This window comes from Aeromonas sp. FDAARGOS 1405 (assembly GCF_019048265.1).
GTDB lineage: Bacteria > Pseudomonadota > Gammaproteobacteria > Enterobacterales > Aeromonadaceae > Aeromonas > Aeromonas veronii_A.
On the sequence record NZ_CP077311.1, the window covers coordinates 526,987 to 583,684 of the forward strand.

55 protein-coding genes and 1 pseudogene (2 of these 56 running past the window's edge) are annotated in these 56,698 nt (G+C 59.8%); 36 read left to right on the forward strand and 20 right to left on the reverse strand.

Annotated elements, in window-relative coordinates; genetic code table 11:
• From barA to galE, 7 genes are all read left to right on the forward strand, one after another.
• On the forward strand, positions 1-2,383 hold the 3' portion of the coding sequence (gene barA / locus I6L35_RS02440) for a two-component sensor histidine kinase BarA (protein ID WP_216979450.1). 335 nt of this gene lie to the left of the window's left edge; only the last 2,383 of its 2,718 coding nucleotides appear in the window; the start codon falls outside the window, past its left edge; it ends in the stop codon at positions 2,381-2,383.
• An 88-nt stretch (positions 2,384-2,471) separates the two neighbouring features.
• On the forward strand, positions 2,472-2,951 hold the full coding sequence (locus I6L35_RS02445; protein ID WP_129503325.1) for a DUF1456 family protein: 480 nt from the start codon (positions 2,472-2,474) through the stop codon (positions 2,949-2,951).
• 34 nt (positions 2,952-2,985) lie between these two features.
• Positions 2,986-3,873: an N-acetylmuramoyl-L-alanine amidase gene (locus I6L35_RS02450; protein ID WP_216979451.1), complete on the forward strand. Its 888-nt coding sequence runs from the start codon at positions 2,986-2,988 to the stop codon at positions 3,871-3,873.
• Positions 3,874-4,028: 155 nt separating this feature from the next.
• The gene (locus I6L35_RS02455; protein ID WP_005362843.1) at positions 4,029-4,496 is read left to right on the forward strand and encodes a Dps family protein; all 468 of its coding nucleotides are present in this window, start codon (positions 4,029-4,031) and stop codon (positions 4,494-4,496) included.
• Between the two features lie 288 nt (positions 4,497-4,784).
• Positions 4,785-6,434: a hydroxylamine reductase gene (gene hcp / locus I6L35_RS02460; protein ID WP_216980230.1), complete on the forward strand. Its 1,650-nt coding sequence runs from the start codon at positions 4,785-4,787 to the stop codon at positions 6,432-6,434.
• Positions 6,435-6,545: 111 nt separating this feature from the next.
• Positions 6,546-7,535: a hybrid-cluster NAD(P)-dependent oxidoreductase gene (locus tag I6L35_RS02465; RefSeq protein ID WP_216979452.1), complete on the forward strand. Its 990-nt coding sequence runs from the start codon at positions 6,546-6,548 to the stop codon at positions 7,533-7,535.
• 116 nt (positions 7,536-7,651) lie between these two features.
• On the forward strand, positions 7,652-8,665 hold the full coding sequence (galE, locus tag I6L35_RS02470; protein WP_005343309.1) for a UDP-glucose 4-epimerase GalE: 1,014 nt from the start codon (positions 7,652-7,654) through the stop codon (positions 8,663-8,665).
• A 69-nt stretch (positions 8,666-8,734) separates the two neighbouring features.
• Here the strand turns inward: galE and I6L35_RS02475 are convergent, their stop codons facing one another.
• Positions 8,735-9,436, reverse strand: a complete 702-nt coding sequence (locus tag I6L35_RS02475; RefSeq protein WP_005343308.1) for a phosphatase PAP2 family protein — start codon at positions 9,434-9,436, stop codon at positions 8,735-8,737.
• Between the two features lie 258 nt (positions 9,437-9,694).
• Here I6L35_RS02475 and mpl point away from each other — a divergent pair, with 258 nt between their 5' ends.
• A complete protein-coding gene (gene mpl / locus I6L35_RS02480; protein ID WP_019445347.1) occupies positions 9,695-11,065 on the forward strand; it encodes a UDP-N-acetylmuramate:L-alanyl-gamma-D-glutamyl-meso-diaminopimelate ligase in 1,371 nt (456 codons plus the stop codon).
• Positions 11,062-11,673, forward strand: coding sequence for a flavin prenyltransferase UbiX (locus I6L35_RS02485; RefSeq protein WP_216979453.1), 612 nt, complete (start codon positions 11,062-11,064; stop codon positions 11,671-11,673). Before mpl ends, I6L35_RS02485 begins: the two co-directional genes overlap by 4 nt.
• 68 nt (positions 11,674-11,741) lie before the next feature.
• On the opposite strand, the gene I6L35_RS02490 is transcribed toward I6L35_RS02485, so the two are convergent.
• The gene (locus tag I6L35_RS02490) at positions 11,742-12,356 is read right to left on the reverse strand and encodes a TetR/AcrR family transcriptional regulator (protein ID WP_216979454.1); all 615 of its coding nucleotides are present in this window, start codon (positions 12,354-12,356) and stop codon (positions 11,742-11,744) included.
• Between the two features lie 201 nt (positions 12,357-12,557).
• Here I6L35_RS02490 and hpt point away from each other — a divergent pair, with 201 nt between their 5' ends.
• The 8 genes and pseudogenes from hpt (at position 12,558) to I6L35_RS02530 (ending at position 18,327) form a co-directional block, all read left to right on the forward strand.
• Entirely contained in the window at positions 12,558-13,088 is a 531-nt protein-coding gene (gene hpt / locus I6L35_RS02495) for a hypoxanthine phosphoribosyltransferase (RefSeq protein ID WP_005335618.1), read from the forward strand.
• Between the two features lie 111 nt (positions 13,089-13,199).
• Positions 13,200-14,117: an ABC transporter ATP-binding protein gene (locus I6L35_RS02500; protein WP_042052377.1), complete on the forward strand. Its 918-nt coding sequence runs from the start codon at positions 13,200-13,202 to the stop codon at positions 14,115-14,117.
• On the forward strand, positions 14,114-14,887 hold the full coding sequence (locus I6L35_RS02505; RefSeq protein WP_005362866.1) for an ABC transporter permease: 774 nt from the start codon (positions 14,114-14,116) through the stop codon (positions 14,885-14,887). The genes I6L35_RS02500 and I6L35_RS02505 overlap by 4 nt, the downstream gene beginning before the upstream one ends.
• Before the next feature lie 226 nt (positions 14,888-15,113).
• A complete protein-coding gene (locus I6L35_RS02510) occupies positions 15,114-16,265 on the forward strand; it encodes a double-cubane-cluster-containing anaerobic reductase (RefSeq protein WP_216979455.1) in 1,152 nt (383 codons plus the stop codon).
• Between the two features lie 9 nt (positions 16,266-16,274).
• Positions 16,275-17,057 (forward strand): acyl-CoA dehydratase activase, encoded by a 783-nt coding sequence (locus tag I6L35_RS02515; RefSeq protein WP_216979456.1) that lies wholly within the window; start codon positions 16,275-16,277, stop codon positions 17,055-17,057.
• Complete coding sequence (locus tag I6L35_RS02520) at positions 17,054-17,362, forward strand: DUF3343 domain-containing protein (protein ID WP_216979457.1); 309 nt, start codon at positions 17,054-17,056, stop codon at positions 17,360-17,362. The genes I6L35_RS02515 and I6L35_RS02520 overlap by 4 nt, the downstream gene beginning before the upstream one ends.
• A 14-nt stretch (positions 17,363-17,376) precedes the next feature.
• Positions 17,377-17,787, forward strand: a complete 411-nt coding sequence (locus I6L35_RS02525; RefSeq protein WP_254204516.1) for a MauE/DoxX family redox-associated membrane protein — start codon at positions 17,377-17,379, stop codon at positions 17,785-17,787.
• A gap of 12 nt (positions 17,788-17,799) precedes the next feature.
• Positions 17,800-18,327: pseudogene (locus I6L35_RS02530) on the forward strand (rhodanese-like domain-containing protein).
• Between the two features lie 63 nt (positions 18,328-18,390).
• Here I6L35_RS02530 and I6L35_RS02535 read toward each other — a convergent pair.
• The 7 genes from I6L35_RS02535 to gluQRS all read right to left on the reverse strand — a co-directional run bounded on the left by I6L35_RS02535 (position 18,391) and on the right by gluQRS (position 25,279).
• A complete protein-coding gene (locus I6L35_RS02535) occupies positions 18,391-19,758 on the reverse strand; it encodes a cation:dicarboxylase symporter family transporter (protein ID WP_216979459.1) in 1,368 nt (455 codons plus the stop codon).
• 144 nt (positions 19,759-19,902) lie between these two features.
• Entirely contained in the window at positions 19,903-20,253 is a 351-nt protein-coding gene (locus I6L35_RS02540) for a putative quinol monooxygenase (protein ID WP_216979460.1), read from the reverse strand.
• A 24-nt stretch (positions 20,254-20,277) separates the two neighbouring features.
• Positions 20,278-21,135 (reverse strand): pantoate--beta-alanine ligase, encoded by an 858-nt coding sequence (panC, locus tag I6L35_RS02545; protein ID WP_005335639.1) that lies wholly within the window; start codon positions 21,133-21,135, stop codon positions 20,278-20,280.
• Positions 21,136-21,336: 201 nt separating this feature from the next.
• Complete coding sequence (gene panB / locus I6L35_RS02550) at positions 21,337-22,131, reverse strand: 3-methyl-2-oxobutanoate hydroxymethyltransferase (protein ID WP_128815565.1); 795 nt, start codon at positions 22,129-22,131, stop codon at positions 21,337-21,339.
• Positions 22,128-22,637 carry a 2-amino-4-hydroxy-6-hydroxymethyldihydropteridine diphosphokinase gene (gene folK / locus I6L35_RS02555; protein WP_216980231.1) on the reverse strand — a complete coding sequence of 170 codons (510 nt, stop codon included), beginning with the start codon at positions 22,635-22,637 and terminating at the stop codon, positions 22,128-22,130. The genes panB and folK overlap by 4 nt, the downstream gene beginning before the upstream one ends.
• Positions 22,638-22,648: 11 nt before the next feature.
• A complete protein-coding gene (gene pcnB, locus I6L35_RS02560) occupies positions 22,649-24,115 on the reverse strand; it encodes a polynucleotide adenylyltransferase PcnB (RefSeq protein WP_005335642.1) in 1,467 nt (488 codons plus the stop codon).
• 255 nt (positions 24,116-24,370) lie between these two features.
• Entirely contained in the window at positions 24,371-25,279 is a 909-nt protein-coding gene (gluQRS, locus tag I6L35_RS02565) for a tRNA glutamyl-Q(34) synthetase GluQRS (RefSeq protein WP_216979461.1), read from the reverse strand.
• A 153-nt stretch (positions 25,280-25,432) separates the two neighbouring features.
• Between gluQRS and I6L35_RS02570 the strand changes: the two genes are divergently transcribed.
• Positions 25,433-26,652, forward strand: a protein-coding gene (locus I6L35_RS02570) for an IS3 family transposase (RefSeq protein WP_216979462.1) whose coding sequence is annotated in 2 segments (ribosomal slippage) — positions 25,433-25,781 and positions 25,781-26,652 — 1,221 coding nt in all. Because the reading frame shifts where the segments join, the coding sequence is not laid out codon by codon here.
• A 64-nt stretch (positions 26,653-26,716) separates the two neighbouring features.
• Here I6L35_RS02570 and dksA read toward each other — a convergent pair.
• The 3 genes from dksA to thpR all read right to left on the reverse strand — a co-directional run bounded on the left by dksA (position 26,717) and on the right by thpR (position 28,568).
• Complete coding sequence (dksA, locus tag I6L35_RS02575) at positions 26,717-27,166, reverse strand: RNA polymerase-binding protein DksA (RefSeq protein WP_005335644.1); 450 nt, start codon at positions 27,164-27,166, stop codon at positions 26,717-26,719.
• A gap of 119 nt (positions 27,167-27,285) precedes the next feature.
• Positions 27,286-28,029, reverse strand: coding sequence for a DNA/RNA nuclease SfsA (sfsA, locus tag I6L35_RS02580; protein ID WP_139406696.1), 744 nt, complete (start codon positions 28,027-28,029; stop codon positions 27,286-27,288).
• A complete protein-coding gene (thpR, locus tag I6L35_RS02585) occupies positions 28,026-28,568 on the reverse strand; it encodes an RNA 2',3'-cyclic phosphodiesterase (RefSeq protein WP_064335479.1) in 543 nt (180 codons plus the stop codon). Before thpR ends, sfsA begins: the two co-directional genes overlap by 4 nt.
• A 178-nt stretch (positions 28,569-28,746) precedes the next feature.
• Between thpR and hrpB the strand changes: the two genes are divergently transcribed.
• The 3 genes from hrpB to I6L35_RS02600 all read left to right on the forward strand — a co-directional run bounded on the left by hrpB (position 28,747) and on the right by I6L35_RS02600 (position 34,047).
• Positions 28,747-31,194, forward strand: coding sequence for an ATP-dependent helicase HrpB (gene hrpB, locus I6L35_RS02590; protein WP_216979463.1), 2,448 nt, complete (start codon positions 28,747-28,749; stop codon positions 31,192-31,194).
• A gap of 73 nt (positions 31,195-31,267) precedes the next feature.
• Entirely contained in the window at positions 31,268-33,586 is a 2,319-nt protein-coding gene (gene mrcB, locus I6L35_RS02595; protein ID WP_216979464.1) for a penicillin-binding protein 1B, read from the forward strand.
• Positions 33,587-33,645: 59 nt separating this feature from the next.
• A complete protein-coding gene (locus I6L35_RS02600) occupies positions 33,646-34,047 on the forward strand; it encodes a VOC family protein (protein ID WP_216979465.1) in 402 nt (133 codons plus the stop codon).
• A gap of 78 nt (positions 34,048-34,125) precedes the next feature.
• Here I6L35_RS02600 and I6L35_RS02605 read toward each other — a convergent pair whose 3' ends face one another.
• Both I6L35_RS02605 and I6L35_RS02610 read right to left on the reverse strand, forming a co-directional pair.
• Entirely contained in the window at positions 34,126-34,446 is a 321-nt protein-coding gene (locus I6L35_RS02605) for an SMR family transporter (RefSeq protein ID WP_005335659.1), read from the reverse strand.
• Positions 34,443-34,829, reverse strand: a complete 387-nt coding sequence (locus I6L35_RS02610; RefSeq protein WP_216979466.1) for a multidrug efflux SMR transporter — start codon at positions 34,827-34,829, stop codon at positions 34,443-34,445. The genes I6L35_RS02605 and I6L35_RS02610 overlap by 4 nt, the downstream gene beginning before the upstream one ends.
• Before the next feature lie 158 nt (positions 34,830-34,987).
• Here I6L35_RS02610 and I6L35_RS02615 point away from each other — a divergent pair, with 158 nt between their 5' ends.
• The 3 genes from I6L35_RS02615 to ppa all read left to right on the forward strand — a co-directional run bounded on the left by I6L35_RS02615 (position 34,988) and on the right by ppa (position 38,307).
• Positions 34,988-35,869: a LysR family transcriptional regulator gene (locus I6L35_RS02615; protein ID WP_216979467.1), complete on the forward strand. Its 882-nt coding sequence runs from the start codon at positions 34,988-34,990 to the stop codon at positions 35,867-35,869.
• Positions 35,870-35,979: 110 nt separating this feature from the next.
• Positions 35,980-37,560 (forward strand): response regulator, encoded by a 1,581-nt coding sequence (locus tag I6L35_RS02620; protein WP_216979468.1) that lies wholly within the window; start codon positions 35,980-35,982, stop codon positions 37,558-37,560.
• 216 nt (positions 37,561-37,776) lie between these two features.
• Complete coding sequence (gene ppa / locus I6L35_RS02625) at positions 37,777-38,307, forward strand: inorganic diphosphatase (RefSeq protein WP_005335667.1); 531 nt, start codon at positions 37,777-37,779, stop codon at positions 38,305-38,307.
• Between the two features lie 26 nt (positions 38,308-38,333).
• Here ppa and I6L35_RS02630 read toward each other — a convergent pair whose 3' ends face one another.
• Positions 38,334-38,681 carry a hypothetical protein gene (locus I6L35_RS02630; RefSeq protein ID WP_216979469.1) on the reverse strand — a complete coding sequence of 116 codons (348 nt, stop codon included), beginning with the start codon at positions 38,679-38,681 and terminating at the stop codon, positions 38,334-38,336.
• Positions 38,682-38,820: 139 nt separating this feature from the next.
• On the opposite strand from I6L35_RS02630, the gene I6L35_RS02635 reads away from it, so the two are divergent.
• The 11 genes from I6L35_RS02635 (at position 38,821) to I6L35_RS02685 (ending at position 48,765) form a co-directional block, all read left to right on the forward strand.
• On the forward strand, positions 38,821-39,711 hold the full coding sequence (locus I6L35_RS02635; RefSeq protein ID WP_216979470.1) for a hypothetical protein: 891 nt from the start codon (positions 38,821-38,823) through the stop codon (positions 39,709-39,711).
• A 220-nt stretch (positions 39,712-39,931) separates the two neighbouring features.
• A complete protein-coding gene (locus tag I6L35_RS02640) occupies positions 39,932-40,474 on the forward strand; it encodes a YtfJ family protein (protein ID WP_064335472.1) in 543 nt (180 codons plus the stop codon).
• A gap of 44 nt (positions 40,475-40,518) precedes the next feature.
• On the forward strand, positions 40,519-40,818 hold the full coding sequence (locus I6L35_RS02645) for a DUF2607 family protein (protein ID WP_110303537.1): 300 nt from the start codon (positions 40,519-40,521) through the stop codon (positions 40,816-40,818).
• Between the two features lie 31 nt (positions 40,819-40,849).
• Complete coding sequence (locus tag I6L35_RS02650) at positions 40,850-41,476, forward strand: DUF2796 domain-containing protein (RefSeq protein WP_216979471.1); 627 nt, start codon at positions 40,850-40,852, stop codon at positions 41,474-41,476.
• Positions 41,477-41,480: 4 nt separating this feature from the next.
• Positions 41,481-42,170: an ABC transporter ATP-binding protein gene (locus tag I6L35_RS02655; protein ID WP_216979472.1), complete on the forward strand. Its 690-nt coding sequence runs from the start codon at positions 41,481-41,483 to the stop codon at positions 42,168-42,170.
• Positions 42,164-43,411, forward strand: coding sequence for an ABC transporter permease (locus tag I6L35_RS02660; protein WP_043821722.1), 1,248 nt, complete (start codon positions 42,164-42,166; stop codon positions 43,409-43,411). Before I6L35_RS02655 ends, I6L35_RS02660 begins: the two co-directional genes overlap by 7 nt.
• A gap of 31 nt (positions 43,412-43,442) precedes the next feature.
• Complete coding sequence (locus I6L35_RS02665) at positions 43,443-43,919, forward strand: DUF3299 domain-containing protein (protein ID WP_157161970.1); 477 nt, start codon at positions 43,443-43,445, stop codon at positions 43,917-43,919.
• A gap of 104 nt (positions 43,920-44,023) precedes the next feature.
• Positions 44,024-44,884, forward strand: a complete 861-nt coding sequence (locus I6L35_RS02670; RefSeq protein WP_216979473.1) for a TIGR03899 family protein — start codon at positions 44,024-44,026, stop codon at positions 44,882-44,884.
• Between the two features lie 258 nt (positions 44,885-45,142).
• Positions 45,143-46,780, forward strand: a complete 1,638-nt coding sequence (locus I6L35_RS02675) for a PAS domain-containing methyl-accepting chemotaxis protein (protein ID WP_216979474.1) — start codon at positions 45,143-45,145, stop codon at positions 46,778-46,780.
• 658 nt (positions 46,781-47,438) lie between these two features.
• Entirely contained in the window at positions 47,439-47,978 is a 540-nt protein-coding gene (locus tag I6L35_RS02680) for a hypothetical protein (protein ID WP_216979475.1), read from the forward strand.
• Between the two features lie 214 nt (positions 47,979-48,192).
• Positions 48,193-48,765: a YkgJ family cysteine cluster protein gene (locus tag I6L35_RS02685; RefSeq protein ID WP_139406795.1), complete on the forward strand. Its 573-nt coding sequence runs from the start codon at positions 48,193-48,195 to the stop codon at positions 48,763-48,765.
• Between the two features lie 455 nt (positions 48,766-49,220).
• Here I6L35_RS02685 and cysC read toward each other — a convergent pair whose 3' ends face one another.
• The 5 genes from cysC to cysG form a co-directional block, all read right to left on the reverse strand.
• A complete protein-coding gene (cysC, locus tag I6L35_RS02690; protein ID WP_216979476.1) occupies positions 49,221-49,811 on the reverse strand; it encodes an adenylyl-sulfate kinase in 591 nt (196 codons plus the stop codon).
• 249 nt (positions 49,812-50,060) lie between these two features.
• A complete protein-coding gene (locus I6L35_RS02695; protein WP_216979477.1) occupies positions 50,061-51,785 on the reverse strand; it encodes an SLC13 family permease in 1,725 nt (574 codons plus the stop codon).
• 4 nt (positions 51,786-51,789) lie between these two features.
• The gene (gene cysN / locus I6L35_RS02700) at positions 51,790-53,217 is read right to left on the reverse strand and encodes a sulfate adenylyltransferase subunit CysN (protein WP_216979478.1); all 1,428 of its coding nucleotides are present in this window, start codon (positions 53,215-53,217) and stop codon (positions 51,790-51,792) included.
• Between the two features lie 12 nt (positions 53,218-53,229).
• Entirely contained in the window at positions 53,230-54,138 is a 909-nt protein-coding gene (gene cysD, locus I6L35_RS02705; RefSeq protein ID WP_100645123.1) for a sulfate adenylyltransferase subunit CysD, read from the reverse strand.
• 96 nt (positions 54,139-54,234) lie between these two features.
• The gene (gene cysG / locus I6L35_RS02710; protein WP_216979479.1) at positions 54,235-55,683 is read right to left on the reverse strand and encodes a siroheme synthase CysG; all 1,449 of its coding nucleotides are present in this window, start codon (positions 55,681-55,683) and stop codon (positions 54,235-54,237) included.
• Between the two features lie 197 nt (positions 55,684-55,880).
• Here cysG and I6L35_RS02715 point away from each other — a divergent pair, with 197 nt between their 5' ends.
• Positions 55,881-56,698, forward strand: partial view of an SPFH domain-containing protein gene (locus tag I6L35_RS02715; protein WP_159164778.1) — the 5' portion only. The gene runs 106 nt beyond the window's last position; the window shows 818 of its 924 coding nt (coding positions 1-818); it begins with the start codon at positions 55,881-55,883; its stop codon lies off the right edge, out of view.

A 56,698-nucleotide genomic window follows, 5' to 3' on the forward strand; every position in this document is an offset into this window, starting at 1 on the left:
TGGCGAGCCCATTCCGGATCTGACCAGCGTGACGTTTCAGGGGGACGACATCATTTTGCGCACCCCGATCCAGGCTGAAACCAGCCTCGATGGCTTCCCGCTGCCCAGCGATGTAGAGCCGCCGATGATCGGCTACATCTCGATGCAGATGGCGACCGACAGGGCCATGTTGCTGCAATACCGCGACACCTTCTTTGCGGTGATCATGGTGCTCATCGGGGTCGCCTTCAGTACCCTGTTTGGCTTCCGGCTGGTCAAGAGCGTGACCCAGCCCATCACCAACATGGTGCAGGCGGTGCACAAGATCAGGGAGGGGCGGCTCGATACCCGGGTCAGCGGCCAGCTCACCGGCGAGCTGGATATGCTGAAAAACGGCATCAATGCCATGGCCAAGGCGCTCTCCGAATATCACGAAGAGATGCAGCAGAATATCGATCAGGCCACCTCTGACCTGCGCGAAACCCTGGAGCAGATCGAGATCCAGAACGTCGAGCTCGACATGGCCAAGAAGCGGGCGCAGGAGGCGGCGCGGGTCAAGTCGGAGTTTCTGGCCAACATGTCCCACGAGCTTCGTACACCGCTCAACGGGGTCATCGGTTTTACCCGCCAGCTGCTGAAAACCAGCCTGACCCCGAGCCAGACCGACTACATGCAGACCATCGAGAAGTCGGCGCGCAACCTGCTTGGCATCATCAACGACATCCTCGACTTCTCTAAGCTGGAAGCGGGCAAGCTGCAGCTGGAACATATCCCGTTCAGCCTGCGCGACACCCTCAACGAGACCATGCACCTGCTCGGCCCCAGCGCCCACGACAAACAACTGGAGCTCTCCCTGCGGGTGGATGCCGATGTACCGGACTACCTCACCGGCGACCCCATGCGTCTGCAACAGGTGCTGACCAACCTCACCGGCAACGCCATCAAGTTCACCGAACAGGGCAACGTAGATGTCCATATCGAGCAGACCGGCAGTGGCAACCACAAGGTGAGGCTCAACGTCCAGATCCGCGATACCGGCATCGGCATCTCCCAGGAGCAGCAACATCAGCTGTTCCAGGCCTTCAATCAGGCCGACTCCTCCATCTCCCGCCGTTATGGCGGCACAGGCCTAGGCCTCGTTATCACCCAGAAGCTGGTGCAGCAGATGGGCGGCCAGATCCGCTTTGAATCGGAGCTCGGCAAGGGCTCCATCTTCTCCTTCAGTCTGGATGTGGAGGTCTCCCCCCTGCCCCAGACCGATCAACTGCCGCTGGATCGGATCCGTGGCAAACGGCTCTGGCTGCTGGAGCCGGATCCCTTCGCGCAAGCCTCCCTGCTCGCCCTGCTGGCGGAGTGGCACCTCGACGTGCACCCACTGACCAGCGATGATCCCTGGCCCGAGATGAGCGAGCAGGAGATGGTGATCATCGGCAGCAGCACCCTGCATACGCCGCAGCAGGTGCTCGGCCGTCTCGACAGACTGAACGGCCAGCAGCAGAACACCATAGTACTGCTCAGCAGCCACGAGCCGGCGCTCTATGAAGCGATGCTGGCCCATGGCGCCCAGCACTGTCTCTCCAAACCGGTCAACCACCGCAAGCTGCTGCACGCCCTGCTCTCGCCGGAATCGAGCCGCCAGAAGCTGCCTGCGCAACCTGCGCCGCGCCAGTTGCAGCCCATCAAGGTGCTGGCGGTGGATGACAACGCCGCCAACCTCAAGCTGATCGCCGCCATGCTCAAGGATATGGTGAGTCAGGTGGTGGTGTGCAAAAACGGCAAGGAGGCGGTCAAACAGGCCCAGAGCCAGCCGTTCGACATCATCTTCATGGATATCCAGATGCCGATCATGGATGGCATCAGCGCCACCCAGGCGATCCGCAACCAATCCCTCAACACCACCACCCCGATCGTGGCGGTGACCGCCCACGCCATCCCCGGCGAACGGGAGCGGCTGATCCGGCAGGGGATGGACGACTATCTGGCCAAGCCCATCGACGAGAGCATGCTGGCCCAGCTCATCACCGACTTTGCCCATCGTCGCCACCAGAATGATGGTGCCCAGCAGATCGACTGGGCACTGGCTGTGCGGCAGGCGGCGGGGAAAGAGGATCTCGCCAGAGAGATGCTGACCATGCTGCTGGCCAGTTTTGACGAGGTCGAGCCGGTGCTGGATAGCGCGCTGGCTGGCGAAATTGAAGATAGCGAGGTGCTGGCCCAGCTCCATCGCCTCAACGGCGGCTGTGCCTATTCCGGGGTACCGGGACTGCAACGGCTGCTCTCCCAGCTGGAGCAACAGCTGCGTGACGGCGTGCCGGTGAGCGAGCTGGAACCCGAGCTGCTGGAGCTGCAAGATGCGCTGGAACTGGTGCGCCAGGAGGCGCCCCGCTATCTCGGCAAGGCTTGATGAGCTTGACCTGAACTGTAGCGGCCCCGCTTTTTCTGACGCGAGGGCCGCCAGATGGTAAAGTTGCGCCGTTTACACAGGAGTCAGCATGACCAACAACGATATTCTGCGCCGTCTGCGCTACGCCCTCACCATCAGCAACGACCAGATGGTCGAGATGTTTGCCAAGGGCAACCTGACGGTCACTCACGCCCAGCTGCACAGCTGGTTGATGAAAGAGGCAGCGGAAGGTGAAGAGCAAGAGGCAGGCTATGTCGCCTGTCCCGACTCGGCCCTGAGCCAGTTCCTCGACGGTTTCATCATCGCCCGCCGCGGCGTGCGGGAAGATGCACCGGCCCAGGTGATCCCGAACCGGATCAACAACAATATGATCCTGCGCAAGCTGCGCATCGGTCTCAACTTCAAGGAAGAGGATATGCTCGGCACCCTCAAGCTCGCCGACTTCAACCTCTCCAAGTCCGAGCTCAGTGCCCTGTTCCGCTCCAAGAATCACAAGCACTATCAGGATTGCGGGGATCAGATCCTGCGCAACTTCCTGATCGGCCTCACGGCCAAATACCGCGGCTAACCAGCCGCGCGACTGACCAGACCGGGCCTTCGACATGTGCCAGCGACTCACTCCTCCCACGCTCAGCAGACTGGTTGTGGCAGGGGGATGGCGCTGGCGCTGTCTTCTTCCCCTCTTTTTTCTGCCACTGGTTCTGCTGCTGGGTGGTTGTACTCCGTCCGAATATCAGCTCTCGACCCGCTATCAGAGCGCCAATCAGAACGAGCGCATCGCATTTCTTATCCTGCACTACACCGATGAAGATGATGCCAACTCCCTGCGCCTGCTGACCGAGCCGGAGCACAAGGTGAGCGCCCACTACCTGATCCCCCGCGACAGCCACAAAACACCGCTCACCGTCTATCAGCTGGTGCCAGACAGCGCGCGCGCCTGGCATGCGGGACGCAGCCGTTGGCACCAATATGCCGGGCTCAATGCCAGCTCTCTTGGCATCGAGATCGTCAACCTCGGCTATCCAGCAGAAGATGAGCCGCTGGCCCCCGATGCACGGCGCTGGCAACCCTATACCCCGCAGCAGATTGCCGCCGTCGGCGCCCTCAGCCGGGAGCTGGTCACCCGCTACCAGATTCCACCGACCCAGGTGCTGGGCCACAGCGATGTCGCCCCCGAGCGCAAGCAGGATCCCGGCCCCCACTTCCCCTGGCGCCAGCTCTATCTGACGTACGGGGTCGGCGCCTGGCCCGATGAAGGTCGGGTAGCCGAGTTACTGGCCAGCCCCTTGCCCGACTGGGATGCGGCCATGTGGCAGCAGCAGTTGGCCCGCTATGGCTATGGCCTGCCCCAGAGCGGCCAGTGGGATGAGCAGAGCCGCGCCGTCTTGGGCGCCTTTCAGCTCCACTTTCGCGCCAGCAAGGTCGATAGCAAACCGGACCGCGAGTGTCAGGCCATCCTGATGGCGCTGCTGGAAAAATACTTCCCCTAATCCTCATCCATTGCCCCCGTTGCTGCGTACTGTTTGATAGCCGTTAGCTATCAAACAGTTAGGCACAAGCAATTGTCCCTGCATTTTGCAAGGCGTTATTCTGACTGCGTTCCGAAAGAGAATTTAAAACCGATTTCCAAATCTGGAGGTGAATGATGAAAAGCCCGATTGGTCTTGATACTGCTCAATCACAAGCCCTGGCAGCCGAGTTGAACAAATTGCTGGCCAGCTACCAGATCCTCTACATGAACGTACGCGGCTTCCACTGGAATATCCGTGGTAACCAGTTCTTCGAACTGCACCTGAAATTTGAAGAGATTTACAACGACCTGCTGCTGAAAGTCGATGCGCTGGCCGAGCGGATCCTGACCCTGGATGGCGTGCCCATGCACAGCTTCAGCGACTACCTGAAAGTCTCTGCCATCCCAGAGCAAAAAGGGCTGCACGATGGCCGCGCCTGTGTCGAATCCCTGCTGGATAGCTTCCGCGAACTGCTGGTCGCCCAGCGCCGTATTCTGGGTCAAGCAGCCGAAGCTGGTGATGAGGGCACTGCCTCCATCCTCTCCGACTATGTGCAGCAGCAGGAAAAACTGGTCTGGATGCTGCGCGCTTATCTGGCCTGATAGTGAACCAAGCCGACTACAGCGTACGTATACTGGCTTGAGTAAGTACCGAGCCGAAAGCTCCTGACCAGACTACGGCCCAATCCGTCTGATTGTTATGTTCTGTTGCAAACCTGAGTTGTCTCTCCTTTTATCCACCCGCTTGCCGCCCTGTTTGGGCGGCTTTTTTGTTTTTGATCTACATCAATGAAAAATGAATTGGCAAATTGAATGCCTATTAAGTTCTGAGCCGTAGGAATAGAATCGCCACAAAACAGACAACTGAAATGTCCAATTAGGAGAGGCATGATGTTTTGTGTGCAATGTGAACAAACAATTCGTACCCCGGCTGGCAACGGCTGTGCCTACGCACAAGGTATGTGCGGCAAGACGGCTGAAACCTCGGATCTGCAGGATGTGCTCATCTATACCCTGCAGGGGCTCAGCGCCTGGGCGCTGGCCGCCCGTGAGCAAGGCATCATAGATCGCGAGATCGATGCCTTCGTGCCAAAGGCCTTCTTCGCCACCCTCACCAACGTCAACTTCGACTCGAATCGCATCGTGGCCTACGTCAATCAGGCCCTCGCCTATCGCCAGCAGCTGACCGATCGTCTGAGCACCATGGCGGTGCAGGTGAACGACTTGCCACAGTCCGCTTACTTCGAACCCGGTGCCGAACGGCTGGAACAACTTGCCCATGCCGCACCAGCCGCCCCCAATCGGGGCAAGAGCGAGGTGAACGAGGACATCATGGGGCTGCGCCTGCTCTGCCTTTACGGCCTCAAGGGCGCCGCCGCCTATATGGAGCACGCCCGGGTGCTGGATCAGCAGAGTGACGAGGTGGCCGCCGAATTCCACCGCATCATGAGCTGGCTCAGCACAGACCCGAGTGAAATGGGTCGGCTGTTCAGCTGCGCCATGGAGATCGGTCAACTCAACTTCAAAATCATGGAGATGCTGGATCTGGGTGAAACCAGCGCCTTCGGTCATCCGGAGCCGACCCAGGTACGCGTAACCCCCATCCCCGGCAAGTGCATTCTGGTCTCCGGCCACGACATGATGGATCTCAAGCTCATTCTGGAGCAGACCAAAGGGACCGGCATCCATGTCTACACCCACGGCGAGATGCTGCCCGCACTGGCCTATCCCTTCTTCAAGCAGTACCCCCATCTGGTGGGTAACTACGGCTCCGCCTGGCAGAACCAGCAGAAGGAGTTTGCCAACTTCCCGGGCGCCGTAGTGATGACCTCCAACTGCATCATCGACCCGAATGTGGGCAACTACTCGGATCGCATCTTCACCCGCTCCATCGTCGGCTGGCCGGGTGTCACCCATCTGGAGGGGGATGATTTCTCCGCCGTGATTGCCAAGGCACAAGCACTGGAAGGCTTCAAGCACGTTGAGCTCGAGCACTTCATCACCATCGGCTTTGCCCGCAACGCCCTGATGCAGGCCGCACCCGCGGTGATCGAGAAGGTCAAAGCCGGAGAGATCAGCCACTTCTTCCTGGTGGGTGGCTGTGACGGTGACAAGGCCGAGCGCGCCTACTTCACCGAGTTTGCCAAGGCGGCGCCGCGCGACAGCCTGCTGCTCACGCTGGGCTGCGGCAAGTACAAGTTCAACAAGCTCGACTTTGGCGACATCGGCGGCATTCCGCGTCTGCTGGACGTGGGTCAGTGCAACGATGCCTATTCCGCCATCCAGTTGGCGCTGGCACTCTCCGAGGCTTTCGAGTGCGGGGTCAACGATCTGCCGCTGACGCTGGTGCTCTCCTGGTTCGAGCAAAAAGCCATCGTCATTCTGCTCACCCTGCTCTCCCTCGGGGTGAAGGACATTCGTACCGGGCCGACCGCCCCCGCCTTCCTCACCCCGGCGCTGCTCAAGGTGCTGGAGGAGCAATTTGGCCTGAAAGGGACCACCACGGCCGAGGCTGACTTGGCCGAGATCCTGGCGGCCTGATCGGCACCTCATGTTGTAAGCGTTTGGCGAGCCGCCCGGCTCGCCTTTTTTCTGGATCCGGCTTTTTCACCAGACGTTTTTCGAACCGTTTAAAACCTAAGGAGCCTTGTGATGACCTCTCTCACGCTCACCTGCATTGGCCGCCAACAGAACACCCACGACGTCGTGAGCTGGCAGCTGGCGCCGCTTTCCGGCAGCCTCCCTCCCGTACTGGCTGGCCAGTGCATCACCCTGCATACCGAGATTGACGGCCAGACGGAGTGCCGCGCCTATACCCTCTCCTCCAGCCCGCAGGATGAATGCTGGCAAGTGACTATCAAGGATGTGGGACGGGTCTCTCGCCATATGCACCAGACCCTGCAAGTGGGGGGCGAGATCCGGGTGGATGGCCCGTTCGGCGACTTCAACCTGACTGCCTTGCCTTGCGAACGGCCACTGCTGCTCAGTGCCGGTTCCGGCATTACCCCCATGTGGGCCATGTTGCGGGACGAGCTCGCCAAACGGCCGGATGCCGATATCCGCTTTATTCATAGCGCCCGCTCGCCAGCAGATGTGATCTTCGCAGATGACTTGGCTGCACTGGCTGAGACCCATGCCGGTGTACGCCATGCCCTGATTCTGGAAGAGGCACCTGCAGATCACCCCTGGATTGGCCGACTTACCCCCGCCATGCTGGCCGAATTGGCCCCAGATCTGCGCGAACGCCATGTCTATCTCTGCGGCCCGGCCCCCTATATGGCGGCGGTCAGCGCCATGCTGGCTGAGCTGGGATTGCCGCCGGATCAGCTGCATCAGGAGTCCTTTGGCCTTCCCCCCACAGAGCCCGCCACCACCACCAGCGACCACTTCTGGCTGACCCTGAAAAAGAGCGGCAAAAAGGTGAAGATCCTGCCGGGTCAGACCCTGCTGGCTGCGCTGGAAGCTGCTGGTGAAACCATGATGGCTGCTTGTCGCGCCGGAGTATGTGGCAGCTGTCGTTGCACCACCACTGGTGACATCGAGCGCCAGAGCGTGATGACCCTGAGTGCGCAGGATCTGGAGAGCGGCATTGCTCTGGCATGCTCCTGCACTGCGAAAGGGGATATCAGTCTCGATTATTGAGGTGTGGTGAAGGCTTCTGTGAGGTGCGGTGAACGCGTTATCGGTATCCCAACCTTTTCCCAACTAGACAGGGGCGCTAGACTCTGCCCCAGTTTCACCAGAACACGGGATAAAAAATGACAATACTGGTCACAGGGGGTGCCGGCTATATCGGCTCCCACACCCTGGTTGAGCTGCTCGGTGCGGGGCAGCAGGTCGTGGTGCTGGACAACCTCTCCAACTCTTCACCGGAGTCACTCAAGCGGGTCGAACAGATCACCGGCAAGCCGGTCATCTTCGTCGAAGGGGATGTGCTGGACAGAGCCTGTCTGCAGCAGCTGTTTGCCAACCATCAGATCAAATCGGTGATCCACTTCGCCGGTCTCAAGGCGGTCGGGGAGTCGAGCCAGATCCCGCTCACCTACTACCAGAACAACATCACCGGCACTCTGGTGCTGTGCGAAGAGATGGCCAAGGCTGGGGTTTTCCGGCTGGTATTCAGCTCCTCGGCCACCGTCTATGGCGATCCCGCCTCGGTACCGCTGCGGGAAGATTTCCCCACCAGCGCCACCAACCCCTATGGTCGCTCCAAGCTGATGGTGGAGGAGATCCTCCGTGATCTCGCCAAATCCGATCCCCGCTGGGCCATCGTACTGCTGCGTTACTTCAACCCGGTAGGCGCCCACGAGAGCGGCCTGATTGGTGAAGATCCCAACGGCATCCCCAACAACCTGTTGCCCTATATCAGCCAGGTGGGTGTCGGCAAGCTCAAGGAGCTGGGGGTATTTGGCAACGACTACCCGACCCCGGATGGCACCGGTGTGCGCGATTACATCCACGTGGTGGATCTCGCCATCGGTCACCTCAAAGCGCTGGCACGCATCGAGTCTGATACCGGCGTCTTTACCTATAACCTGGGCACAGGTCAGGGGTACTCGGTGCTGGAGATGATCAAGGCATTTGAAGTGGCCAGCGGTCGCACCATTCCCTACCAGATCAAACCCCGTCGCCCGGGCGACATCGCCGAGTGCTGGGCCGAGCCGCACAAGGCCCGTGCCGAGCTGGGTTGGCAGGCAGAGCGCGGTCTGGAGCGGATGATGATCGATACCTGGCGCTGGCAAAGCCAGAATCCGAACGGCTATCAAAGCTGATCTCTAGCGGACTGATAATAAAACGCCCCGATATCTTGATATCGGGGCGTTTTATTTTGTGGCACTCAATCAGTGAGTCTGACTACGTAATAGTGGTAATGGCGCGAGATAGGGAACGATGCGTCCAATCAGCCGATCCGCCAGGGGGGTCAGCAGCAACCAGGGCAGGCAGAGGGTGGCCAGCCCCAGTGCGCCGACGTAGACATCGGTAAACCAGTGAGCGCCCGCCAGAATGCGTGGTGCGGAAAAGAGCGGCACCATCAACAATGCGGTGAGACCCGCCCAACGTGGCAGATAACGTAAGGCGTAACCCGCGAAGATCATCAGGAACAGGGCATGATCCCCCGGGAAACTATCGCCCGAAGAGTCCTTGGTCGGAATACCGCTTAGCTGGGTCACCCGCAGCGCATCGGGCACCATCAGGGTCGGGCTGGGCCGCTCCACCGGCAATCGGTGACCAAGCTGGTTGATCACCAGTGCACTCAGCAGCATGACAATGCCCATCGCCACCAGTTGGCGACGCCCCGCCAAATCCCGGGCAAAGAAACAGCGGGCCAGGATCAACCCCATACAGGTCAGTACTGCCAGATCGAACAGCCGGTTATTAGTGATGGCCACCAGATCGGCCCACAGCGCAGACTGCCCGAGCCAGCCATTGACGGTATGAAAAATCGCGAGGTCCCACTGATCCCAGGGACCATGAGCGGGCAGCGCAGCCCAACTGATGGCCACCAGACCACCGACCAGATAGCAAAGCAGGAACTTGCCCATGGGGACTCTCCGTTTGAAAAGGGCGATATCGTAAAACTGCAGGGTGCGTCACAAAACCGAAGAATTGTAAGAAAGTGCGACACAAAATCAAGCCTCAAATAAAGCCCAACAACCCACTCCAGCCTCGCACACCGCGACAGCGACAATATTTCTGCCTCCAGTGCGTCATCTGTGGGCCTCTCACCATGAGTGCGGCTTGTGCCACCACCGCAACACCCCCTAGAATGCCCACTTCCCTTTACTGCGAAAGGAAGCGGTATGCATATTCACATTCTCGGGATCTGCGGCACCTTTATGGGTGGTCTGGCGGTGTTGGCAAAACAGCTTGGTTATCGGGTGACCGGTTCGGATGCCAACGTCTATCCCCCCATGAGTACCCAGCTCGAGCAACAGGGCATCGAACTGACCGAAGGCTATGACCCCTCCCAACTCGATCCGGCGCCGGATCTGGTGGTGATCGGCAACGCCATGAGCCGCGGCAACCCCTGTGTTGAATATGTGCTGGACCGCAATCTGCCCTACATCTCCGGCCCCCAGTGGCTGCTGGAGCATGTGCTGCAGGATCGCTGGGTACTGGCCGTTGCCGGCACCCACGGCAAGACCACCACCGCCAGCATGCTGGCCTGGGTGCTGGAGTACGCCAAACTGGAGCCCGGTTTCCTTATTGGCGGCGTGCCGGGCAACTTCCCGGTCTCCGCCCGTCTCGGCTCTGCCCCCTTCTTCGTCATCGAAGCGGACGAGTACGACTGCGCCTTCTTCGACAAGCGCTCCAAGTTCGTTCACTACCACCCGCGTACCCTGGTGATGAACAACCTGGAGTTCGACCACGCCGATATCTTCCCGGATCTCGCCGCCATCCAGCGCCAGTTCCACCACCTGATGCGCACAGTGCCGAGCAACGGCCGGGTGCTGTTCCCGCAAACGGATGACAACCTCACCGCCGTACGCAAGATGGGCTGCTGGAGCGAAGTGGAGCTGGTCGGTCAGGACGACGCCAAGTGGAAAGCGGTCAAGCTGGCCGATGACGGCTCCGCTTTCGAGGTGTGGCTGGATGGCGAAAAGCAGGGCGAGGTGCACTGGGAGTGCATCGGCGAGCACAACGTCAACAATGGCCTGATGGCTATCGCGGCTGCCCGCCACGCCGGTGTCATGGTGGAGCACGGTATTGCAGCCCTCTGCCAGTTCAAATCCCCCAAGCGGCGGATGGAGCTCAAGGGCGAGGTAGCTGGCATCAGCGTTTATGACGACTTCGCCCACCACCCCACCGCCATCGAAACCACCCTTGGCGGTCTGCGTGCCAAGGTAGGCAAAGCCCGTATCCTGGCAGTGCTGGAGCCGCGCTCCAACACCATGAAACTGGGGGTACACAAGGAGGAGCTGGCCGGCTGCTTCGATGGTGCTGACGAGGTATTCTTCTTCCAGCCTCCCAACATCGGCTGGGATCTCGGCGAAGTGACTGCCCATATGACCCGACCGGCCAAGGTGTTCAACGATCTGGAGACCCTGATCAACCGGCTGGTGGCCGAGAGCCGTGATGGCGACCATATTCTGATCATGAGCAACGGCGGCTTCGGTGGCATTCATGACAAGCTGATCGCCCGCCTCAAGGATTACCACGGCGAACTATGAACAAAGCGATCACCCTGGCGCTGACCGGCGCCTCCGGCGCCCCCTACGCCCTGCGCCTGCTCCAGTGTCTGGTGCAGGCGGACTATCGGGTCTATCTGCTCGCCTCCTCGGCGGCTCGTGTGGTACTCAAAACCGAGCAGCAGCAGGATTGGCCCGGCTCGCCGAAAGAGCTCTCTGCTTATCTCTGTCGCCAATATGGCGCCATCGATGGGCAGATCGTGGCCTGCGGCAAGGAGGAGTGGTTCTCGCCGGTCGCCTCCGGTTCGGCGGCCCCCAAGCAGATGGTGGTCTGCCCCTGCTCCATGGGCACCGTCTCGGCCATTGCCAACGGCACCTCGGACAACCTGCTGGAACGGGCGGCGGACGTGGTGATCAAGGAGCGTGGCCAGCTGATCCTGGTGCCCCGCGAAACCCCCTTCTCGGCGATCCATCTGGAGAACATGCTGAAACTGGCGCGGCTCGGGGTGACCATCATGCCCGCCGCGCCCGGCTTCTACCATGAGCCAAAGAGCATTGCGGATCTGGTGGACTTTATGGTCGCCCGCATCCTCGATCATCTGGGTGTCGAGCATGAGCTGACCCACCGCTGGGGCTATGGACACGGCTGAGCAGGCCAGACAAAGCGGATAAAAAAAGGCGCCCCTTGATGAGGGGCGCCTTTTTTCGTTAAGCCGTATCAGCAAGCCTGAATAGGTGCCGTCACGTACTTGAACAGGAAATCAGTCACCTCTTCGCGCGCCGGGCGCTGGGGTTGATTGATCATCTGCATCATCACATAGCCAAAACCGGTCAAAGAGCGGGCCAGATCCTGTGCCGACAGCACGCTGGTGATCTCCCCTGCATCCATGGCGGTTTGCAGCTCGCTGGCGATCAGCTCAAGGCACTGATCGAGCAGCCGGGTATAGCGGGGCCATACCTCTTCCCGAACCGAGGAACTCCACTCCAGCCAGATACCTGCGTAATCGGGCTGGTCGTAGGCCGCATCGACAGACAAGCTCACATGGCGCTTGATCTTGTCGAACATTGAACCATTGCCACTGTATGCCTGCGACAACATCTGGTTCACGAAACGTTCGATCTCGGCCAATACCTCATCTACCAACTCCTCGCGGGTGTTGAAATAGTTGAAGACGGTGGCAACAGAGACCTTGGCCTGCTCGGCTATCTCGGCGTGACCTGCACGGCCAATACCGCGACGGGAGAACACCTCGATGGCACATTCCATCAATTGGGAGCGACGAGCTTCCGGCGACAGCCGGGTACGACGTCTTATTTCTGCGCGTGGTTCCATAGTTTTTATCATCTAATAGTTATTGATTATGGTGTTTATAGTATTTTAACTAATCATGCCTGAGTGCCTGCTAACTCTATCAATTAAAATAAGCTGATAAAAGCACCACGTATCTCTAGCACCCTTCGACATGAGTGGTAGAATCATCGGTTTTGATATTCATGAACGGCCAAATCCCCTTTGGCCTTATGGGAGTAAGTGATGAAACACACCGTCGAGGTGATGATCTCCGAGGCTGAAGTCGCCGCCCGGATCGCCAAATTGGGTGAAGAGATCACCGCCCGCTATCAGGGTTCTGACGAAGTCGTGATGATTGCGCTGCTGCGCGGTTCCTGCATCTTCCTGGCCGACCTCTGCCGCCAGTGCCAGCTGCCCATCACTCTGGACTTCATGACAGCCTCCAGCTACGGCTCCGGCATGCACAGCACCCGTGACGTCCGCATCCTCAAAGACCTGGACGATGACATCAAGGGCAAGGATGTGGTGATCGTGGAAGACATCATCGACACCGGTTACACCCTCAACAAGGTGCGCGAGATCCTCTCCCTGCGCGAGCCGAAATCCCTGGCCATCTGCACCCTGCTGGACAAACCCTCCCGCCGCGAAGTGCAGGTGCCGGTCGACTGGATTGGCTTCGCCATTCCGGACGAATTCGTGGTCGGCTGTGGCATCGACTACGCCCAGAAGTACCGCAACCTGCCGTTTATCGGCAAAGTGGTACCCCAGGAGTAAGCCAGGTTCAGGAATATCACGGGTGAAGCGGTCTTGCGCCCTTTACTCTGTGCAGGCGGCCTTGGCCGCCTTTTCTGTATCGAGCCGGATTCAACCATCACAGAGGTTGCAATGAACGCATTGGAAATCAGCGGCCTGAAAAAGACCTATCAGGGGGGCGTCGAAGCCCTTAAAGGCATCGATCTTACCGTCAGGCAGGGGGATTTCTTCGCCCTGCTCGGCCCGAACGGCGCGGGCAAGTCCACCACCATCGGCGTCATCAGCTCGCTGGTGAACAAGAGCGCCGGCAAGGTGAAGGTGTTTGGCTACGACATCGACAGCGATCTCGAACAGGCCAAGGCCCAGCTCGGGCTGGTACCGCAGGAGTTCAACTTCAGCCAGTTCGAGAAGGTGATCCAGATTGTCACCCATCAAGCCGGTTTCTACGGCGTGCCCAAGGCGGAAGCCAAGATCCGCGCCGAGAAGTACCTGCGCCAGCTCGATCTGTGGGAGAAGCGCGACATGCCTGCCCGCACCCTCTCCGGCGGCATGAAGCGTCGCCTGATGATCGCCCGCGCCCTGATGCACGAGCCCAAACTGCTGATCCTCGATGAACCGACCGCCGGGGTCGATATCGAGATCCGCCGCTCCATGTGGACCTTCCTCAAGGATCTCAACGAGCAGGGCGTCACCATTATTCTCACCACCCACTATCTGGAAGAGGCCGAGATGCTCTGCCGCAACATCGGCATCATCGACAAGGGTCGGCTGATCGAGAACACCAGCATGAAAAACCTGCTGGGCAAGCTGGGTCGCGAGACCTTCCTGCTCGACCTTGCGCCAGGTTCTGCCGTACCTGAGGTGCCGGAGTTCAACGGCCGGATGCAGGATGAACGTACCCTTGAGGTGGATCTCGACAAGAGCCAGTCACTCAACAGCCTGTTCGAGCAACTGTCGAAGCAGCAGGTGCAGGTCGTGAGCATGCGCAACAAGGCCAACCGGCTGGAAGAGCTGTTCGTCAATCTGGTCGAAGAGGGGAGAAAAGCATGAATCTGGCCATCTACTACATCGCCTTCAAGAGCATTCTGGCCAAAGAGGTAAGCCGCTTTACCCGGATCTGGATCCAGACCCTGGTGCCACCGGCCATCACCATGAGCCTCTATTTCGTCATCTTCGGCAACCTGATCGGTTCGCGCATCGGTGACATGGGCGGCTTCACCTACATGGAGTTCATCGTGCCCGGCCTCATCATGATGTCGGTGATCACCAACTCCTACTCCAACGTCGCCTCCTCCTTCTTCAGCGCCAAGTTCCAGCGCAATATCGAGGAGATGCTGGTCGCGCCGGTGCCCAACTACGTCATCATCGCCGGTTATGTGGGCGGAGGCGTGGCACGCGGCCTCTGTGTCGGCCTTATCGTCACCCTGGTGTCGCTGTTCTTCGTGCCGCTGCAGATCCACCATCTGTTCAGCGTCTGCGTGACCGTGCTGCTCACCGCGATCCTCTTCTCGCTGGGTGGCCTCATCAACGCGGTGTTTGCCAAGACCTTTGACGACATCAGCATCATCCCCACCTTCGTGCTGACACCCCTCACCTATCTGGGCGGGGTGTTCTACTCCATCAGCCTGCTGCCCCCCTTCTGGCAGGGTGTCTCTCAGGTGAACCCCATCATCTACATGGTGAACGCGTTCCGTTACGGTTTCCTCGGTATCTCCGACGTGCCGCTCGGCACCGCCTACCTCATCATCATCGGCTTTATCGTGGCCCTCTACGGTATCGCCTGGTGGCTTATCTCCCGCGGCACCGGCCTGCGCCACTAATAACCAAAACGGGCACCTCGCGGTGCCCTTTTTTTATTCCCCCTGTAGCCCCTTAAACCTGCCAGCCCCCTTCGCAATAACCTGCCTGTTATTAAGGCTTTACCTGACACCTTGTGATCCACCGCAATTTTCGAATTACCCCCAAAGGTATAATTCTCGCGGTTGGATGTGCCGTCATTGATGGAGCATCTGTCTCTTCATTTCTCTCATCAGGGCAGGATCGCCTATGTCACTTATCACCGAGTTGCCAGCCATTTTCGATAGTTTTTCAGATGCTCGTCGTCAGGGCTTTCTGGCTGTGATGGCACTCAAGGAGCGACAGATCCCCCTGGTCGGCACCTACTGCACCTTTATGCCGCAGGAGGTGGCGATGGCCGCCGGCGCGGTGGTGGTATCGCTCTGCTCCACCAGCGACGAGACCATCGAGGAGGCCGAGAAAGAGTTGCCCCGCAACCTCTGCCCGCTGATCAAGAGCAGCTACGGGTTCGGCAAGACCGACAAGTGCCCCTACTTCTACTTCTCCGATCTGGTGGTGGGGGAAACCACCTGCGACGGCAAGAAGAAGATGTACGAGTACATGGCCGAGTTCAAACCGGTGCACGTGATGCAGTTGCCCAACCGTGCCGATGACGAAGCCTCCCGCACCCTGTGGCGCAGCGAAATCGTCCGCTTCAAGGAGTTGCTGGAGCAGCAGTTCGGCCAACCCATTAGCGAGCAGGCGCTGCGCGACGCCATCGTGCTGAAGAACCGCGAGCGCCGCGCGCTGGCCGACTTCTATCGGCTGGGTCAGCTCAACCCGCCGGCGCTGAGCGGCACCGACCTGCTCAAGGTGGTCTATGGCGCCACCTTCCGCTTCGACAAGGAGCAGCTCATCAGCGAGCTGCAGGAGATGACCCGCCGCATCAAGACCGAGTATGCCGAGGGCAAGCGGCTCGATGCCCGCCCGCGTATCCTCATCACCGGCTGTCCCATCGGCGGCGCGGCCGACAAGGTGGTGCGCCTCATCGAGGAGCACGGTGGCTGGGTGGTGGGTTACGAGAACTGCACCGGCGCCAAGGCGACCGAGCAGTGCGTCAGCGAACAGGGTGACCCGTTCGATGCCTTAACCGACAAGTATCTGGCCATCGGCTGCTCCTGCATCTCCCCCAACCACCAGCGCATGAATCTGCTGAGCCAGATGGTGGAGGAGTATCAGGCAGACGGGGTGATCGATGTGATCCTGCAGGCCTGCCACACCTATGCGGTGGAGTCGCTCGCCATCAAGCGCCATGTGCGCGAACGCCACGGCATCCCCTACATGGCGGTCGAGACCGACTACTCCAGCGCCGACAAGGGACAACTGGCCACCCGGCTGGCCGCCTTTATCGAAATGCTGTGAGGAGGCGCCGTGTCACTCTCCATCGGGATTGACTCGGGCTCCACCGCGACCAAGGGGATCCTGTTCGACCACAAGGATGGCGGGCGTATCGTCCGCCGTTTTATGGTGCCGACCCCCTTTCGTCCGCTGGCTGCCATCGAGCAAGGCTGGGAGGAGCTCTCGGCCGATTTGCCAGAGCGCCCCCACCTGACCCTGACCGGCTATGGCCGCGATCTGGCATCGTTCGCCGATCGCCGGGTTACCGAGATCTCCTGCCATGGGCTGGGGGCTCGCCTGCTCTGCCCGTCGGTACACACCGTCATCGACATCGGCGGGCAGGACAGCAAGGTGATCCAGCTCGATAGCGAGGGCAATCTCACCGACTTTCTGATGAACGACAAGTGCGCAGCCGGTACCGGTCGCTTTCTCGAGGTGATCACCCGCACTCTGGGGGCACGGGTCGAGCAGCTCGACGAGCTGTTGGAGGGCGCAGAGCCCCACGACATCAGCAGCATGTGTACCGTGTTTGCCGAATCGGAGGCGATTAGCCTGCGCTCGGCGGGCATTCCGGCCGAGTCGATCCTGGCCGGCATCGTCCGCGCCATGGCGCGGCGCAGTGCCAACTTTATCGGCCGCCTCGGTGCCAGACCGACAGTGCTCTTTACCGGCGGCGTCAGCCACTGCGCCACCTTCCGCCACTATCTGGCCGAAGGGTTGGGCTGCGACGTGGCCACCCACCCGGACGCCCAATTTGCCGGTGCGCTGGGGGCCGCGCTGTTTGGCGCGCGCGCCATGGCGGGAGGCAAGTCATGAACGAAGAGTTCCTCTACCTGTTCCACTCCACCCTCGGTACGGTCAGGCTGCGCAAGCGGCTGGAGCTGCACGGCCAGTCGTTTCGGGTCTGCGACGTGCCGCGCCAGCTCAGCGCTGGCTGTGGCCTCGCCATTCGCCTCCACTGCCCGCCAGACGAGTGGCAGCAGTGGTGCCAGAGTGGTGAAACCGCCGCCGTCTTTCGCTGCGAAGTGGACGGCGACTATCAGGAGCTGGCCCGCTATCCGGCCGATAGCCCGGACATGGCGAAGCAAACGCCTGTGGCTGGCAGTCGGAGTCATGGATGATAAAGAGCTATCCCATGGCTGTTTATCTGCGCATGCTGGCCAGGCTGACGCTGGGGGGATTCTTCCTCGCCTCCGCCGGGTTCAAGCTGGCTTCCCCTGCCCTGTTCATCGAGCAGATCGGCGCCTTTGGCCTGATCTGGCCGCCGCTGATCCCGCTCGCTGCCTGGGGGCTGATTGCCCTTGAGCTCTGCGCAGGGCTGGCGGTCATCGCCAACCGGCGCTGGGGATTGTGGCTGGTGATCGGGCTGCTCGCCCTGTTTATTCCGGTGTTGGGCTATGGCGTTGCCATCGGGCTCGACATCTCTTGCGGCTGTCTGGGCAGGGCTGATCTCAGCTCGTTGCCGGAGGCCATTGTGCGGGATCTGCTGCTATTGACGCTTGCGGGCGCCCTGCTGCGAACTTCCCGCCCCGTTTTCCCGTTCTAAAGGAGTAGTGACATGATGACATTGCGATCCCGCACTCTGGTAGCCTCGCTGATCGCCGCCAGCTTTGCCCTCGCGGGCTGTGGCGACAACCAGTTCGAGCAGGAGGTGAAGCTTGAGTAATCGGCTGTGCAGCTGGCACAGGAGGCGCAGCAGGGGGGCTATCAGCTGCTGACCGTGGCCGAGCTGAAAACCCGGATGGACAAGGGCGAGGAGCTGGTGATCATCGACACCATGCCCTATGAGGACTCCTACAAGAAGGAGCATATCCCGGGCGCCAAGAACTTTGCCTTCGTGAAAGAGGCGAAAGCGGGCGACAACTGGAGCGAGATTGTCGAGGGAAGCGGTACACCGGAGCAGTTCCAGGCGCTGCTGGGTGAAGACAAAGCCCGCCCTGTGGTGATCTACTGCGGCTTCGTCAAGTGTGGCCGCAGCCACAACGCTGCCGCCTGGGCGGTCAATCAGGGCTATCAACAGGTCTATCGGGTACCGGGCGGCATCTTCGCCTGGAAAGGGGCCGGCTACCCCGTCACGGCCGAGTAACCCGACCTTTCGCCCAAAAAAGAAGCCCGCAACTGCGGGCTTCTCTCATTTCGATGCTGGCTGTCAGCTGGCGACTCGGGACGCGTCACCTTCCACAACGTCGCTCTGCGCCTGTTCGCCCAGCAGGCGCTTGGTGATCATGGCCGCCATGATGGAGCCGTTGACGTTGAGGGCGGTACGGCCCATGTCCACCAGCGGCTCGATGGCGATCATCACCCCCACCAGCGCGATGGGGAAGTTGAGGGTGGAGAGCACGATCAGCGCGGCGAAGGTGCCGCCACCGCCGACGCCAGCCACCCCGATGGAGCCCAGCGCAATCACCGGCAGCAGAGTCAGCAGGAACAGGGGATCAAACGGGTTGATGCCAAGCATGGGGGCAATCATCGCCACCATCATGGCCGGATAGATGCCGGCGCAGCCGTTCTGGCCGAGGTTGGCACCGAACGAGGCGGCAAAGTTGGCGATGCTGGCGGGCACGCCAAGGCGCTGCTGGGTCTCGATACTGAGCGGAATGGAGGCGGCACTGCTGCGGGAGATAAAAGCGAAAGTGAGCACGCCCCACACTTCCCGTAGGTAGTGCAGCGGGTTCTGGCCGATCAGCAGCAGGATCACCATGTGCACGGCAAACATCGCCAGAATGGCGACGTAGCAGACCAGAATAAAGCCGAGCAGATTAAGGATCTCGCTCAGGGGATAGTGGGCCACCACCCGGGCGATCAGTGCCATCACGCCATAGGGGGTGAGCGCAATCACCACCCGCACCATCTTCATCACCCACAGTTGCAGGGTGTCGATGGCCACGGCGGCGCGAGCACCAGCCTCCGGATGCTCCGCCTTCATCTGCAGCAGGGCAACCCCGGCCAGCACGGTGAAGATCACCACCCCGATCACCGAGAGGCCGCGACTACCCGCCATATCAGCAGCAAAGTTGGTGGGCACCAGCGAGAGCAGCAGAGCCGGCAGGGTCTGGGCACTGTCGATGGTGCTCATGCTCTGTTGCAGGGCTGCCGCGTCGCTGCCGTGGCTCAACAGCCCGGTGGCGGTAAGGCCGCTCAGGTGGGTAATGCTCATCCCTACCACACCGGCGATCATCACCAGGGTCAGCATGGAGCCGATCAGCACGGCGCTGATCTTGCCGAGGGACTGGGCCTGATCCAGCTTGTTGATGGCGGAGAGGATGGAGGTGAACACCAGCGGCATCATCACCACCTTGAGCAGGCTGACATAGCCGCCGCCGATGATATTGACCCACTCCAGGGTCTGCTGAACGCCGGCATCATCGGCGCCCCAGCCCAGTTGCAGCGCCAGCCCGAACAGGGCGCCAAGCAGCAGACCCGCAAGTACCTTGCGCGAGAGCGGCACAGTAGAGGGAATCCGGGTCAGGGCAAAACAGAGCAGACAGAAGAGCAACGAAGTAAACAAGGTAAACATAAATAAACACCTGTAGCGGCCATCAGGGCCGATTGTGGAAAGCGAAAACAGAGGGTGCGAGCGGGGTCGCGGGGGAGAACGCCGGATTGCAGGCGTGAAAAAGCAGCGGACGCCCAAGAGGGCGTCCGCTGGCAATTGGGGGTATTACTTCTTTACGGGGGTGTCGTACTGTTCGGGTTCGTCGCTATAAACGCAGACATTCCACTTCGCGGCCAAACCATCTTCCGCCAGACAGTAACGCTCGAAGAAAGCCTTGATCTCCGCGCGCTGGCAGTGGGCTTCGAAAGCCGCCATATCTTGCCAAATCTCGTTGAACACGATGGGGAAGCTCTCCCCCTCGGCAAACGGACTCGCGATGTGGCGGGTCACCCGATATTGCAGGCAGCCATCCTCACGCAGGGTGTTGGGCTCGAGCGCCTGCAGCACCTGAAACAGGGCCTGCTCCTGACCGGGTTTGGGCAGAAATTGGGCAATGCAGTAAACCTTCTTGGACATGGGGTCCTCCTGGTTGTGGCGGGCTCAGGCTTGCTGCAGCGTGACCACTTGATTGTCGATAAGGCGGGCCTTGCCAAGATAAGCGGCCATCAGGATCACCAGCTGCGCGCTCTCGTCAGTGGCGGATTCGAGGGTGGCGGCATCGACGATGTCGATGGCATCGGTACGAAAACCGGCGTTGTCGAGGCGTTGGCTGGCCTGCGCCACCAAGGAGGGCAGGTGGTGGTCACCCGCTTCGATCTGCTCGGCGATCCAGTTCATGGTGCGCGCCAGCTCGGGGGCAATGGCCCGCTCGGCGGCAGTCAGGTAGCCGTTGCGCGAAGAGAGTGCCAGCCCGTCTTCGGCCCGTACGGTCGGCACACCGACGATCTCGATGGGCATCGCCATGTCGGCCACCATCTTGCGAATGAGCGCCAGCTGCTGGTAATCCTTCTGGCCAAAGCAGGCCACATCCGGCTGTACCAGATTGAACAGCTTGGTAACGACGGTGCTGACCCCACGAAAGTGACCCGGACGCAGCGCCCCCTCCAGCAGATTGGAGAGACCCGGCACCTCGACGAAGGTCTGGCTCGCCAGCCCCTGCGGATACATGATCTCCGGGGTCGGGGTGAACACCATATCGACCCCGGCCGCTTCCAGCGCAGCGCAATCCTGCTCCAGAGTGCGCGGGTAGTTGGCAAGATCCTCGGCCTTGTCGAACTGCATCGGGTTGACGAAGATGCTGACCACCACCTTCTCGGCGTGGCTGTGCGCCTCTTTCACCAGCGTCAGGTGGCCCTGATGCAGGTTGCCCATGGTGGGCACGAATGCGATGGCACGCCCTTCACGGCGCCATTGGCTGATCTGCTCACGCAGAACGACGGGATTATTTACGACCAACATCAGCAGTTCACCTTCCGATAAATCAAAAAGAGAGACGGGTTGCATCTACCGGTAGCACTCGGGCGGGATGAAGCACGAAAATGGCTATCAGCAGTTCACCTTTAGATGAATCAATAAGAGACGGATTAGCTATACGGGTTAACTGTGCGAGGCTGAGAAGCAGAGACGGGGGCCGCAGCCCCCATCATGCAACTGCCAGGGTCAGTTGAAGCTGTGCTCCGGGCCGGGGAAACTCCCCTCGCTCACCTGCTGGACATAGAGGCGGATGGCGGCACGCACATCGCCGGTCTCGGCCAGGAAGTTCTTGGTGAACTTGGGCACATAGCCAGAGGTGACGCCAAAGGCATCGTGCATCACCAAAATTTGACCATCGGTCGCGGGGCCGGCACCAATGCCAATCACCGGGATGCGAAGCGCCTTGGTGATGCGCTCGGCCAGCGCAGTGGGCACACACTCGAGCACCAGCAGCTGGATACCGGCCGCTTGCAGTTCGAGGGCCTGGCGGTAGATCTCCTGCGCCTGAAACTCGTCACGCCCCTGCACCTTGAAGCCGCCAAAGACATGAACGGATTGCGGGGTGAGACCGAGGTGACCACACACAGGCACCCCGTTGCGGGTAAGGTGACGGATAGAGTCACAGAGCCAGTCGCCCCCTTCCATCTTGACCATGCGGGCACCGGCCGCCATCAGGCGGGCAGCGTTCTGGTAAGTCTGCTCGGGGGTGGCGTAGCTCATGAACGGCATGTCGGCGACCACCAGTGCCTTGCTGGCACCGCGCGCCACACAGCGGGTGTGATAGACCATCTCATCCATGTTGACCGCCAGGGTATCCTGACCCCCTTGCAGCACCATGCCCAGCGAATCGCCGATAAGCAGCACGTGGGCCCCCTCGTCGTCGAACAGCTTGGCAAAGGTGGCATCATAGGCGGTGATGGCGGTGAACTTTTGACCTTCCTGCTTCATCTTCAGCAGGCTGGCGGTGGTGATCTTGCTCATAGAGGCTCCTGTACGTCTGCACGCGGGGCAATGATGGCCAAATCATTGTGCGGGCAGCGGGCAACCAGTCGGGCGAGCGGGGTGCCGCAGGGCAGCACCAGAGCAGGCGCAATTTCGGCAAGAGGCAGCAGCACGAACTCCCGCTCCTTCATGCCGTAGTGGGGTACGATCAGGCGCTCATGGTTGATCACCTGATCCCCATAGAGCAGCAGATCGAGATCCAGAGTTCTCGGCCCCCACCGCTCATCTTTGCGCACACGTCCCTGTTCCAGCTCGATTTTTTGTAATTGATCCAGCAGCGCAAGGGGTGCGAGCCGGGTGTTGAGCCGGACCACGGCATTGACGTAGTCCGGTTGGTCAGCAGGCCCCATGGGGCGGCTGCTGTAAAACGACGAGGCCTGCACCAGCACAGATTCCGGCAACCTTGCCAGGGCGGCAACGGCGCGACGAGCCTGACCCAGCGGATCAGACAGGTTGGAACCAATGGCGATGAAGACCTCGGTCATCACGTCTGTTGTCACTCGGCCACTTTCGGTTTGCGACGACGGGGGCGACGACGGTTGCGGCTGTTGCTGCTGCGCTTCTCGCCATCGTGGCTACGGGCCTCGCCGCGCTCACCGCTGGCCGGGCGACGGGTCGCTTCACGCTGCAATTGCGGGCGCACATCCGGATTGGAGGCAACATAGCGCTCCCACCAGCTGGCCAGCTCGCCGAGACCGCGCTCGACCCGGTTGCGCAGCAACAGGAAGTCGAACGCCGCGCGGAACTTGGGATGCTCCATGGCGCGCTCGGGGTGCTTGCCCTGACGACGGGTCAGCCGCTGTTGCAGTGCCCAGATGTCGCGGACATCTGTGGTGAAACGGCGGGGAACGGCGATGATCCGCACCTGATTGTCCAGTACCTCGTTGATCGCCAGCATGAAGGCGTCATACCAAGGCAGGCCGCTCTCGTTCTCCAGCACCCGACCACGGGCCTCGACGCAGCCCCACAGCAGGGTGGCGTAGAGGAAGGCGGGAGTGACGCGTTTATCTTCACGAACGCGAGTGTCAGTATCGATCAGTGCCTGCTCGATAAACTGCTCGTAGGGCGAGTTGCCGTGCGGGGTAAACAGCGCAGCCACTTGCGGGAAGAGCTGCTGGAACAGGCCATACTCGCGCAGCAGTTTGTAGGTCGCCAGACCGTCGCCAGCCAGGAACAGCTTGAGGGTCTCCTCAAACAGGCGGGCAGCCGGTATGTCTTGCAGCAGTGGCGCCAGCTCCTTGATGGGGGCGGCGGTACGCGGGCTGATGGTCATATCCAGCTTTGCGGCAAAGCGCACGGCGCGCAGCATGCGCACCGGATCTTCACGATAACGGGTCTCGGGATCGCCGATCAGCTCAAGCTTGCGCTCGGCCAGATCTTCCAGACCCCCTTCGAAATCGTGCAGGGTGAAATCTTTGGCGCTGTAGTAGAGGGCGTTGACGGTAAAGTCGCGGCGCTCGGCATCCTCTTCGATGGTGCCGTAGACGTTGTCGCGCAGCAGCATGCCTTCATCAGACTGGGCCGACACATGTTTGCTGGTATTGACCTGATGGTGGTGACCTCGGAAGGTGGCCACTTCGATCACGTCACGACCAAAGACAATGTGGGCCAGGCGGAAACGACGGCCAATCAGGCGGCAGTTGCTGAACAGCGCCTTGATCTGCTCCGGCGTCGCATCGGTTGCGATGTCGAAATCCTTGGGCGTCTTCCCGAGCAGCAGATCCCGGACTCCGCCGCCGACCAGGTAGGCCTCATAGCCCCCTTTGTTCAGGCGATAGAGCACCTTGAGTGCATTCTCGCTGATCTCTTTGCGCGAAATAGGGTGCTGATCACGGCTTAAGGTACGACGTTGACCGGCGACACGGGCTGGAATGGGGGATTCCACCGACTGCTCGCCGTCTTCCTTGCCGAGCACCTTGCGGCAAAAGTTTGCGATCTGGGAAAAAATGGTACACCTCTTCATGACTTCTAAATTGACGGGAGGCCAAAAAATAGCGGCCTATCATAGCTCACGCCTAACCAAATGAAAAACCGTGCTGACAATTGATCCCGCATGAAACCGTCTGCCAGCGAAAATAGCGGTAAATCTGCACATAGCTCAGGCCTGCACAAATGAAAAACCATGTGGCTACTTCAGCTCATTTGAATCAAACCGAGCCAAAAAATAGCGGTCTAACTGCGCATAGCTCACGTCCTATTACACGAAAACCGGCTCTTTTTACTCAAGGTCCAGCGGGATTTTCTCGCTGGCGGGCACCCGTTCGAGCTGCCAGTTAGCGATACCCCACCGGATGATCTCGTCGATCCGGCTCGCCATCAGCTCGGGCGGCGGGCACTGGCCGAGGAAGTGCAGCGCCTGCCACAGTGCCGGGCGCACCTCATCAAGCGCCAGCGCAGGCGCATGGTTCTGCTTGGAGAGCTTGTTGCCATCTGCCAGCACCACCAGCGGCAGGTGCACCCAGTCGGGCACCGGTGCCCCCAGGGTCTGGTAGAGGGCAATCTGGCGCACCGTGGGCTCCAGCAGATCGGCACCGCGCACTATCTCGGTGATGCCGCTGTCCATATCATCCACCACCACTGCCAGGTTGTAGGCATAGAGCCCGTCGCGGCGGCGGATAATGAAATCCTCCTCGGCGAGCGCCGCCGGTACCGCAATATGGCCCTGCAACCGATCGTCGAAGTGGTAGATCGGATGGTGCTGTCGCAGCCGGGCAGCGCAACCTTCGGCCGCAAGCCCGAGGGTGCGGCAGTGGCCGCTGTAGAGACCGCCCGCGGCCATGATTTCGCGCCGGGTGCAACGGCACCAGTAGAGGTCCCCCGCCCGATAGAGCTGGTCGATGATCTCGTCATAACGGCCGTGGCGCACGCTCTGGAACATCACCTCCCCATCCCACTCGAGGCCATATGCTTCAAGGGTCTTGAGGATCAGGGCCGCAGCCCCCGCCATCTCCCGCGGCGGATCGATATCCTCGATGCGCACCAGCCAGCGTCCCTGCTGCGCTCTGGCCTGCAAAAAGCTGCCGAGGGCGGCGATCAGCGAACCGAAATGAAGCGGGCCTGAGGGTGAGGGGGCAAAGCGGCCGACATAGGGACGTGCAAAGGGTGAGGACGGGGGATTCACTGGCATGACTGTTCGGGTAAGCGATTCATTGAGGCTGCATTCTGGGGCGCGACCGCCAAAAGCTCAATAAAAAAGGGAGCCCGCGAGCTCCCTTTTTCATATACCTGTCCCGTCCTGAATATGGTTTACACCTTTCCCCCCCAATAAATGGAGAACCCGATGGGACAAGGTGTGAAACGGACACAGCGCGATTACTCACTGACTTTTAAACTGGCACTGGTCGAGCAGATTGAAAAAGGCGAGCTCAGTTGCCAGCAAGCACAAGCCCGATATGGCATTCAGGGCAATTCGACCATTCTGGTATGGTTACGTAAACATGGTCGGCAAGATTGGAGCCAGGGGGCTTCTGTACGTGCCGGCAGGAGCATCACCATGCCAGACCCCGACAACCAGACGCCCGAGCAGCGTATCAAGGAACTCGAGCAACAGCTGGCGCTGATGAGTCAGAAAGCCCAGTTCTTTGAGGCCGTCGTCGATGTACTGAAGAATGACTACGGCGTCTCTATCGTAAAAAAGCGACCCGGCAAGTCCTCTCGCAGCGGCAAGTCGAAAGGCTGAGCATTGTCAGGGCTTGCCTGTTTCTGGGGATAAGCCGGCAGGCTTACTACAAGCGCAATCGGGTCGCCGACGAGCGCCATGCACAAGGGCTGCAGGTGGTGCGCTTCGTGCGTCAGGTTCGACTGCGACAACCTCGGGTGGGCACTCGCAAGCTGCATTATCTGCTCCAGGGTCAGGATGATGGCGGGCTCAAAGTCGGGCGTGACAGGCTGTTTCGGATATTGGCCGAGCACCGCCTGCTGGTGCTGCCCAGGCGGGCGTATCACAAGACCACCCACAGTTTTCACCGTTTCTACCGTCATCCCAACTTGCTCAAGGCGGGGCCAGAGCAGGTCACACCGGTGGCCCCGGAGCAGGTCTGGGTCGCAGATATCACCTATCTGCCAGCCAGGAGCGGGCCGCTGTACCTGAGCCTGGTGACGGATGCGTACTCACGCAAGATAGTGGGCCATCACGTGCACGAAGGGATGCACGCCGAATCGGTGGCGATGGCGTTCAAGAAAGCACTGAAGCAACGACGTGGCGGCGGGGAGCTAATCCATCACTCAGACCGCGGCGTGCAGTATTGCTCGGGACTGTATCAGTCATTACATGAACGGTACGGGGTGAAATGCTCGATGACGGATGGGTATGACTGTTACCAGAATGCGTTGGCGGAGCGGGTGAACGGGATTTTGAAAGGAGAGTTGTTGTTGCAAAGCCCGCAGGATTTGACGCAAGCGCGGGAAATGGTGCGTGAAGCTGTGAATATTTACAACATGGAGCGGCCGCATCATGCGTTGAAATACAGAACCCCCGATGCGGTACATAGGGGGTTCTGAGTAGATAAATGCTAGTTGAAAATGTGTAAACCTATTTCAGGACTAGACAACCAGAGGGTCGGGATCAACCGGCCATCTGTTTTTCCTTGATCTCGGCCAGCGTCTTGCAATCGACACAGAGGTCGGCAGTCGGACGGGCTTCCAGACGACGGATACCGATCTCGATACCGCAGTGTTCGCAGTAACCGAAATCATCGTCTTCAAGCAGCTGCAAGGTCTTCTCGATCTTCTTGATCAGCTTGCGTTCACGGTCGCGGGTACGCAGTTCAAGAGCGAACTCTTCTTCTTGCGCGGCACGATCCACGGGATCCGGGAAGTTGGCAGCCTCGTCTTTCATATGGTCGACGGTACGATCAACTTCCTGCATCAGTTGGTTGCGCCAGGCACCCAGGATCTTGCGAAAATGCGCCTTTTGTTGGTCATTCATGTACTCCTCACCCGGCTTTTCCTGGTAAGGCGCGACACCCGCAATGGCCAGGGGGCCCAGAGATTTCCTGTTTTCGCCTGTTGGCATGCCCTGTCTCCTAATTCAGCACGCTACCCGTGCCATCCATAAATTGAGGGCGACATCTATAGCAGAAGGGTAACGGGTAAGCAAACGAGCCGTACCAATAATGTTACCCACTCCAATATTTATGCACTCCCCTCGGGTAACAGGTGACCAGATTCAAACGGGATAAACCCTTGAGCCACCATGCCTTGCACCCCAACATGGGGCCGATAGCATAAAATTTCAACCCCCGCCGCGATTGCCTGCTCAATTAGCAGACTATAGTGCGGATCTATATGGGTTGCAGGGCGCATCCGGCTTATTCCGGAGTGCAACACCATAAATAGCAGCACGGCCCTGTGGCCCGCTGCTTTCATCGCCATCAACTCGCGCAAATGCTTGGCACCACGGGCGGTGACCGCATCGGGGAAGTAGCCCATACCCGGATCTTCACGTTCGTCGAGCAGGGTGACCGATTTTACCTCGATGTAACAATTGCCCTTCTCGTCATCTTCCAGCAACAGATCGATGCGACTGTTCTCTTCGCCATACTTCACCTCGGTGCGCAACCGGCTGTACCCCGCCAGCGGAGCGATGGCCTCCTGCTCGATCAGCTCCCGGGCAATCTGGTTGGCGCGCGCCGTGTTGACGCAGATAAAGTGGCCCGCCGGGCTCTCGGCGATCTCCCAGCTGTTGGGCAGCTTGCGCTTGGGGTTATCGGAGGTGGAGTACCAGACCCGAGTACCCGGATCGGCACAACCGGTCATGGCACCGGTATTGGCGCAATGGATGGTAATGACCTCGCCGTTATCGAGTTGCACATCGGTCAGAAAGCGCTTGTAGCGGGCCACCAGCTGGCCCGATTGCAGGGGGGGATCAAAGATCACGGGTTAGCCCTCCGCGCGTCTTCTTTTACCCGGGCGCGCAGCGGCCAGCAGGCAAGCGGCTCGTAGCGTACCCCGTCCGGAGTCGAGATGGATTGATAGAGGCAGAACTCATCGGCCTGCAGCAGAAAATTTGGGGCAGGCAGGATGGCCGGAGCCTCACCCGCCTTGCGCGACAGGGTGACATGGGGGCGATAACCCTGCTCGCCATTGCCAAGGCGCAACTTCTCGCCGTGACGGCGCAGCGCCTTTGCCAGCACGGTCAGCTCGTTGGGCCACTCCTTCGGGCCAATCCAGGCAGCCTTGGCCCGGCTGAACCAGCCGGTCTCATCCAGCCTGATGGAGAGCGGCGGACAGTGCTGACGCTCCACGGCGGCGATCAGGCGGCGGGTGGTCAACTCGTCAGCCTCACCCAGAAATGCCAGGGTCAGGTGGAGGTTGGCTTGCGGCACCGGCTGACCGGGCCAGGGCAGCTGATCGCGCCAGGCGATGAGCTCGGGGGCGAGCTCCTTGACGGGCAGGGCAAAGAAGAGTTTGGCCATGTGGTGATAATGCCTTTTTCACGCTCATTGGATGGGCCCATTCTATGGCAGCTATCCGGCCATGTCTCGCCAGCCTCCCGCCCGAGTGGCCATATCCGCACATCCACTCACGGTGGCACGGGCGGCTGTGGCAGAATAGGCGCCGTTTTACCGGTTGCCACAGAAGGTGCTCATCGCTTTGTCCCAGCTCCCCATCGTTTCGGTATTGCCCGAACTCTTTGCCGCCCTCGACAGCCACACCAGCGTGATCCTGCAGGCGCCACCCGGCGCGGGCAAATCGACCATGCTGCCGCTGGAGCTGGTGCGTCAGAACCGGCTACCCGGCCGCATCATCATGCTGGAACCAAGGCGCCTTGCGGCGCGCAATATCGCCACTTTTCTGGCGCGCCAACTGGGGGAGAAGGTGGGCGAGCGCATCGGCCTGCGAGTGCGTGGCGAGAGCCGCACCAGCGCAGCAACCCGGCTCGAGATCGTCACCGAAGGGGTACTGACCCGGATGTTGCAGCAAGACCCGGAGCTGACTGGCGTTTCGCTGGTCATCTTCGATGAGTTCCACGAACGCAGTCTGCACGCCGATACCGCATTGGCCTTCGCCATCGAGAGCCAGCAGGGATTGCGCGATGACCTCAAGCTGCTGGTGATGTCCGCAACCCTGGATGGCATGGCACTCGAGACCTTGTTGCCGGATGCCCCTGTGGTTCGCTCCGAGGGGCGCGGTTTCCCCATCGACTACCACTACCGCCCCGCCAATCGCCAGCAATGGCTGGAGCCGCAGGTCGGCGCCGTGGTACTCGAAGCGCTGGCCGAGCAAGATGGCAGCCTGCTGGTCTTTCTGCCGGGACAGGGTGAGATCGAGCGACTGGCGCAATGGTTGGCAGACAAACTGCCGGACGACGTGACCCTCGCCCCCCTCTACGGCCGCCTCGACATGGCGGCGCAGCAGGCAGCCATCGAACCAGCGCCTGCCGGCCGCCGTAAGCTGGTGCTCACCACCAATGTGGCGGAGACCTCCCTCACTATTGAGGGGATTTCGGTGGTGATCGATAGCGGGCTGGAACGACGGGCCTCCTATGATCTGAAAAGCGGTGTCACCCGACTGGAGACCCGCCAGATAGCCAAATCCTCCGCCACCCAGCGAGCCGGTCGCGCCGGTCGCCTCGGCCCCGGTGTCTGCTACCGGCTCTGGAGCAACGAAGTGCAGGAGCGGCTCGCCGAGCAGAGCCCGCCAGACATTCTCACTCAGGAGTTGACCAGCCTGCTGCTGGACGCCGCCCAGTGGGGGGCAAAGGTGGAAGATCTGCCGCTGCTGGACATACCCCCCGCCGCTGCGGTGGCCAGCGCCCAGCGGCTGCTGGTGGCTCTTGGCGCCATGAAGCCGGAGGGTGAGCAACAACTCACTGCCGCTGGCCGCGCCATGGCCGCCTTCGGTACCCACCCTCGCCTCGCCCGCATGCTGCTGCGCGCCCGCGAGCTGGAGTCCGAGGGTCTGACAGGGATTGTCGCCGATGCCGCATATCTGGTGGCGTTGCAGGAAGAAGATCTGCGAGGATCGGAGCGCCTCTCTGTGCTGTTCCACCGCCGTCAAAACGCCCTGCGCCAGAGCGCGGCCCGCTGGTTTGAACGGCTTGGCGTGCGCCCAGCCAATGCGCAGGGTCAGTGGCTGGGGCTGCTCTGTGCTCTCGCCTGGCCGGATCGCATCGGCAAACTGCGTAGCGGCAGTCGCTATCAACTCAGTGGTGGGGTGAGCTGCGATCTGGTAGAAGGTCATCCCTGTGAGGGACAAGCCGCCCTTATCGCCATCGAGATGGGGCAGAACGATCGCGGCAGCCGCATCTTTATCGCCGAACCGGTCGATCTGGACGAGCTGGTACGCCTGCTGCCGGAGCTGGTGAGCGAACGGCAGTGGTTCGACTGGGATGAGCGGGAAGAGCGGGTGCGCGCCGAGCGCCAGCAGGTGATCGGCGAGCTGGTGCGGAGCCAGCGACCGCTGACCGAACTCTCTGACGAGCAGAAAGGGCGCTGCCTGCTGCAAGGCATTCGCCGCAAGGGGCTGCATGTACTGCCTTGGGACGAGAGCAGCGAAGGGCTGCTGGCCCGCCTGCGCTGCGCCCGCGACTGGCTGCCTGATGAGGGGTGGCCCACGATGGATGAGGAAATTTTGCTGGCCACGCTGGAACAGTGGCTGCTGCCAGCGGTGAGCGGTATGACCCGGCTGGAGCAGCTGAAGAAGCTCAATATGAGCGACATCCTGCGTCAATCCCTGCCCTGGCCGTTGCCCAAACGGCTGGACGAGGCGCTGCCGAGCCACTTTGCGGCACCGACCGGCAGCCGGGTGCGGATCCGCTATCAGCCGGGGCAGGCACCGGTGATCCCGGTACGCATTCAGGAGATGTTCGGACAAGGCTCTACCCCCTGCGTGGCCGATGGCCGGGTGGCGCTGGTGGTGGAGCTGCTCTCCCCGGCTCAGCGACCGCTGCAGATCACCGCCGATCTGGCCGCTTTCTGGGCAGGATCCTACGAGCAGGTGAAGAAAGAGATGAAGGGGCGCTATCCCCGCCACTACTGGCCGGATAATCCGCTGGAAGCGATGCCGACCAAAGTCACCAAAAAGAAGATGGGCATCTAGGTTCGGCGGGTTAATCCCGCTCGGACGTTCGCGAATGCGACATAACAAGTAGAAAGGAAAGCAAAGAGGATTTATGGCAACCCAACGACGCAAGCGAGCCCCCAAGAAGGCAGCGCCCAAACGCACCATCTGGCGCAAGCTGTTCTGGCTTGGCTTCAAGCTCTCCCTGGTGGTGGCGGCCTTTATGGTGGTGTTTGGCATCTACCTCGATACCAAGGTGCGCGAGCGCTTCGATGGCGAGAAGTGGCAGCTGCCGGTGATGGTCTACAGCCGCCCGCTGGAGCTCTACCCCAGCCAGCGCCTGTCGCGGGACCAGATGCTGCGCGAGCTCAACATGCTGAGCTACAAGCAGGTGCGCCAGCCTCACACGCCGGGTGAATACACCATCAATGGCAACCGCATCGAGCTGATTCGCCGTCCGTTCGAGTTCTATGATGGCGCCGACGGAGCCCGTGGCCTGCGCCTCACCTTCAACGGCCCGCGTCTTGAGGGGATCCAGTCGCTGGAGAACCAGCGCCAGCTCGGTTACGCCCAGATGGACCCGGTGCTGCTCGATCGCCTCAATACCGAAGATCGGGAAGATCGCCTGCTGGTGCGTATCGCCGAAGTGCCCGACAGCCTGCTGGTGACCCTGCTCACCACCGAAGATCGCGACTTCTACCAGCATGGCGGCGTCTCGCCGGTGGCCATCATGCGCGCCATGTTCGCCAACCTGATCGCGGGTCGTACCGTGCAGGGGGGCAGTACTCTGACCCAGCAGTTGGCCAAGAACTTCTTCCTGACCCGTGAGCGCAGCCTGTGGCGAAAACTGCAGGAAGCCTATATGGCGGTGCTGATCGACTATCGCTACAGCAAGGACGAGATCCTCGAGTCCTACCTCAACGAGGTCTATCTGGGGCAAAACTTCTCGCAAGGGGTCTACGGTTTCGGCCTCGCCTCCTACTTTTACTTCGGCATTCCGGTCAACGAGCTGGATATCGATCAGGTCGCCCTGCTGGTCGGGCTGGTGAAAGGCCCCTCCTATTACGACCCATGGCGCTTCCCGGAGCGGGCCAAGACCCGCCGTGATCTGGTGCTGAAGCTGCTGATGGATCACGGCAGCCTGACCCAGGCCGAGTATGAACTGGCCAGCCGTCAACCCCTCGGCATCATCGCCCGTGGCCAGATGAGTTATGGCCGCACCCCGGCCTTTATGGGACTGCTCAAGCGGGAGATCCAGAGCCGCTTCGGCGCCGATCTGCTCAAGCAGTCCGGCCTCAAGATCTTCACCAGCCTCGACCCCATCGCCCAGCATGCGGCCGAGCGAGCGGTCGAATCGGGCCTCGCAGATATCGAAAAGCTGCGCGGCAAGAAGAAGCTGGAAGCGGCCATGGTGGTCTCCGACTGGCACAAGGGCGAAGTCGTCGCGCTGGTGGGTGGCCGCGATCCCCGCTACGCCGGGTTCAACCGGGCGCTGGATGCCCGCCGCCAGATCGGCTCGCTGGTGAAACCGGCGGTCTACCTCACCGGTCTCTCCAACGGCCTGACCCTGGCGACCCCGCTCAAAGATCAGCCGATCCGCATTCGCGGTCAGGATGGTCAGGTCTGGACACCGCAAAACTACGATCGCAAGTTCCGCCAGAGCGTACCGCTGATGGATGCGCTGGCCAGCTCCCTCAACGTACCGACCGTCAATCTGGGTCTGCAGGTGGGGCTGGAAAAAGTGGTCGATACCCTGCACAAGCTGGGAGTCCAGCAGGAGATCCAGCCCTATCCGTCGCTGGTGCTGGGGGCGGTGGCCCTCTCCCCGCTGGAGGTGAACCAGATGTATCTGCCCATCGCCAATCAGGGGCTGACCCAGCCGCTGTCGGCCATTCGCGCCGTAGTCAACGGGGATGGCAGCCTGCTCTATCAGCATGATCAGACCGCCAAGCGGGTCACCGACCAGCAAGCAAGCTGGCTGACCCTGTTCGCCATGACCAAGACGGTGAGTCAGGGCACAGCCCGCGCCCTCAGTGCCAAGTTCCCGGGCGCCACCATGGCGGCCAAGACAGGCACCACCAACGAGCTGCGCGACTCCTGGTTTGCCGGGATGGACAACAACGAGCTGGTCAGTATCTGGGTCGGTCGCGACGACAACACCCCGGCAGGCTTGACCGGTGCCAGTGGTGCTCTGCAGCTCTTTAGCGGCTACATGAGCCAGCGCGGCGTCAACAGCCTGAGCCTGCAGATCCCGGAGGGGATCACCTGGGCCAACTTCTCCCGTGCCAGCGGCACCCGCGTCACCAGCGACTGCCCGGGCAGCCTGCAGGTACCGGCCAAGACCTCGACTATGGGCTCCCCGACCAGCTGTGCCGGCAGTACGACGCCACGCAGTGCCCTGGATGAGTGGTTCGGTGGATTCTTCAACTGACATCGCGAGAGGGGCTGCACGGGCGGCCCCTCTCCCCAGCCTGCTTACAAGGAGTCATCATGAGCCAGCCGTTGTTTGAGGCTATTCACCACATTGCCATTATCGCCAGCGATTACCCACGCTCGCGCCACTTCTACCACGAGGTGCTGGGACTGCCCATCATCGCCGAGACCCTGCGCGAGGCGCGCCAGTCGTGGAAACTGGATCTGGCCCTGCCGGACGGCAGCCAGCTGGAGCTGTTCAGCTTCCCCTCGCCTTCCGAGCGCCCCTCCCACCCCGAGGCGTGCGGCCTGCGCCATCTCGCCTTTCGGGTCAGCGACCTTGACCGCGTCATCGCCCATCTGCATGCCCATCGAGTCGATGTTGAGCCAGTGCGGGTGGATGAACTGACCGGCAAGCGCTTTACCTTCTTCGCCGACCCGGACGGTCTGCCGCTGGAGCTCTACGAAGCGCCGCGCTGAGCCTGCATCGACCAAGCAATCAGCCAAACAAAAGCCGCTCGGTTGCGACCGGGCGGCTTTTCTTATTGCTTCAGGTTATCAGGCGGTAGTCAGCATAACGACAGCCAGCGCCATCACCATCATGCCAGCCCAGCCGATGGGCTTGAGCCGCTCACCGAAGAAGAGCAAACCGCCCAGCGCCGTACCGACGATGCCGATAGCCCCCCAGGTGGCGTAGGCAACAGCCAGGTCAATCTGGCCGCCACTTACCGCTTCCGAGAGCAGGGTAAAGGCGCCGAGTACCAGCATGATCCCCAGGAAGCCCCACCCCTTGTAACGAAAGCCTTTGGAGCGGTTGATGGCCATGTTGGCGCCGATATCGATCAGTGCTGCCCCCAGTACAATCACAAACGGACTCATGCTGTGGCCTCCGTTTCAACTGACCCGGTTGCAGGCTCATCATGGGTCTCCCCCATGGTCACCATAACAATCCCCACTATCGCGAGAGCCAGGCCAATCAGCTCCTGAACGGTCACATCGTAACCAAGGAACATAACCGACACTATGGTGATCAAGGTGATCCCGAGCCCCTCCCAGAGCGCAAACGCAATACCAATGGAGATTGTTTTGGCGGCTTTTGCCAGCAACCAGTACGAGAAACCGATCAACAGCCACATCGGGATGTAATTCATCCAGCCAGCCCCCTGCTCGGGGATCATGGTCATGCTGGAGGTGCCGGCGACCTCGGTCAAGATGGCGCCGGTCAAAAACAGCCGGGCCAGAAACATACGACTTAATAACATATAGGATGCCTTTGTTGCTTCGACGGGAGAGATGGTAAACGGGGAGAAGCAACTCGCGACAATCGCTCAGCGTCGATTATTCCGACGCCACAGGTTTGCCTTGCCTTGGTTCGGCACGCTAAGGTGATGGTGAAAAAATCCGTCATGGTCTGTAAAACATGAAGCTATATCAGATAGAACTCTTTGTAGAGTCAGCCAATAGCGGCTCTATAGCCAACACCGCCCGTCGTCTCGGCAAAAGCCGCAGCGCTGTCAGCACCTCCATCGCAGCACTGGAAGTTGAGCTTGGCGTCGAACTTTTCGAACGAGGAGCCAATCAGAGTCGCCTGACCGAGATCGGCGAGCTGGTACTTGATGATTGCACTCGCCTGCTACAGGCGGCCAACAGCTTGCAGCAGAAGTGTAAACATTACGCCTCGGGTGCCGAAGTGGCGCTGCGGGTTGCCCGCGATGACGCCATCCCCGAGCAAGTGTGGCGCGAGATGCTGGCCAGCCTGCACAACCAGTTTCCCGGCACCAGTATCTCGCTGGTGCTTGCCTCTCCGCCTGAACTGCCAGCGCTGGTTGAAGAGGGGTTCGTCGATGCCGCATTTGGCCTTATTACCGAGGATCAGGAGCGCAGCGGCCTCAACATCGATCTGCTCAACCCGATCCGCACCCTGATGGTGGTGGCGCCCAGCCATCCGCTGGCCGGACTGAAGCGGGTCAAACAGCAGGATCTGACCGATCACACCCAGGTAACTCTCTCGTATGTAGATGAATTTTCTGTAAAAAGCCTGCTACCTGTGGGAGGCCAGCATATAGGTCTCTCCAGCTTCGAGTTGATGCGTAACGCGGTCCTCGATGGGCTGGGCTGGGCGGTGCTCCCCTCGCCACTTATCCAGAGCCAGCTGCGACAAGGCACCCTGCTGACCCTGAAGCACAAGTTCAGCCTGCAGTGGCGAGACTATGGCGTCTATCTGGCAGAAAATGCCTATCACGGCAAAGTATTGGCCTGGTTGAAAAAATCGATCCAGAGTTATCTTGAGCCTTTCGAGTAAAGATGAAAGAGGCGGTGCCAGCTCACGATATCTGCTTATCCTGATGATCCTGACAGAGGTGATCGTGCATACTCTTCACATACTCATTGAGCGCCGGAGGCGTAACCGATATGAGCAGTGCCCAAGACAAGGACGATATCTGGCTGGATGACGACATCATCGAACTCGATGATGAAGAGGTCGTGGTCCCCAAGGCACTCAATCCCTGGCAAGTGCTGATCGTGGATGATGAGCCGGATATTCATCACGCCACCCGGCTTGCCCTCTCCAATATTCAGTACAAATCTCGCCCGCTCGAGCTGCTCAACGCCTACAGCGGTGCTGAAGCCGCCACCATGCTGGAGGCCAATCCCAGGATTGCCCTGATCCTGCTCGATGTGGTGATGGAGACCGAAGATGCCGGTTTGCGGCTGGTGCACCGGATCCGCAACGAGATGCGCAACTCGCTGGTGCGGATCGTGCTGCGTACCGGCCAGCCCGGTCAGGCACCGGAACAAAGGGTGATCCTCGATTACGATATTAACGACTACAAAACCAAGACCGAGTTGACGGTACAAAAACTCTTCACCACCGTCATCGCCTCCCTTCGCTCCTACGAAACCCTCAGCGCCATCGACAAGAGCCGACAGGGACTCGGCAAAATTCTGGAGGGCGCGGGCGATCTCTACCATCTCCATTCACTCAAGGAGTTTGCTTCCGGCGTGCTCAAACAGATCAGCGCCATTCTCGATGTGGGCACCGAAGGGGCTATCTGCGCCGAACGCCGCCCCGGCGAAGAGACGCTGGAGATCCTGGCTGCCACCGGCGACTACGAGACCCTGTTGGACGAGGGCAAGCTAACCGATTTTCCTACCCTCAACGACTCGGTCATGAAGGCATTGGCGGCACGCTGCAACCGCTTTGAACACCCTCAGGATTCCCTCTATATCGCCGCCCAGAATGGCCGCGAGTTCGTGTTGAGCTTTACCCCTACCCAACCCCTAGCTCCCCTCGAGTGCGATCTGCTGGATGTCTTCTGCCAGCGCATCTCGGCGGCCTACGACAACCTCTATCTCTACAACCAGTTGCTGCGCGCCCAGGAGGCCACCGTGGTGGCACTGGCGGCGCTGGCAGAGTTTCGCGACTCCGATACTGGCGAACATGTACTGCGGGTGCAAAAACTCTCCGACGCACTGGTGGAAGAGTTGCAGCAGATGGCAGTTTATCCGGAGCAATTGACCCCGGAGTTTGTCGAAATGATCGGCATGGCTTCCATCCTGCACGATGTGGGCAAGGTCGGTACCCCCGATCATATCCTGCACAAACCGGGGCGGTTCGACTCGGAAGAGCGGGCCATCATGGAGCAGCACGCAGGAATCGGCGCCAATATCTTGCACAAGGCGGGCGAGATGGTGGAGGGCACCAGCTACCTCTCTCTCGGCGCCGAAATCGCTCGGGGCCACCACGAGCACTTCGATGGCAAGGGCTACCCGCTGCAGCTGACTGGCCAGCAGATCCCGCTGTCGGCGAGGATAGTGGCGGTGGTCGATGTATTCGATGCCCTGCTCAGCAAACGCCCCTACAAGGAGCCCTGGACGCTGGCGCAGACCATGGAGTATATCCAGTCCCGCTCCGGCACCCAGTTTGATCCTCATGTCGTAACAGCACTGTCGCGACTGGTCAACGAGTCGAGACTCCCCTACTCGCTCTGACTCTCTGCACTTGCAACTCAACATCCCTTGCCGATGACCAAGGTCACCGGCAAGGCATCAAAACAGCTGTTTTGTTGCATCCTGCACGCATCAACGCGCCGCAAACCGGAAACATCACCCTTCTTTGGCTGCGATATCCGCTGAAATATGGTCATTTAACATCACATCGCTATAATATCGGCCTGCAATCCTGATACTAACAACGAAGGAAATATCATGAGCCTGAACCTGGTACCGGCCGGCAAGAGCCTGCCCGACGATATCTATGTCATCATCGAAATCCCGCAGAATGCCGACCCGATCAAATACGAAGTCGACAAGGACAGCGGCGCTATTTTCGTCGATCGCTTCATGTCTACCCCGATGTTCTATCCGTGCAACTACGGCTACGTGAACGCGACCCTCTCTCTGGATGGTGACCCCGTCGACGTACTGGTTCCGACCCCCTACCCGCTGCTGGCCGGTTCCGTCATTCGCTGCCGTCCGGTTGGCGTGCTGAAGATGACCGACGAATCTGGCGAAGATGCCAAGATCGTTGCTGTACCGCACTCCAAGCTGACCAAGCAGTACGACCACATCCAGGATGTGAACGATCTGCCGGAACTGCTGAAAGCCCAGATCCAGCACTTCTTCGAGCGCTACAAAGAGCTGGAAGCGGGCAAATGGGTCAAGGTGGAAGGCTGGGGCGACAAGGCTGCTGCCGAAGCCGAGATCAAGACCTCTGCCGAGCGTTACGCTGCCAAGTAAGCGTCACACGGAATGAGAAAGGCGCCTTATGGCGCCTTTTTTGTCGGTGTTTGCGGCAGCTGACCGGCCGCATCTCCGGCAGGATTGCCCTGAATGTATATTTCACGACCATCTTTCTGGTAGGGACGATAGTAATCACCGCCACAGCGATAGCCGCCGCCCGGCTGGCTCATCAGCTCGCAGTTGACCGGCAATACCTCCAGCCACTTGATGGCCTGCTGGTAGCGCAGCCACTCCTGCCATTCGTGTTCTCGCGCCAGCTGATCGCGCAGGTCAAAGGTATCCGCAACGGACATCCCCTGATTGACGATCACCTGACCCGCCATGGCAGGCAGGCTGAGCCCACCCAGTAGCACTATGATCCAAGGCCTCATATGCCCTCCCGAGTGACTTATTTTCACAATTAAATTAAAAGTCACATCAATCTGTTATACAGCTCACAAAACGAAACATCACCTAAGTGGTGCCGGCTCACCTAGTTGTTAATTATCGTCCACGGCAGGAAGCACCACCATGAAGCTGACCCCCGCGCTGTTGCTCAGCCTCACTCTCTTCGCCACCCTTGGCGCCACAAGCAACGCCAGCGAGATCAACATGAGCTGGCAGTGGCAATCCACCGATGGCCAGCGCAAGCACTTCCAGCTGACCACCGACGATCAGGTGATGGCCGCCAGTCGCCACGAGATGAGCCTGCTGAAGGCCTCTCTCACCAATCCGCTGGAGACCCTTTACGCCTATATCAGCCCACGGCTCTACAACAGCATCAACCTGATCAATCAGAGCAGCCCCGAGACAGCTACCAAGTTTCGCAATCTGGAGCAGGCCTTCACCCTGCGGGACGACAGCATGGAGTCGCTGCTGTTCTGGCAAGCCTACCAACAGTATCAGGAGGATGCCTTCTACCAGATGAGGGTGATACCCTGCGTCCATCCTGCCAATCGCAAACTGCCTTGCGTACGCCCCGATTACTCCCAGCTCTTCTACCACTTCAAAGGGCATCTCAAGCCACTGGCGCAGCAATTTGCGGCCAAGGATCTCGCCACCAGCGTCAGCCTGCTGCAGGAGTGGCTGAACGCCATCCCCACCCAACCGGAGCAGCTGGATCACTTCGCGCCGCCGCTGCAGGCTTTGCAGGATAACAAGGCCGATAGCGACGAGAAGGCGCTGCTGATGGCCAGCCTGCTAGCGGAGCTGGCCCCGCAATATGTGCTCAGCATCATTTATCCGGATATCAGCATCGGCAGCGTCTCCCCTGCCTGGCTGGCCATTACGGCAGACAGTGGCGTACCCGGTGATGTGGTGGTGATCAACAATCAGCGCCATGTGCTGCTGACCGGCTCGTCCCTGCTGGCCCAGCAGATGACCATGGCCAAGATCCCCCTCATCAGCGAGTCGCTCTACTGACGCAGACAGCTCAGACCAGCTGCCAATTCATTGATTTTTATCGATGTCATGCCATCCTAGCCGCCCTTGCCAGCCAACCACCTGACTGGCGGGGCGCCGACGCTTCTGAATTGCGATCTTATTTAACACTTTTTAAACAGATCCGATCAGTTTAGGATGAAGCTCGCCCATTCCCTCAATCCGAAACTCGTTATAACATAACAAATGGAGTGTCATCAGGATGAAACATCTCGTACTTACTTTGGCGCTGCTGCCATCTCTGGTCTTTGCTCACAACTTCAAGGATGGCAACCCGGTGCCGCTGGTCAATATCAGTGACAAGGGCGAGCTGGTACTGAACGGCAAGGATATCGGCTACCAGCCGTGGCAGAGCACCTCGCTCACCGGCAAGGTGTTTCTGATCCAGCATATTGCCGGCCGCTCCAGTGCCAAGGAGCTGAATGCCCCGATGATCGAGGCGATCAAGGCCGCCAAGCTGCCGCAAGACAAGTACCAGACCGTTACCGTCATCAACAGCAATGACGCCATCTGGGGCACCTCCGGCTTCGTGAAGAGCAGTGCCGAGGACAGCAAGAAAGAGTTCCCCTGGTCCGCCATGGTGCTGGATGCCAAGGGGATGGCGCGCAACGCCTGGGATCTGACGCCGGAAAGCTCGGCGATCATTCTGCTGGATAAAGAGGGCAAGGTGCTGTTTGCCAAAGATGGCCAGCTCGATGCCAACAACATTGCTACCGTGATGGGGCTCATCAAGTCCCATCTCTAAGTCAGAGAGAAGGGGCGCTGATGGCGCCCTTTCCATAAGGGTCTATGGGTCGTATAAAACTGAAAATCTGGATCTTGCTGCTGGGCTGGTTATGGCTGCAGCCTGCCCTTGCCCGGCACCAGTTTGAATCCGCCCTGCCCGGCCACGACGACCATCACTGCCTGGTTTGCGCCCTCCATCTGGATGGCAAGCAGGTCATCACCGCCACCCCCTATTGTTTCCCCGGTTCGACCTCTGTTCTGCCCGTCGTTGCAACCATGCAACGCTCGGCGGATACAGCCACGCTTCACAGCTATGCCATCCGTGCGCCGCCCGCCTCTGTTTTTATCTATCCCTTTGTTTAATTTCGCTATTTGTTTTGAAAAAGGATTAAAGATGAAAGCAGTTACTCTGTTGCTGGCCGCAGCGGCCTTTGGCGCACACGCAAATCACGACGAACACGAGAGCCACAGCCACGGCGCCCACGAGCATGGCCATGGCCACCTCAATCTGGTGGTCGATGGCGACCAGCTGATGATCGAGCTGCAGGCGCCTGCAGCCGATCTGGTAGGCTTCGAGCACGCCGCCAAGAGCGATGAAGAGAGGGCGCAGTATGCCAAGGCGGTCGCCCGCCTCCAGCAGCCTGACGCCCTTTTCCGCTTCGACCCGGCCGCTGGCTGCAAACTGACCCAGCAGGAGCTGCAAGCCGCCAAAGAAGAGCATGACCATGACCATGACCATGACCATGACCATGACCATGACCATGACCATGACCATGACCATGACCATGACAAGGCTACCAGCAACAAACATGAAGACCACCATGATCATGACGAAGCGGGCCACGCCGATATGGGCGCCATGTACACCTACACCTGCGCCACGCCGGCCAAACTGACCGGCCTTGAGGCGACCCTGTTCAGCGTCTATCCGAGCCTTGAGAAGCTGAGCGTGCAGGGGATCCTGCCCACCGGCCAGACCGCTGGCGAGCTGACCCCGTCCGCCAACAAGCTGAGCTGGTAACGCCATGAAAAAAGCCGTGGTTGAGATCCGCGATCTGGCCTTTGCCTGGCCAGGTGGCGACGCTGTACTCGATCTGCCCGCCCTCACCATCCGCGAGGGTGAGCGGGTCTTTATCAAGGGCCCGTCGGGCTCCGGCAAGTCGACCCTGCTCGGGTTGCTGGCCGGGATCCAGACCGCCAACCACGGCACCCTGGAGGTGCTGGGCCAACCATTGGCCCGGCTCTCTGGCCGTGCCCGTGACCACTTCCGGGCGGCCAATCTGGGTTATATCTTCCAGCAGTTCAATCTGCTGCCCTTTCTCTCGGTGCAGGACAACGTGACCGCTGCCCTCACCTTCTCGCCCGCCAAACGGGCCCGCCTGCAAGGGAATCCGGAGCAGGAGGCGCGCCGTCTACTGGCGGAGCTGCAACTGCCGGACGAGGCGCTGCACAGACCCGTCCACGCCCTCAGCATCGGCCAGCAGCAGCGGGTTGCCGCCGCACGGGCGCTGATCGGCTCGCCACCGCTGGTGATCGCCGACGAGCCCACCTCTGCACTCGACACCGACAACCGGGCGGCCTTTATCAAGCTGTTGTTCGAGGAGTGTGACAAGCAGGGCTCGACCCTGATCTTCGTCAGCCACGACCCTTATCTCGAACCCCTGTTCCCGCGGGTCGAAAACCTGCAACAGCTCAACCGGAGGGCATCATGCTAAAGCTCGCCCTGCAAAGTCTCTGGGCCCGCCGCCTCACCGCCGGACTCACCCTGCTGGCCGTCGCCATCAGCGTCACCCTGCTGCTCGGGGTGGAGCGGGTGCGCACCCAGGCCCGTGAAAGCTTCTCCAACACCGTCTCGGGGACCGATCTCATCGTTGGCGCCCGCTCCGGCCAGGTGAACCTGCTGCTCTACTCGGTGTTTCGCATCGGCAACCCCACCAACAACGTGGGATGGGACTCCTATCAGGCCATCAAGCAGAAACCGGGCGTCGCCTGGACCATCCCCCTCTCCCTTGGTGACTCCCACAAGGGATTTCGGGTGCTCGGCACCAATGGCGACTACTTCACTCACCTGAAATACGGTCAGCAGCAGTCGCTGCAATTGCGGGAAGGGCGGCCATTCGACACGCCGTTTGAAGCGGTACTCGGTGCCCAGGTGGCCGAGAAGCTCGGCTATCACCTTGACCAATCCATCGTTATCGCCCACGGTGCTGGCAACACCTCGTTCAGCCAGCACGACAACCTGCCGTTCAAGGTGGTGGGCATTCTGGCGCCAACCGGTACGCCCATCGATCGCACCATCCATGTGCCGCTGGCGGGGATCGAGGCGATCCATCTTGGTTGGGATACCGGCCGCCACAGCAAGAACGTGACACCGGAGCAGGCGCTGGCGCAGGATCTCACCCCGAAAACCATCACCGCCTTTATGGTGGGGCTGAGCAACCGGATCCTGGCGTTCCAGCTACAACGCAGCGTCAACACCTATCCCAAAGAGCCGCTGATGGCGATCCTGCCGGGCGCCGCCCTGCAGGAGCTGTGGAGCCTGATGAGCGTGGCGGAAACCGCCCTCTCGGTCATCGCCGGTTTTGTGGTAGTCGCGGGCCTGATCGGCATGCTGACTACCCTGCTGGCGGGGCTTAACGAGCGGCGCCGGGAGCTCGCCATCTTGCGATCCCTCGGTGCGGGCCCTGCCCACCTGTTCCTGCTGCTGGCGCTGGAAGCCATGGCGCTGACCACGGTCGGCATCGCCCTCGGGGTCGCCGTGCTCTATCTGGGGCAGGGGCTTGCCTCGCCCTGGCTGCTCAGCCACTATGGCCTGCAACTGAGTCTGGGGCTGCCGAGCACCTACGAGTGGCAGTTGCTGGGGGTGGTCTGGCTGGCAGGCATGGTGATCGGCCTGCTCCCTGCTGCCCGCGCTTACCGCTACAGCCTGAGCGATGGCATGAGCATTCGCGTCTAGCGAGACGCCCTAAATAGAAACAGAAGGACAGATGATGAAGTGGAAAATTGTGGCGCTGCTCGCCAGCCTGCTGGTGCTGCCCGCCCTGGCCGCCGATTACAAGACCATCGACTGGGATGTGCTTATCCCGGAAGGGGAGAAACTGCTGCCACCTCCGCAGGTGAACCACGATGGGGATCTCGCCTCCGTGCCGCAACCGGTGGGCGGGGTAAACAAGAAGCTGGACAACCAGGATGTGCGCATTCCGGGCTTCGTGGTGCCGCTGGAAGGGGATGCCAAGAAGATCACCGCCTTCCTGCTGGTGCCCTACTTCGGCGCCTGTATCCATGTGCCGCCGCCCCCCACCAATCAGGTGATCTATGTGAGCTACCCCAAGGGTGCGCCGGTGGATGATCTGTGGGATGCCATCTGGGTGAAGGGCAAGATGCGCACGGTCAGCTCCAGCCACGAGATGGCCACCGCCTCCTATTCGATGGAAGCGGTCGAGGTGAGCGTCTACGAGGAGTAATCCTCCCGTTGCAAAAAAAGCGGCCTCCACGGAGGCCGCTTTGTTATCTTGGCATCCCGGTTGGAGTAACATTCAGCTCCAGAACCTGTGCGAATGGAGTCAGCATGGCAGACCTCCCCCCCCCGAAGAAAGAGAGTTCGATCCTGAGCAGCCAGGAGCAGACCCTGCGTCTGGCCCGCAGTCGCGGCATCGACGGCATGCTCACCCGCAACACCGACAGCACCTTCGAACAGCGCGCCACCTTTCGCCATCTGGCGGATCAGGCCGCTCGCCAGCGCAATCTGGAAGCCATCATGGTAATGGCCTCCCGCCACTGCGAAGAGACCGCGGCTGGCGGCGAGATGGACAGCGACTGGCTGACCCGCTTCCTGCAACTGGCGGAAGATATCAGCATGGTGCCGATGCAGCAGCTGTGGGGGCGGATCTTCGCGCTGGAAGTAGCCACCCCGGGCCGCTTCTCCATCCGGGCGCTCGCCACCCTCAAAGAGATGACTCAGCGCGAGGCCCAGCTGTTCCAGCGCATCTGTTCACTGACTTGCCACTACACCGGCAGCGACGAGCAGCGACTGCTGCTGGGGCTGCACAAGGGGGCCAGCTTGCTGAGCCGCGCCAAGGCAACGCGGCTCGGCCTTGGCAAATACCGCCTCCCCTACAACGCCCTGCTGCAACTGTTTGAGCTCGGGCTGCTGCATCGCGCGGAGCTGGAGTCCGGCCCGCTGCCCGCCGATGGGGTCGAGCTGGCGTTCGGCAACCAGCGCTGGCGGCTGCAGTGCAAGCAGCACAACATCACCCTGCTCTACTACCGCCTCACCCCGGTGGGCAACGAGCTCGCCCAGCTGCTGCAAGAGTCGCCGCTGGAAGAGTACCTGCAGGATCTGAAAACCGTGCTGGTGCAGGGTATCCAGATCGAGGTCCAGCATCAGGTCAGCGAGACCACACCGCCCAGCCCTGACGCCGCGCCCTGATCGTCGATGGGGGAACACGCCCACCGACGCGCCACAGATCCCGCTCACAGCACCTCACTCAGCAAAGTGAGGTGCAAAATGCAGCTCCCCTCGCACCTTGCCGCTCGCTTTTTGCACATTGCAACGACAGCAGCGCCACATTCAGTGGCTGCGCCCCTTTATTGACACAAAAATCACTTAACGTGATTGATGGCCCGCCCTTTGCTTTGAAGCTTGATGCAGATCAATTTTCAACCACCACAGCCCGGAAGCATGGCTATGAGAATCAATCAACCGGTTACCCAAAGAGAACGTCTCTATCCAGACCACCAGAGCCTGATCTCCACCACGGATCTGGAGAGCCGCATCACCTACGCCAACGATGAGTTCTGCGAGATTGCAGGCTTCTCGCTCGACGAGCTGAAGGGGGAACATCACAATCTGGTGCGCCATCCTGACATGCCGAAACAGGCCTTTGCCGATCTGTGGGGTCACATCAGGGATGGCAAGAGCTGGATGGGACCGGTGAAGAACCGCTGCAAGAGTGGCGATCACTACTGGGTCAGCGCCTTTGTCACCCCCATCAAGGATGCCAGCGGCCGGGTGGTGGAGTATCAGTCGGTGCGCACCGCCCCGAGCGAGGAGATCAAACAGCGGGCCGAGAAGGTCTATGCTGACCTGCGCAACAACAAGCTGCCGCTGGCGCTCAAGCTGCCCACCTTCTCCCATACCCTGACCATCAACCTCTGCCTGCTACTGAGCCTGCTCGCCATGTTTGCACTGGGCTACAACCACGACATGAACTGGCAACTGGCGCTGGTCGCCCTGCCGCTGGCGATAGCGGCCATCACCCTGAATGCCCTCTCCCGTCGCCTCGGCAAGCTCAACAAGATGGCCCGCAGTCGCTTTGACAACCCGCTGATGCAGCTGCTTTACACCAACAAGGTGGACAACATCGCCGCCATCGAACTCTCGATGGTGATGAATCAGGCCGAGTTCAACGCCGTGCTGGCCCGCACCCAACAGACCTGCAGCAAGATCCTGCAAGCCGCCGAGGGGGATCTGCGCAACGCCGAATCCATCACCGACAACCTGCAACAGCAGCAGGCCGAAACCAATCAGGTAGCGACCGCCGTGACCGAGATGTCGGAATCCATTCGCGAGGTGTCACAAAGTTCGACTGACTCCTCCAGCCTGCTGGATGAAACGGCCGTGCTGTTCAAGAGCGGCAACAGTAGCGTGGCCGAAACCGTGGCCGCCGTGGCGGGCATGAACAGCGAGCTGACCACCTCCAAGAGCGTGATCAGTGCGCTGGTCAGCCACTGCCGCGATATCGATGGCATCCTCGATGTGATCAACAACATCGCCAACCAGACCAACCTGCTGGCCCTCAATGCCGCCATCGAAGCGGCCCGGGCTGGCGAAGCGGGTCGGGGTTTCTCGGTAGTGGCTGACGAGATCCGCACCCTCGCCATCAAGACCCAATCCTCGACCAGCGAGATCCAGAAGATGATCACCGAACTGCAAACCAGCGCCGGGGATGCAGAGCAGGCGATGGAGAAGGGCTGCCAACTCTCCGAGAGCTGCCAGCAAAAAGCCTCGGCAACCGGCACCATACTCCAGCAGATCAACGATATGCTGCAGCAGGTGGCCTCCGGCAGCGGCCAGATTGCCCAGGCGGTGCAGGAGCAGTTCCACGTCACCGCCGAGATCAACCGCAACGTACTCAGCATCAAGACCCTGGCCGATGACTCCAGCGTCGGCAGCCAACACGCCGTGCACGGCATCACCCAGCTGGTCAACCAGTTGAGCGATCTCGACCGACTGGTACGCCAGTTCCAGAAAGGGGCTCCGGCAAGCCAGAGCCGCTACGAAGTGGCCACCACCCGCGCCGTGCCGGTTCGCCAAGCGAGATAACCACTACCCAAACCATCACCGCAGAAAAACCCTATGGGCCCGCAGGCCCATAGGGTTTTTTAGTGCCCGCCAGCAAGAGGGCGGCACTCTCGCTTTCACCTTCCAATCTCACTCTGCGCGGATAGGCTGTTGCGGTGCTGCGGTTATATCACCGTCCGTTATTTATTAATTTATTGATCTTGCTCAGAAAACCGCCCGCTTGCGCTTTTCACCCCAGTCCCGTTCGGTAACATAGCCGCTTGGCAACCTCTCGCAGGAGTCAGCCATGAGCCAAGCCAGTACCAAAACGCAGGTAACAAACAGCAGACTGGAGGCTGAAATTCAGGGGCGGTAGCGTAGTTTTTGTAAGTTGGCGCAGAGCGTAGCCAAACCCAGCAGACGAGAATTATCATCTCAACCAGAACGGAATAAACACGGATTGGGGCGTTCGGTAAAACAGATGTGCAGATACGTTTCGCGGTAAACGTTGGGCTTCACTTCGTTTAGCACCAACCTATGATATTTAGCCCAACATGCGAGATGGTAATGATTGCGCTCAAAGGGGAAGTCAAGCGAATGCGTCAAGCTTCAGAGGCTGGCACATAACTAATTGATGTTAAATATCATGTTTATTATCTGTATCAGGATGGAGCGGCGTTAGATGACCATAGGGAATCACATGGAAGTAGATAATATAAAGCTATACATAGATGGACGTTGGGAACTCACTGACCTGAATGTTCTTACGAGAGTCTATATTCAGCTCTACGGCTTGCTCTATTCCCTTGATGTGGCTGATAACTATCTAGATGACGAAATTCAGTACATTTATGGGAAATATCCTTGGCGTGGTGGGTTTAGCGCAGTTAACTTCTATCAAAATTTATTCGCCAAAATGCCGCGTAAATACAAGCCTAGTATTAAATCAATTCAGTATGCTTCTCCCGGATTTATAGAGTTATCCCAGATAGTAGAAGTAGCAAAAGATGTTGCTCAAATTGTTGGGTATGTCTCGGCCGCTCTCCTTGCAGGAAACAAAACCTACAGCGTTATTCACAAAGGAATGAGTGAAAGAAAACTAATGAGACTTAATCTTCGAAGTGAAGAACTCAGTCTTTTAGAAAAAGAAAAAACATTTATTCATAATTCAGTTGTGGAAATATCTAATTTGATGGGTGTAAAAAAAAGAAACTCTATCCACACTGTATTTTCGCAATGAAAACAATGAACTTGCGGTTTTAAAAATACTTGCCTCAGTGTATCGGCGCGCACGAGATTTAGCGATATTGCAAAATAAACAGAAGCTAGACTTGCAGCGAGCACATCGTGAGCGGTCATCAACTAACAAGCAAAGGCAGTCGGACGCGTAAACGCGCCGCTGCTTTGGGCGTTAGATTACTTATTCTTTATCTATAGCAACTTAGGGGGTTTTTATGGACCATGAGTTCGATGAGAAAAATCCCAAAATGGCCGTTGAGTTCTCGAATTCCAATCGTGAAAAAATGATTCGATTGCTCCCTCCATCTCTATCTAAAAAAGAAGAAGGCTTATACCTTAGAATAATAAAAAGCAAGGCTAACTATCTAAATAAGTTATCTTCATTATTCTCTGAAATGAATGAAATTTATGCTTACGTAGATAAATTTACGCCTTGCAAAAAAGGTTGCTCTCATTGCTGCCACATTCCAGTGTCAGTTTCAGAGCTAGAAGTGGAGTACATAGAGAAATCCTTAAAGATCAAGAGAAAAGAATTCTCTGCATATGACAAAACACAGGAAAAACCCTGCCCATTCCTAAAGGACAACGGTTGCAGCATATACAATGTGCGACCATTTGTTTGTAGAAGGCATGTTGTGTTAACAAAAACATCCTATTGGTGCGAAATTGAGCGTTGCAACCAAGAAATAATGCCACTATTAAATTTCACTGAAACCCAAAAAAGTTTTGAATATTTAATTTATGAGTCAGGAAAAAGCAGACTTTTTGATATAAGAGAAATATTTTAACTATAGCGCCCCAATAAAATATTCGCGTGAATTCGCAATATATCCCAAAGTATGGAAAACGCTTGTGATGCTCACCAACTAGAACAAGCCTTGGTTCGACTGTCTTAGGTGATAGCTTCATCATTGAGGACTTTGAGTCAGAAAGAAGGAGAGCTCGAAATTTTGGTTTGGAAAGCGGTTTATCAATCAGCCCGTAGGTTCGAATAGCGCAGCGTATTCGGACAATCGCGAATAACCCCGCCGCAATATAAGCAAGGATCGGAAGATCCCCTTGCGGGGTTGCTATCGGGCGCCTTGGAACAGCTCAAGGCTCATCGGTGCCACTATAAGCTAGATTTATGGGTTTTCCGATAATGACCCAAGTTTTGCTTATAGTGGCTACCGCCAGCCCATAAGCGCCTGTGGTGATCAACTTAACGGCTGCCGGGTGCTTGTGATAAATTCTTCCGATCCAACTACAGGTAGTTCCCCTGCCGCAGGGCGGTCAGCAGCTCATCCACCAGCGTATCTACCGGTTTACCGGCATTCAGCAGATGAATTTCCGGACTTTCCGGTGCCTCATAGGCGGAGTCGATACCGGTAAAATTCGTAATTTCCCCTGCCCGCGCTTTTTTATATAGCCCTTTCGGGTCGCGCTCTTCACAGATGGCGAGCGGCGCATCGACAAACACCTCGACAAACTCCCCTTCGCCCAAGAGGCTGCGCACCAGCGCCCGCTCGGCACGGAACGGCGAGATAAAGGCGGTGAGCACGATAAGGCCAGCATCCACCATCAGTTTTGCCACCTCGCCAACCCGGCGGATATTCTCCTGCCGCGCGGCATCATCGAAACCGAGATCGCCACAGAGACCGTGGCGCACATTGTCCCCATCCAGCAGGTAGGTGTGCTTGCCCTCAGCGGCCAGCGCCTGCTCCAGCGCCCCCGCCAGGGTCGATTTGCCCGCCCCAGAGAGCCCGGTAAACCAGATCACCAGCGGCTTTTGCCCTTTCAATTCGGCCCGGCTCTGTTTGTCGACGGCATGCTTGTGCCACACGATATTGCTCATCCCACACTCCTTGCTTGGCGCTCACGCCTCAAAACTTAAACGGTCCGGAACCACGGGGAGCCGCCTCAGACTATCAGCCGACAACGTGCTGGTGCCATGGCATTGCTCATCCCACACTCCTTGCTTGGCGCTCACGCCTCAAAACTTAAACGGTCCGGAACCACGGGGAGCCGCCTCGGACTATCCGCCGACAACGTGCTGGTGCCATGACATTACTCATCCCAACACGCCTTGATTGGCGCTCACGCCTTAAAACGGAAACAGCAGGGGCACCATCACAATCACCCCGAGGCTATAGGCCAGCGAGACCGGCAGGGCCAGCTTGAGGTAGTCCGGCATCTTGTAGTTGCCCGCGGCATAGACCATCAGGTTGGTCTGGTAGCCGTAGGGCAGGATAAAGCTGGAGCTCGCCCCGAACAGCACCGCCAGAATAAACGGCATGGTCGAGACATCCATGCTGAGCGCCAGCTGGTAACCCATGGGGAAGGCCAGCGCGGCGGCGGCGTTGTTGCTCATCAGCTCGGTCAGCACTAGGGTAAACACATAGATACCGATAAAGGCGATGATGGGGCTGGCACCGTTGAACTCCCCCATCAGCCAGTCGGCGATAAGCTTGGCCAGTCCGCTCTTTTCGAGCTGATCGGCGATGGCCAGCGCCCCGCCCACCACCAGCCAGATATCCAGCGGGAAGCGGCGGCGGATCTCGTCCAGGGTCAGAATGCGGGTGAGCAGCAACGCCACCAGCATCAGCAGCAACCCCTTGAACAGCGGCACCAGATCGAATACCGAGAGCGCCAACACCCCGAGAAAGCCCAGCACCACGGCAGCGCTGCGCTTGCCATCGAGGCGGGTGGAGGCCTCCAGCCCGCTCACCACCACAAACTCCCGCCCCAACGATTTGTTGCGGGCAAACTGGGGGCCGGGGGCCAGCAGCAAGGTGTCACCGGCATGCAGCTCAATCTGGCCGAGGCCACCGGTGAGCTGGGTTTCGCCGCGGCGCACCGCCAGCACCACCGCATCGAAGTGGGTGCGAAATTCGGCATCCTTGATGGTCTGACCCACCAGCCGCGAGCTGTGGCTGACGATCACCTCCACCAGATGCTGGCCGTTGAGGCGGTGCTGGCCGTAGAGATCCAGCCCCTTCATCTCCTGCAACACGCCGACGCTCTCCACATCGCCGCAAAAGAGCAGTACGTCCCCTTCGTGCAGCTCGTGTTCCGGCTGCACCGGGCAGATCACCTGATCGCCGCGAATGATTTCCGCCAGATAGAGGCTTTTCAGGCTGCGCAGGCCATTCTCCTTGACGCTGCGCCCCGCCAGCGGCGATCCGGCGCCCACCTTGGCTTCGAGAAAGTAGCCAGATTCCCGGCTCATCTCGGTATCCTGCTCCGGCAGGTGGCGGGCAAACAGCAGCACGGCCACCAGACCGGTCAGCAGGGTACCCGCCCCCACCATAAAGAAGTCGAACATGCCGAGCGGCGGTACCCCCATCTTGATGAGGAAGCTGTTGACGATCAGGTTGGTGGAGGTGCCGATCAGGGTCAGCACCCCGCCAAAAGTGGCCGCGAAGCACATGGGCAGCAGCAGCCGCGATGGCGCATGGTTGGGGTTGCGTTTGACCGCTCCCAGCATGGAGGCCACCACGGCGGTGTTGTTGACGAAGGCAGACAGGAAGGCGGTGGAGAACCACACCTTCACCAGCACCTTGTTGAATGAACCCGTGCCCACCAGATTGGCGAACCAGCTCATGATGCGGGTCTTCTCCACCGCCAACGACACCAGCAGCAACAGCACCAGCGTCAGCAGGGCACTGTTGGTGTAGCCCGCCATCACGGCGTTGATATCCGCCAGCCCGCTCAGGTAGGTGATGAGCACGGCGCCCGAGAAGAGCAGCGCCGGGCGGAGTTTGCCCTGGATCAGCAGGGCCACGAGAGCAGCCAGCAGACCCAGCACCAGGAATTGTTGCCAGGTCATGGGCTTACTCCTTGCTTGTGTCGTTACCGATGGCAAGGGCTTGCCAGTGCGGGAAGTGCTTGCGCACCAGGGCGTTGAGCTCGATCTCAAACTCGCTGTAGTGCCCTTTTGCCGCTTTGGCCGCCAAGCCTTCCACTATCATGCCGGCGCCGACGGTGACGTTGGTCAGCCGGTCGATCAGGATAAAGCTGCCGGTATCGCGGATCTCCTGATACGGGTCGAACGCCACCGGGTCGGTGAGGCTGAGCTCGCACAGGCCAATCTCGTTGAGCTTGAGCTCGCTCGCAGGCAGCTCGTCCAGCTTGTTGATCTCGATGCGGTGGCGGATAGCCTCCACCTGACCACGGCTCTTCTTGGTGGCCAGTTTGACGTCGTAGACCCGGCCCGGTTGCAGGGACTCCTCCCCCATCCAGACGATATGGGCCAGCACATTCTGGGTCACTTGCGGCCGCTTGGCGGCATCCACCAGCAGGTCGCCGCGGCTGATGTCGATCTCGTCGGCAAAGGTGACCGTGATGGCCTGACCCGGCAGGGCGTACTCCAGATCGCCGTCGAAGGTGACGATGCGAGTGACTGTGCTCTCCTTGCCCGACGGCAGCACCGCAAGCCGGTCGCCGACCCGCAGAATGCCGGAGGCAAGCGTGCCCGCGAAGCCGCGAAAATCGAGGTTGGGGCGGTTCACATACTGCACCGGCAGGCGTACCGGATGGCGCTCCAGCTCGCGCTCAACCTCGGCAGACTCCAGCAGAGCAAGCAGGGTTTCGCCCTGATACCAAGCCAGCTTGTCGCTCTGGTTGACCACGTTGTCACCGTCCAGCGCCGAGACCGGCACGATATGGATGGTGTCGACGCTGAGCTTCTTGGCGAACTCGCGGTAGTCGGCACTGATGCGCTCGAACACCTCCTGACTGAACTCCACCAAATCCATCTTGTTGACTGCCACCACGAACTGCTTGATGCCGAGCAGGCTCGCGATAAAGCTGTGGCGGCGGGTCTGATCCAGCACGCCTTTGCGGGCGTCGATCAGGATGATGGCCAGATCGCAAGTGGAGGCGCCGGTGGCCATGTTGCGGGTGTACTGCTCGTGGCCCGGGGTATCCGAGATGATAAATTTGCGCTTGGCGGTGGAGAAGTAGCGGTAGGCCACGTCGATGGTGATGCCCTGCTCGCGCTCTGCTTGCAGGCCATCCACCAGCAGCGCCAAGTCCAGCTTCTCGCCGGTGGTGCCCAGCTTCTGGCTGTCGGACTCCAGCGCTTTGAGCTGATCTTCATAAATCTGCTGGGAGTCGTGCAGCAGGCGACCGATAAGGGTGCTCTTGCCGTCATCCACGCTGCCGCAGGTGAGAAAACGCAGCAGACTCTTGTGCTGCTGGGCGTGCAGATAGGCTTCAATGCCCTGTTCGGTGATGGCGGTCTGAATATGGCTGTTCATGCTGACGACTCCTTAGAAATATCCCTGACGCTTCTTCTGCTCCATGGAGCCGGCCTGATCGTGGTCAATCAGCCGCCCTTGCCGCTCGCTCGAAGTGGTGAGCAGCATCTCTTCAATAATTTCCGGCAAGGTGGTGGCATCAGATTCGATGGCCCCGGTCAGCGGGTAGCAACCGAGGGTGCGGAAACGAACCAGCTCCTGCTTCACTTCGTCTTCCGGGCCGATGGGCATACGATCGTCATCCACCATGATCTTGATGCCGTTGCGCTCCACCACCGGACGGTAAGCGGCGAAGTAGAGCGGCACTATGTCGATCTTTTCCAGATAGATGTATTGCCAGATATCCAGCTCGGTCCAGTTGGAGAGCGGGAACACCCGGATGCTCTCCCCCTTGTTGACCTGGCTGTTGTAAACGCGCCACAGCTCCGGGCGCTGGTTCTTCGGATCCCAGCGGTGGGACTTGTCACGGAAGGAGTAGACCCGCTCCTTGGCGCGGGACTTCTCCTCGTCGCGACGGGCGCCACCGAAGGCTGCGTCGAAGCCGTATTTGTTGAGCGCCTGCTTGAGCCCCTCGGTCTTCATGATGTCGGTGTGCTTGCCACTGCCGTGGACGAAGGGATTGATGCCCATGGCGAGCCCTTCCGGGTTCTTGTGGACGATAAGATCCAGCCCGTACTTCTTGGCGGTCTCGTCGCGGAACTTGATCATCTCCTTGAACTTCCAGTCGGTATCGACGTGAAGCAAGGGGAACGGGATCTTGCCCGGATAGAAGGCCTTGCGGGCCAGATGCAACATGACGGAGGAGTCCTTGCCGATGGAGTACATCATCACCGGGTTTTCAAATTCGGCAGCCACCTCGCGGATGATATGGATGCTCTCGGCTTCCAGCTGCTGCAGATGTGTCAATCTTTCACGGTCCATGTTGGTCCTCGGGTCATTGCTTATGCGCCTGCTCGGGGCGCTGGGTGGTTCAGTGCGCGGCCGCGCTGGCAGCCGCATCAAATATCTCTTTCTCGGTCAGGCCAGCTGCACCAGCTTGAGGTCGCAGCCATCGAGATCCGGGTTAGCGCGCTGCTGCTGGCCGCTCTTTTCCCCGCTTTTTTCTCCAAACCAGGCGAGCCGATCGCGCAGGGCGACCACTTCGCCGATGACGATAAGCGACGGGCTCACCGCCTGTTTGGCAAGCTCAGCCAAGTCGGCCAGCGTGCCGGTCAGCACCCGCTGGCGGGATGTGGTGCCGCGCTCGATGATGGCGATGGGGGTAGATGTGCTGCGGCCATGCTCCACCAGCTGCTGCTGGATATGCTCGGAGCGCATCAGCCCCATGTAGATGACCAGGGTCTGACTGGTAGCAGCGAGCTGCTGCCAGTCGGGCTCCTTGCCCTCTTTCTGGCAATGGCCAGTGATAAAGACGGCGCTCTGGGCGTAATCACGGTGAGTGAGCGGAATGCCGGCATAGGCGGTGGCACCGGCGGCGGCCGTGATGCCGGGCACCACCGAGAAGGGGATTCCTTCATCGGCCAGCACTTCCAGCTCCTCGCCACCCCGGCCAAACATAAAGGGATCGCCCCCTTTCAGCCGCACCACCCGGTTGCCCGCCTTGGCGTATTCCACCAGCAGGCGATTGGTCTCCTCCTGCGGCACGCTGTGGGCGCCCGCCTTCTTGCCGACCGACACCAGAGTGGCATCACGACGCACCAGATCGAGGATCTCGGCGGAGACCAGCTGGTCGTAGAGCACCACTTCGGCCTGTTGAATCTGTTGCAGCGCCTTGAGGGTCAACAGGCCCGGATCGCCAGGGCCCGCGCCGACCAAGACCACTTCGCCCACTTCGCTTTTCGCCTGATCGAGGCCATCACTCAGCCACTGCTCGGCCCCTTGCCAATCCTCTTTTTCAATCAGGCTGGCGAGGGTGTTGGAGGCAAAGGCGCGCTCCCAGAAGCGGCGGCGGTCGGATATGGAAGAGAGCACCCGCTTGGCCTTGTCACGGACCCGGCCGGAGAGCTCGGTCAGCCCGCCAAGATGGCGCGGCAGCAGGCTCTCCAGCCGCTCGCGCAGCAAGCGCACCAGCACCGGCGCCTTGCCGCCGCTGGAGACCGCCACCATCAGCGGCGAGCGATCAATGATCGAGGGGAAGATAAAGCTGGAGCGCTTGGGGTCATCCACCACGTTCACGAACAGGCCCAGCTGATTGGCACTTTGATAAACCAGTGCGTTGACTTCGACGTTGTCGGTCGCCGCCACCACCAAAATCTGGCCTGCCAGATGGGCAGGGGTAAAACGCTCCGCCAGATGGGTAAAACGACCGGTGAATTCCGCAAATTCCGGTTCAAGCTCCGGGGAGACCAGGGTCAGCCGGGCACCGGCTGCCAGCAGCAGGCGCGCCTTGCGCAGGGCAACCTCGCCCCCGCCCACCAGCAGTACCGGGCGGCCTTCCAACTTGGCAAACATAGGTAAATAATCCATTTCGGCCCATCCCTCGGAACACGACTAATATGGGGCGACTATAGGCAGGGCAGCTTATCCCTCAAAATAATAAAAAATGCTTTTTAATGCGTTTTGGTAATTAGCAAAGCCAATTCATGACAAAGGCGTACAAAGTCACTTGTGGTACCTGACGCCAGACCATAGGCTAGGGACTGTGTTTCATAAGGAGCTAAATGATGAATGAATCATTGATTGTGCTAGGGATTTTCGTGTTCCTGGTGCTCGCCACCCTGAGCGCGGGCATCAAGATAGTGCCCCAGGGCTACAACTGGACGGTGGAGCGCTTCGGCCGCTACACCCGCACCCTGACCCCGGGCCTCAACCTGCTGATCCCCTACGTGGATCGGGTCGGCCACAAGATCATCATGATGGAGCAGGTGCTGGATATCCCGGCACAAGAGGTGATCTCCCGCGATAACGCCAACGTCACCATCGACGCCATCAGCTTTGTGCAGGTGGTGGATGCCCGCAAAGCGGGTTATGAGGTCAACGATCTCACCAGCGCCATCCGCAATCTCACCATGACCAATATGCGCACCGTGCTCGGTGCCATGGAGCTGGACGAGATGCTCTCCCAGCGCGACACCATCAACGAGAAACTGCTGCGCACCATGGATGCCGCCACCGCCCCCTGGGGCATCAAGGTGACCCGCATCGAGATTAAAGATGTGCGCCCACCGCTGGCACTGGTCGAGGCGATGAACGCCCAGATGAAGGCCGAGCGCCAGAAACGGGCCGAGGTACTGGAGGCCGAAGGGGTGCGCCAGTCCAAAATCCTGAAAGCGGAAGGCGAGAAGCAGTCCCAGATCCTCAAAGCCGAGGGTGAGCGTCAGGCCGCCTTCCTCGCCGCAGAAGCGCGGGAGCGGGCTGCCGAGGCGGAAGCCAAGGCGACTCATATGGTATCCCAAGCCATCGCCGCCGGAGATCTGCAGGCCATCAACTACTTCGTGGCCCAGAAATATACCGAGGCACTGGCCCGCATCGGTGAAGGCCC

Bases quoted from the DNA above. Each gene is read 5' to 3' on its own strand.
- I6L35_RS02445 (WP_129503325.1), top strand. From the start codon at position 2,472: ATGACCAACAACGATATTCTGCGCCGTCTGCGCTACGCCCTCACCATC.
- I6L35_RS02450 (WP_216979451.1), top strand. From the start codon at position 2,986: ATGTGCCAGCGACTCACTCCTCCCACGCTCAGCAGACTGGTTGTGGCA.
- I6L35_RS02455 (WP_005362843.1), top strand. From the start codon at position 4,029: ATGAAAAGCCCGATTGGTCTTGATACTGCTCAATCACAAGCCCTGGCA.
- hcp (WP_216980230.1), top strand. From the start codon at position 4,785: ATGTTTTGTGTGCAATGTGAACAAACAATTCGTACCCCGGCTGGCAAC.
- I6L35_RS02465 (WP_216979452.1), top strand. From the start codon at position 6,546: ATGACCTCTCTCACGCTCACCTGCATTGGCCGCCAACAGAACACCCAC.
- galE (WP_005343309.1), top strand. From the start codon at position 7,652: ATGACAATACTGGTCACAGGGGGTGCCGGCTATATCGGCTCCCACACC.
- I6L35_RS02475 (WP_005343308.1), bottom strand. From the start codon at position 9,436: ATGGGCAAGTTCCTGCTTTGCTATCTGGTCGGTGGTCTGGTGGCCATC.
- mpl (WP_019445347.1), top strand. From the start codon at position 9,695: ATGCATATTCACATTCTCGGGATCTGCGGCACCTTTATGGGTGGTCTG.
- I6L35_RS02485 (WP_216979453.1), top strand. From the start codon at position 11,062: ATGAACAAAGCGATCACCCTGGCGCTGACCGGCGCCTCCGGCGCCCCC.
- I6L35_RS02490 (WP_216979454.1), bottom strand. From the start codon at position 12,356: ATGGAACCACGCGCAGAAATAAGACGTCGTACCCGGCTGTCGCCGGAA.
- hpt (WP_005335618.1), top strand. From the start codon at position 12,558: ATGAAACACACCGTCGAGGTGATGATCTCCGAGGCTGAAGTCGCCGCC.
- I6L35_RS02500 (WP_042052377.1), top strand. From the start codon at position 13,200: ATGAACGCATTGGAAATCAGCGGCCTGAAAAAGACCTATCAGGGGGGC.
- I6L35_RS02505 (WP_005362866.1), top strand. From the start codon at position 14,114: ATGAATCTGGCCATCTACTACATCGCCTTCAAGAGCATTCTGGCCAAA.
- I6L35_RS02510 (WP_216979455.1), top strand. From the start codon at position 15,114: ATGTCACTTATCACCGAGTTGCCAGCCATTTTCGATAGTTTTTCAGAT.
- I6L35_RS02520 (WP_216979457.1), top strand. From the start codon at position 17,054: ATGAACGAAGAGTTCCTCTACCTGTTCCACTCCACCCTCGGTACGGTC.
- I6L35_RS02525 (WP_254204516.1), top strand. From the start codon at position 17,377: ATGGCTGTTTATCTGCGCATGCTGGCCAGGCTGACGCTGGGGGGATTC.
- I6L35_RS02535 (WP_216979459.1), bottom strand. From the start codon at position 19,758: ATGTTTACCTTGTTTACTTCGTTGCTCTTCTGTCTGCTCTGTTTTGCC.
- I6L35_RS02540 (WP_216979460.1), bottom strand. From the start codon at position 20,253: ATGTCCAAGAAGGTTTACTGCATTGCCCAATTTCTGCCCAAACCCGGT.
- panC (WP_005335639.1), bottom strand. From the start codon at position 21,135: ATGTTGGTCGTAAATAATCCCGTCGTTCTGCGTGAGCAGATCAGCCAA.
- panB (WP_128815565.1), bottom strand. From the start codon at position 22,131: ATGAGCAAGATCACCACCGCCAGCCTGCTGAAGATGAAGCAGGAAGGT.
- folK (WP_216980231.1), bottom strand. From the start codon at position 22,637: ATGACCGAGGTCTTCATCGCCATTGGTTCCAACCTGTCTGATCCGCTG.
- pcnB (WP_005335642.1), bottom strand. From the start codon at position 24,115: ATGAAGAGGTGTACCATTTTTTCCCAGATCGCAAACTTTTGCCGCAAG.
- gluQRS (WP_216979461.1), bottom strand. From the start codon at position 25,279: ATGCCAGTGAATCCCCCGTCCTCACCCTTTGCACGTCCCTATGTCGGC.
- dksA (WP_005335644.1), bottom strand. From the start codon at position 27,166: ATGCCAACAGGCGAAAACAGGAAATCTCTGGGCCCCCTGGCCATTGCG.
- thpR (WP_064335479.1), bottom strand. From the start codon at position 28,568: ATGGCCAAACTCTTCTTTGCCCTGCCCGTCAAGGAGCTCGCCCCCGAG.
- mrcB (WP_216979464.1), top strand. From the start codon at position 31,268: ATGGCAACCCAACGACGCAAGCGAGCCCCCAAGAAGGCAGCGCCCAAA.
- I6L35_RS02600 (WP_216979465.1), top strand. From the start codon at position 33,646: ATGAGCCAGCCGTTGTTTGAGGCTATTCACCACATTGCCATTATCGCC.
- I6L35_RS02605 (WP_005335659.1), bottom strand. From the start codon at position 34,446: ATGAGTCCGTTTGTGATTGTACTGGGGGCAGCACTGATCGATATCGGC.
- I6L35_RS02610 (WP_216979466.1), bottom strand. From the start codon at position 34,829: ATGTTATTAAGTCGTATGTTTCTGGCCCGGCTGTTTTTGACCGGCGCC.
- I6L35_RS02615 (WP_216979467.1), top strand. From the start codon at position 34,988: ATGAAGCTATATCAGATAGAACTCTTTGTAGAGTCAGCCAATAGCGGC.
- I6L35_RS02620 (WP_216979468.1), top strand. From the start codon at position 35,980: ATGAGCAGTGCCCAAGACAAGGACGATATCTGGCTGGATGACGACATC.
- ppa (WP_005335667.1), top strand. From the start codon at position 37,777: ATGAGCCTGAACCTGGTACCGGCCGGCAAGAGCCTGCCCGACGATATC.
- I6L35_RS02630 (WP_216979469.1), bottom strand. From the start codon at position 38,681: ATGAGGCCTTGGATCATAGTGCTACTGGGTGGGCTCAGCCTGCCTGCC.
- I6L35_RS02635 (WP_216979470.1), top strand. From the start codon at position 38,821: ATGAAGCTGACCCCCGCGCTGTTGCTCAGCCTCACTCTCTTCGCCACC.
- I6L35_RS02640 (WP_064335472.1), top strand. From the start codon at position 39,932: ATGAAACATCTCGTACTTACTTTGGCGCTGCTGCCATCTCTGGTCTTT.
- I6L35_RS02645 (WP_110303537.1), top strand. From the start codon at position 40,519: ATGGGTCGTATAAAACTGAAAATCTGGATCTTGCTGCTGGGCTGGTTA.
- I6L35_RS02650 (WP_216979471.1), top strand. From the start codon at position 40,850: ATGAAAGCAGTTACTCTGTTGCTGGCCGCAGCGGCCTTTGGCGCACAC.
- I6L35_RS02655 (WP_216979472.1), top strand. From the start codon at position 41,481: ATGAAAAAAGCCGTGGTTGAGATCCGCGATCTGGCCTTTGCCTGGCCA.
- I6L35_RS02660 (WP_043821722.1), top strand. From the start codon at position 42,164: ATGCTAAAGCTCGCCCTGCAAAGTCTCTGGGCCCGCCGCCTCACCGCC.
- I6L35_RS02665 (WP_157161970.1), top strand. From the start codon at position 43,443: ATGATGAAGTGGAAAATTGTGGCGCTGCTCGCCAGCCTGCTGGTGCTG.
- I6L35_RS02670 (WP_216979473.1), top strand. From the start codon at position 44,024: ATGGCAGACCTCCCCCCCCCGAAGAAAGAGAGTTCGATCCTGAGCAGC.
- I6L35_RS02675 (WP_216979474.1), top strand. From the start codon at position 45,143: ATGAGAATCAATCAACCGGTTACCCAAAGAGAACGTCTCTATCCAGAC.
- I6L35_RS02680 (WP_216979475.1), top strand. From the start codon at position 47,439: ATGGAAGTAGATAATATAAAGCTATACATAGATGGACGTTGGGAACTC.
- I6L35_RS02685 (WP_139406795.1), top strand. From the start codon at position 48,193: ATGGACCATGAGTTCGATGAGAAAAATCCCAAAATGGCCGTTGAGTTC.
- cysC (WP_216979476.1), bottom strand. From the start codon at position 49,811: ATGAGCAATATCGTGTGGCACAAGCATGCCGTCGACAAACAGAGCCGG.
- I6L35_RS02695 (WP_216979477.1), bottom strand. From the start codon at position 51,785: ATGACCTGGCAACAATTCCTGGTGCTGGGTCTGCTGGCTGCTCTCGTG.
- cysN (WP_216979478.1), bottom strand. From the start codon at position 53,217: ATGAACAGCCATATTCAGACCGCCATCACCGAACAGGGCATTGAAGCC.
- cysD (WP_100645123.1), bottom strand. From the start codon at position 54,138: ATGGACCGTGAAAGATTGACACATCTGCAGCAGCTGGAAGCCGAGAGC.
- cysG (WP_216979479.1), bottom strand. From the start codon at position 55,683: ATGGATTATTTACCTATGTTTGCCAAGTTGGAAGGCCGCCCGGTACTG.